Raw genomic sequence first — 53,362 nt, 5'->3', positions numbered from 1 at the left:
TGTCGACACCTGGGCCACGGCGTCCTCACCCGCCGGTCCGAGGTCGTGTGGCCCGCTCATATCTCCCCATCCGGTCCCGCTGACTTAAATACAGGGTTGTCGGTGGGGTTCGAAAAACCGGGCCAACAGTCGACGACGTGGCCGCTGTATGTCACGATTATCCAGTATGCCAACAGGACTTTAGCCGTCGGGCACGTAGTTGTCATCGATGCACTCTCCCGACCTTCGTGGGTCGCAAGCACCGGCGGACGACGGCCGGAGAAAAGCCGTGCTGTTCTGCCCGACCTGTGGCCACGAGAGCCTCGTCGGCGGCGACTGGGTCGCCACCGACAATCATCTGACACGCACGCGACACGTGCGCTGTCCGGAGTGCTCGACGACGATCACGGACCGCCCGCTCCCGACCGACAGCGCCGCCGGCGACGCCCCGCGAGCAGACGCCACGGTGGCTGACCCGGTCAGCCGAACGGTCGAAACCGTCGCGCGTCTCTGGCAACACTCGATGCGCCACTGGATGCAGTGGTCACCCCGGGCCGACGCCTAGAACTCCCGGACGCCCTCGTCGGTGACGACCGTATCGAGCAGGCGCGTCGGCGTCGCGTCGTAGGCCGGGTTCTCGACGGTGAACCCCTCCGCGGGTTCGCGCATCACCTCGCTCGGCGAGCGAATCTCGTTCTCGAAGGCGAACCCGCCCTCGATGATCTTCGCGCCGGACCCGACGACGGTCATCGGGACGCCCACGTCGCCGGCCGCCGCCGCGATGGGATAGGTGCCGACCCGGTTGTACAGCGTGTCGTCGACGATGCAGGACATCCCGGTCACCACGCGGTCACACTCGGCGAGGAAGTTGCCGGCCGCACTGTCGACGATGAGGTGCGGTTCCACGCGGTCGACGCCCGCGAGGACGCGTGCCGTCTTCCGACCGAGGTACCGCGGTCGGGCTTCGGTGACGTACACGTCGAGGTGTTTGCCGTCCCGGGCGGCGAGTTCGACCGCTTCCAGCACCGTCGAGGAGTAGTCGTGCGTGAGGACGGTCATGCCGTCCTCGAAGACCTCCGCGCCGTTTTTCGCCGCCTCGCCCTTGGCGTTCTCGATGCGGTCGACCACGCGGTCGATCGCGTCCGCGAGAACGTCCTGTGCCTCGGCGACGGAATCGGCGTCGGCGTCTTTGACCGCGGCCACGATGTCGCGCTGTGCGTTCTGGAGCGAGGCGTGGGAGGGGTTGGCTCGTTTGAGTGCGCTCGCGTTGCGCTCCAGGGTCACGACGAACTCCTCGACCGTCGGGTACTCACCCTCGGTCAACTCCCGGAGGGCGGCGGCGGCCTTCACTGCTACGACCGACGAGGAGTGGGTTTGCATCTGCTCGATCTCCTCGACCGTCTCGTCTATCATATCGAAGCCGTCTGCTCCTCGGGGCAAGTACCTTTGCCATCGGGCACGTCTTCGGGCCGACGACCGGCCCCGATCTCGACTCGGTTACACTGTCCCACGCTCGGTCACCGTGAGGAACCAGCCGCCACGGCCGAGGAATACGGTCGCCAGGGCCGCACCCGCCACGAGCGCGACGGCGATCCGGGTCTCGAAGCCCGACCAGAACGCGAGGATCAGGAACCCCGTGGCGACCGCGTTCATCGTGCCGAGAAAGACGTACCCGACTCCGACGGTCCGGAGCCACTCGGCCGGATCGGTCCCGCGAAGTGCACCGATGCCGCCCCACAACACCAATCCCACACCGATCATCGGAATCCAGGCTCCGAGGAGGATCACGTAGGGTTCGGCCACGGCGACGCCCACGACGGACCCGAGGACAGGCAGCAGCGTCGCTATCGCGAGTTCGATCCGCGTCACCGCCCACCCGAAGTACCTGCCGAGGAACGCGTCCGTGGACACGCTCGACGCATCGGTGGATGCGCTCAAAGTAATATCGAACGGCCGACTCGTCCCCCGGACAGGGTGTGGCCTATGTTCTTCCGGCTCTTAGGAGGGGTATGGTCGACGTGACGTACCACTGCCCGTACTGCGGGGCGGTAACCGGTGTCGAGCGCGAGGGGTATCTCGACGACGACTCTGTGACCCGGGAACCCCTCGACAGCTGGGAGTACGCGAGTACGACCGCCGACGTGGACGAACGGGAGGCCGCCGACGGTATCGAGTTCGTCTGTCTCGGCGACGCGGACGAGGGAACAGCGGTCGGCGAGGACGTTCCCGCGAGTACAACGAGCGGACCCGCGTCGGACCGCGGGTCCGATGGCGGTGCGAACGACCCCGACCCGCAAAAGGACGGTTGTGGCCGCACCTTCTACCTCAGCTTTCGCAAGTCCGAGGACGGCCAGCGCGTCGAACACCGGACACCGGACATCGACCCGCCACGGTTCGACTTCCGGCCCTGAGCAGGCCAGAGGGCACGGTTCGGTTTCCGCGAGCCGCCGGACTGAAACCATCAGGGCCAGTACCGTGGGTATGACCGACGACACCGACGACTGGGCGGAACGACTCCAGGCCAACCGCGAGGAGAAAGACCGCTTTTTCGCCGACCACCGCCAGTCACCGATCCCACCAGCCGAGCGCGACGGGTTCGACGGCCTCGACTACTACCCGCCCGACCCGGACTACCGGGTCACGGCGACGGTCACCGTCCACGACGAACCGGAGCCGGTCGAGCTGGACACGACCGAAGGCCGGACCGTGCGGTACCTGCGGATCGTCACCTTCGAGTTCGAGTTGGACGGCGAGTCTCACGAACTCCACGGCTACCGCCAGGAGAACGACGACGAGGGTATCTTCGTCCCGATCCGCGACAAGACGACGGGCCAGACGACCTACGAGAACGGCCGGTACATGGAACTGGAGCCCGACCGCGAGCTGACCGACGGCGACGAGATCACGCTCGATTTCAACCTCGCATATTCCCCGTTCTGCGCGTTCAGCGAGACCTTCGACTGCCCGCTCCCGCCCGAAGAGAACTGGCTGGAGACGACCGTGGAGGCCGGCGAACGGGCTCCCTGAGCTACTCCTCGACGATCAGTTCCCCGTTCTCGACGTGGTACTTGAATATCTCCACCCGCTGTGCGGCCTCCCTGATGTGGTACTTGGCGCACTCCTCGTCCGCCTCCGAGAGGGCCTCGTCCAGTGATTCTTTGATCCGTTCGAGTTCCCGCGATCCTGAGACCATCGTGCCATATGAATTTACTCTCAGGTAACACATAACTTCTCCGTTTCCTGCAGTTTATTCCTGTCCCTGTGGCGGTTGTCGATCGGACCCCGAGCCAGCGGGCAGGTTGGCGTGTCGGTGTTTACCGAGGCCGGTGACGGGGCGACTCGGTACGAGATGCCCGGCGTCGAAACCGTACAGCCCCCCGAAGTCAACCCTTGCCGGTGACTACCCCTTGATGTTACAGACCGGGTAGGTCCGGGCTACCTTGTCGCCGATGCCCAGCGCGTCCGAGACCCGGACGACCTCGTCCACGTCCTTGTAGACGCCCGGTGCCTCCTCGGCGATGGTCGAACCCGACTGTGCCTTGACGTAGATCTCGTTCTGTTCGCGGAGGTCGTCGCGCACGTCCTCGCCCCAGAACTCGTTTTTGGCCTGCGTCCGGCTCATCAGCCGACCCGCGCCGTGCGCCGTCGAGCCGAACGTCTCCGCCAGCGACTGCTCGCCGCCCCGGAGGACGTAGCTCCCCGCGCCCATGCTCCCGGGGATGATGATCGGCTGGCCCACGTCCTGGTACGCCGCGGGGACTTCGGGCCGGCCCGCCGGGAACGCCCGCGTCGCGCCCTTCCGGTGGACGAACAGCTCGCGTTCCTCGCCACCTTCCACGGTGTGGACCTCCTTCTTCCCGATGTTGTGTGCCACGTCGTACAGCAGGTCCATCTCCATGTCCTGCCAGTCCCGGTCGAACACCCGCTCGAACACCTGCCGCGTGCGGTGCATGATGAGCTGGCGGTTGACCCACGCGAAGTTGATCGCCGCACACATCGCCTCGTAGTAGTCCTCCGCGAGTTGGGAGCCGGCCGGCGCGGCCGCGAGTTCCTTGTCGGGCAACTGGTTCAGCATACCCTGGTGGGCCTGCTCGATGTCGCGCAGGTAGTCCGTACAGACCTGGTGGCCCAGGCCGCGCGAGCCACAGTGGATGAGGACGACGATCTGGTCTTCTTCGAGGCCGAACGCCTCGCCCACGTCCTCGCGGAACACGTCGGTGACCCGCTGGACTTCGAGGAAGTGGTTGCCCGACCCCAGCGACCCGACCTGGTTCGACCCGCGGTCCTTTGCCTTCTTCGAGACCTTCTCGGCGTCGGCCTCGTGCCGGACGCCCTCGTCCTCGCAGTGGGCCAGGTCGTCTTCGACGGCCCAGCCCTCCTCCAGCGCCCAGTCCACCCCGCGTTCCAGGATCGCCTCGATCCCGTCCATCCCGGTCTCGACGACGCCACCCCCGCCCAGACCTGATGGGATGTTGCTGAACAGGTTCTCGACGAGTTCTTCCTCGCGACCCTGGAGGTCGCTGTAGGTCAGATTCGTCCGCATCATGCGGACGCCGCAATTGATATCGTAGCCGATCGCTCCCGGAGAGATACAGCCGTCCTCGGCGTCGATGCCGGCGACGCCGCCCACGGGGAAGCCGTAGCCCTGGTGGCCGTCGGGCATGCAGATGGCGTGTTTCCGGACGCCGGGGAGGTGCGCCGAGTGCTTGAGTTGCTGGAGGGTCTTGTCCTGTTGAATCTCCTCCAGCAAGGCCTCACTGGCCAGCACGCGAGCGGGGGCGTTCATCCCGCCCTCCTGTGGAATCTCCCAGACGTAGTCCCGTACCTTTTCGAGCGTGATGCCGTCGGCGTCGAAGGTGGGCATACAAGATGGTGCGACGCCGACGGCGGAATATATTTCGACTGTCCGGCCTCAGTCGTCGGCGACCTCCCGCTCGCCCAGCGAGGGGCGGCCGGCTTCCGAGTCGGTGTCGGCCAGGACACGGTCGAGCGCCAGCGGGCCGCTCCCCATCGTGAACACCGCGGAGGCCAGCCCGAACATCGTGATGTGGGCGAGGATCGGGTCGTCCGAGATGCCGAAGAGGGTGAGCGTGAAGACGACGAACGCGGCCGCGGCGACGCCTCGGGTCAGGAGTCCGGCGATCAGGAGGACGCCGAGCGCGATTTCGGCCAGCCCGGCACCCAGGACCCACGCGCCGGGATCGACCGGGATCACGGCCGTCAGATCGTACTTCGCGACGACCCCGAGGGTCCGGCCCGGCTGGAGGAGTTTCTCGACGAGTCCCAGGTAGACGAACACGACGCCGAGGCCGACCCGGATGACCGTCGGCGCGTAGCGCGTGTACGGTTCGATCAGGGCCTGGAACCGGCCGGCGATCCGGTGGACTGGGTCGACCCGGCCGTAGTAGGTTCCGGACGCGCTCGCGACGGCCCCGAGCATGTGGTCGGCGCTGGGTCGGCCACCCCCGACGAGGACGATGGCCACCAGTCCCGGGACGTACTCCATCGCCAGCAGGAGTTCCGGCCAGCGCGCCAGGCCCGCGAGGTATGCCACGAGCGCGACGGCCGCCACCGCCCGCGTCGCCAGGCCGAACAGCAACAGGAAGCCCAGTCCGAGCAAGAGGAGGCTGGGTTGGCCGTCGACGGCCGGACTGAAGTAGTAGCCCACGAAGCCGGCACCGACCAGCGGCAGTCCCATGCTGAGCCGGAGCATCCAGGGGACCAGGTCGCCGTACCCGGCGAGAGTCTCCCGGAGTACGTCCAGATCGGGGATCGTCGGCCGCACCCAGACGTACCCGAGGAGGCCCGCTGCGCCAACCAGCGCCGTGCCGCCGAACAGGGCGGCGTTGGCCGGTTCCGAGAGGACCTGCACCGCGAACTCGACGGGATCGGTCGGGGTCCCGTCACCCTCTGCGACGTACCTGACGTGTGCTCGCGCGGTTCCGCTGGCGACGATCGCCACACAGAGCGCGCCACAGACCGCGAGCGAACCGGACAGGAGCGACGAGCGTGTTCCGGAGGTCACATCCGTCATAGGGGATCGGGGGTGGTAAACCTCGCCATCGGGTTAGACGTCGAAGACCACGTAGGCGCGCCAGCCGTCGGCCGATTCTTCGAGCGTCATCTCGGAGTAGGTGACGGCCTTCACGTCGCGGGCGTCGACCGCCGACAGCGGGACGCCGCGGGCCGAGGCCTCGCAGGTCCACTCCCCGTCTCCGTCGTCTCTCACAGCCGCCTCGTGGTCCACCGGGAGGACGCCGCGCACGTCGCGCTCGTAGATCAACTCGTCCAGATAGTCGAACAGGAGCGCCTCCCGATTCTCGGCGCGGACGGTGAGGTCGAACCGCTCGCCGTCGTCGGGAATCTCGTCACACATGGCGGCCGCGAGCCCGTCGGCGACGAACCCGAAGACGGCGTCGAGGGTCTCACCGGTCGCTTCGACGGCCACGTCCGCGGTGTGTTCTCGAAGGTCGAACCCCATCACTCGCCCCTCGTCGGAGCGCCAGCGGTCCCGGGCGGTGCCGAGCCGTCGGGTTCTTCGACCGCGACACCGCTGGTCACGATGGACTGCAACCCTTCCTCGACGGTCATGTCCACGTCACAGACCCGTTCGTCCGGGACGTGGATGACGTGTCCGCCCATCACTGGGTTCGGGGCCATCGGGAGATACAGCGTCGTCATCGAATCGTTCTCGGTCGCGATTTCGATGACTTCGGGCGTGTCCGCGGTGACGAACGCGACCGCGTAGGAGTCGCGGTCGGGAAACTCCACGAGCTTCACCTCCTGGAAACTTTCGGTGTCGCTGTTCAGGAGGAGTTCGCTCATCTCGTCGACGCTCCGGTACAGCGATCCTACACCGGGGATGCGGGTGACGACCTGGGTAACTGTCCGGTCGATGGTGCCGTTGGCGGGGCTCAGTTCGGCGACCAGTCCGACGAAGAGGATCGAAACCAGTGCGACCGCGAGCACGAACCCCTCGATGACGTACTCGGGAAGCTGCTCGGTCCCGAACGTCGCGTTGACCAGCCCCACGAAGGGATTCACCGTGCTGGTGAGGAAGTTCACGATGAATCCCAGTACTAGCAGTGTCACGATCAGCGGAATCGTCACGGCGAAGCCGGTGAGGAAGGCGCTCCTGAGACGCTGGCGCGGTGACACCCGCTCGATCCCGTCGACCTCTGGAGACAGCCGCATACTCGTGGGGACGACGCTGTGCGGAAAAACGGTTGTGGCCTTCGGTCGGCCCCCTCGTCGCAAGTCCTTGCCGGTGGAATTATAGTGGTCTACACGCTACACGGGGGTAGTGAGCGCCACAGTCGAGAGCCGGGTCGTGGACGCCGGGGACGACGCCTACGTAGACGACGCCTGGGCGCTGAAAGAGTCCATCCGCCAGGACGAGGGCGTCCTCCGCCAGCGCCGCGGGTTCTTCAGGGACGCCTATCGGCGGTCGACGGTCTATCTCTTCCTGGAGAGCGGTCCCGTCGACACCGAACGGCTGGTCGGCTTCGCCGCCGTCCGCCGCGACGGGTACATCCTGTTTCTGGCCGTCGCCGACGGCTACCGGGGTGAGGGCTTCGGCGAACGCCTCATCGCCCGCGTCGCCGACGACCACTCCTCGATCACCTGTCACGCCCGCACCACGAACGAATCCGCCATTGGATTCTACCGCCACCTGGGCTTCGAAGTCAACCGCCGCATCGACAACTACTACGAGGACGGCGGCGACGCCTACTACCTCAAACTCGGTACCGGCGGCGGGATCACCGAGCGGTTGCAGAAGTTGCTTTCCTGATGGGTCTCGGGCAGGAAGCGCTGGGTTTGCAAACCCTTTTGCACTGCTCCCCGCAACGGAAGTGATAGCATGGAGGAGCGAACGCAGGCGTATCTCCGGGGTCGGTTCGGCGACTACTACCGCCGCGCCGAGATCACGCCGCCGCCCGACGCCAACGAGCGCGAGTGGGGGTACATCCCCTGGACCTCGGGGCCGGGGACGACGATGGTCCGGCACAAGTCGCTGCTGGATCTGGGCGACATCGAGGGCTTCCTCGAACGTGAGCGCCCGCGTCACGTCTACTTTTCGGCGGGCCGCTACGACGACCCCAGCGCGGGGTCGATGAGCGAGAAGCACTGGCGCTCCTCCGATCTCGTCTTCGATCTGGACGCCGACCACCTCCCGTCGGTGACGTTGGGCGAGGACTCCTACGCCGAGATGCTGGCGAAGTGCAAGGACGCCCTCCTTCGACTGACGGACTTCCTGGAGAACGACTTCGGCTTCGAGGACATGACCATCGCCTTCTCGGGCGGGCGGGGCTACCACGTCCACGTCCGTGACCCGGGGATTCAGGAACTCGAACGGGAAGCCCGGCGGGAGGTCGTCGACTACGTTCGCGGGATCGGCATGGAGTTCGACGCCGTGATCGACGAGGAGGCGGTCGGCGGCGAGGTGGGCCGCAAGAGCCCCGCCCACAACGAGTACCTGCCGACGGACGGCGGCTGGGGCCGCCGGGTTCACGAGCGCCTCCTGGCGGAATTCGAGGGAATCCGCGAGATGGACGAGGAGACGGCCGTCGAGCGACTCCAGGAGTACGACGGAGTGGGCGAAAAGAAGGCCCGCGCGGCCTGGAATATCGCGCAGGACCGGTTCGTCGAGATCGAGCGGGGCAACCTCTCGGCCCATCCCGTCGTCAAGCGCTTCGCCGAGCGGATCGCTGGGTCGGTCGTCGAAGCGGACGACGCACCGATCGACGAGCCGGTGACGACGGACACGAACCGGCTGATCCGCCTGCCGGGGACGCTCCACGGCGGGAGCGGGCTGGAAGTCAGGCGGATCGATCGCGACGCGGTCGCGGACTTCGATCCGCTGGTCGACGCGGTTCCCGACACCTTCGTGGGCCACGACATCACGGTCGAAGTGACAGACGGCGGGCTGGTCGAACTCCTGGGCGATAGTTTTACACTCTCGGAGGGAGAGCAATCCGTACCAGAGCACGTCGGCGTGTTCCTCATGACCCGGGGGCGCGCCGAGAAGGGGCCGGAATGAGATGAACCTCGACGAACTCCAGTCGGTCAGGGACCGCGAGCGCCAGAGCGACAGCCTCCAGCAGCTGCGCGATTCCTTCTACGCGGATGCGGGCGAGATGATCCAGGAGCTGCGCGAGGAGCGCGACGCGGCCGCCGAGCGGGCCGACGACCCCTTCGACGATCCGGAGGTCAACCGGATCACGAACGACATCAACACGGCCGAACAGACCGTCGAGGCCATCTACGAGCGCCGCGTGGGTAAACTCGTCAAGATGGCCTCCTTCGCCGCGGCGGACATGCCCACAGAGGACGAGGGGCTGACCGCCGAGGAACGCGAACTGTTCGAGAGCATGGTCGCGTCCATCGAGAACAACCGCGACCGCGTGTTCGCCATCCTCGACGGGGAAGATCCAGAGGCCGTCGACACGCCGGACGCGACGGCGAACGGGACGCCCGAAGCGACCCCCGACGACGGCGGGGCACCCGCACCCGATCCGTCACCGACGGGGACCGCGGACCCGGCAGACTCCTCCGGAGAGACTGGACAGTCGATGGGCGTCGACGCCGCGGATCTGATGGGGAGCGGCGAGGACGTCCCGACGGCCGGCGCGCCGGAACCCGACGGGTCGGCGGACTCGCCAGATTCGGACCGGCCGGTACCGCCCCAGGAACCGCAAGCGGCGGACGACGCGGGTGAGCCGAATCGAGTCGAGGGCGAGCCGGCTGGGACGGACACATCGGTGCCGTCGCCCGGAGCGGGACAGCCCGACGCGGACGGCGCGGCCGACCCGACGCGCGGCGAAGCCGCCGAACCGACGCCCGATCCGCGTTCGGACGGCGGGGCGACAGCGGCATCGAGCGTCGAGGATTCGAGTGTCGACCGTCGGACCGTCCGGATCACCAGTGACGTGGGCGAGATTCTCGGGGTCGACGAACGCGCCTACGACCTGGCCAGCGAGGACGTTGTGACGCTCCCGGCCGCCAACGCGGACCCCCTCGTGGAGCGCGACGCCGCGGAACCGCTGGACCGGTGAGCGGGGCCGACCGCCGGGCCGTATCGGCGTGGTGTGGTCTCCGGGCGATTGATACTGCTGGAGGCTGTCAGTACGGGCAATGCCCGCCGCCATCGAGACGGAGGCGTTGACGAAGACCTACGGTGACGTGACGGCCCTCTCGAATCTGGACCTCTCGATCCCACAGGGCACCGTCTACGGCTTTCTCGGCCCGAACGGCGCGGGGAAGACCACCACGATGCGGATCCTGACGACCCTGACCGATCCCAGCGGTGGCGACGCCTGGATCGAGGGCGATCACGTCGCCGACCGGGACGCCGTCGTGGACCACGTGGGGTATCTGCCCGAAAAGCCGCCGGTCTACGACGAGCTGACCGCCCGGGAACAGCTCTCCTATCTCGCGGATCTGCGCGATCTCGATGCGGCCGAACGCGACCGGATCGACCCCCTACTGGAGCGGTTCGGCCTGCTCGGCGACGCCGACGACCCGATCCGGACGTACTCGAAGGGGATGCGCCAGAAGACGGCGCTCGCCGGGACGGTGCTGGGTGACCCCGACGTGCTCTTTCTCGACGAACCGACCAGCGGGCTCGATCCGCGGGCCGCTCGCACGGTCAGGGACTTGCTCGCGGAGCTGGCCGCCCAGGGGCGGACGGTCTTTCTCTCGACGCACGTCCTGCCCGTCGTCGAGGAACTGGCCGACAGCGTGGGCGTCCTCAACGAGGGGCGACTCGTCGCCGAGGGGTCGCCGACGGAACTGGAACACCGCGCCGAGACCGGCACCGAGCGTGGACTGGAGGACGCGTTCCTCGATCTGACGGCCGAACTGGGCCACCCGGGCGAGGCCGTGCTGGAGGACTGAGATGGCGGGCCAGCTGGCGACCGACCTGCGACACGGCGTCCGGATCGCGACCGTCGAGGTTCGTCGGAGCGTCCGGGCCGTCCTCGCCAGCCGCCGGCAGCTCATGGGCATCGCACTCCTGCTCGTGTTGTTCTCGCCGGTGCTGTTCTCCCTGCTCTCGGGCGGGTACGCGCTCGGTCTCCGGTACCGGAGCGGGACGGACCTGCCGGTCGTCGAACTGCTCCGCCCCCAGATCGTCGCCTGGATCGGGTCGCTCGCGGTCGTGTTCGGCCTCCGCGCGCTGGAACGAGCCGGTGACGCGGACCACGCCGATCTGCTGTTGACGCTCGTGCGGCCCCGGGCGGTCGTCACCGGCCTCGTCCTGGCGGAGTACGTTCGCGTCGTCGCCGTGTTCGGGAGTCCAATCGTCGCCGCCGTGGCGGCCTTCGCGCTGGGTGCCGGAACGCCCATCATGATCCCGGTCGCCGCCGTCGGTGTCCTCCCGTTGCTCGCGCTCGGGCTGACCGGCGGGTTCACGCTCGGCTATCTCGTGCGGCTCGGGTATCGACGCCTCGGCTGGTCCAATCCGTCGGGCGCGTGGGCGAGTCTTCTCGTCGCCGGCGTGATGATCCTCGGCGTGAACGTGTTCGCGCCGTCGAACCCCGTCGAACTGCTGGAGTCGCTCGCGCCGCTGGGTGCCGTCCCGGTCGGTCCGTACGCCGACCTGTTGCTCGTCGCGTCGCCGGTGGCCGTCACCGTCGGCACGCCGTCGCTGGTCGCCGCCGCCATCGTCCTCGGAGCGATCCCGCTGCTGTTGGCCGCCACTTGGCAGCTGGCACCGGCCGTCTGGTACGCCGATCCGGTCACGACCGACGGGACCAGCGTGCGGGCGCGACTCTCCCACGCGGCGATGCCCGCCGCCCTCGCCGGCCGACAGGTCACGCGACTCGTCTGGTGGCAGTGGGTTCGCGGAGTCCGTGCCCCCGCCCAGTTCGTCCACCTGACCTACTTCCTGTTCATGGCGTTCCCCATCGCGCAACTGGCCGTCTCCAACCCGCGGTCGTCGATCTTGCCCGTGTTCGTCGCGGTCCTCGGCGCGTTCCTCGCCGGCGGGTCCTTCGGGCTGAACCCGCTGGGTGCCGAGGGGTCGATGCTCCCGGCGGTCCTCACGACACCCTCGCCCGGGCGGACGCTGGTCCGTGCGCGCATCCTCGCCGGCACCCTGCTGTGGCTCCCGGTGACCGTACTGGGGGTCGCACTCGCCGGCTGGTACAGCGTTCTCGGTCCACTGAATCTCGCGTACGTGCTGGTGTACACGGTCGTTCTCACGGGCTTCAGCAGTCTGCTGGCGCTGGGGCTGGGCGCGTTCGCGCCGCGGTTCGAGGCCGTCCGCGCGTTCGGGGGCGTCGAAGCCCCGACGCCGACGACCGCCGCCCTGCTCGGGCACTCCTTCCTCACGACCGTCGTCGCCGTCGCCGGCATCGCGGCGGTCTTCGTCCCCGTCGTGGTCGACGCACCTGTCTTCGCCGGCGGGTCGGCACGACTGGTCCAGGTGGTTGGCTTCCTCGCGTGGGCCACCTTGCTCGCGCTGGCCGCGGCGGGCTGTTACCGCTACGCCGTCGCACGACTGGACGGGTACACCTACGAGTGAGGCACTGGAGCCGTTAGAAATTGGAACGATTCGTGACCGTCGTCCGGGCGGATCAGTCCGCCGCGACCAGCGGTGCGGCGATCTCGGCGAGGCGGTCCTGACCGAGCGAGCCCGCGACGCCGTAGGTCCGGCCGTCGGCCTCCCAGAACAGCACCGTCGTGTCGCCCTGCGTGAGGACCGTGACGGTCTCGTTACCCACCGTCAGCGACTCGCCGTCCGTGTCGAAACGGGCGAGCGGGTTCTGCTCGGACGCCACGACGACGAACTCGGCCGTCCCGTTACCGTAGACGCCAGTCACGGTCGCGCGGTCGCCCTGCGTGCCGACGACGGCGCTCTGCAGTTCGAAGCCGGCCGGGACCGCGGGCTCGGTGACGGGGAAGTCCACGGCCGCGTCCGCCTCGGCGAGCGTGTCGTAGCTCGTCCGATCGAACGCGCCCGACACGACCTGCTGGTCGGTCGGCGGCTGGAACGCGCTCTCGTGGATCGCCACGTCGAACCGGAACGACTCGAAGCGCATCGTCGTCGTCACCGTCCCGTTGGCCCCGGTCACCACGGCTTCGACCTTCCGGAGTCGGTAGTCGTCGGTGTCGACCCAGACCGTGAGGTTCGCGTCCTCGATCTCGTCGAGTCCGTCACTGACGTTGGCGTAGCGCTCGTCGTCGGGCAACTCCGTCGAGCCCGTGTATTCCACGTCGAGGACGTAGGTCTCTTCGCCGTCGACGGTCGCCGTGCCGCGGTTTTCCACCGAGGTGTTCGCGTCGAGTTTCTCGACGACTCCGGTGACGTTGACCTGTTCGAGTCGCTCGGACTGGCTGGCGTTGGGCGAGCGGACGACGGGTGGGCCGGTCGGGCCGTCGAGCCACACCACCGAGCCGTTCGTGGCGACGGTCGTGTTCGCCACGCGGTCTGGGGCGAGTACGTCGATCCGGTAGCCGTCCGGCGCGAGATACTGGACCTGCGCGCGGGCCGACCGCTCGATCCGGTCGGTCTCGTTCTCGTAAGTCACGTCGACGGCGACGGTGCCGACGAAGCTGTCGGCGTCGGCGTACCGCTCCGCGGTGCGGTCGAGGGCATCCTCGCCGCTGGGTGCGGCCGTCCCGTCGGGCTGGACGGCCATCCCAACGACGACGCCGGCCCCCAGCAGGACCGCGACGATGGCGACCATCCGGAGGGAGAGAATCCCCCGGTCGGAGTCACTGGCGGGAGGTGTCACGAAGTCGTCTAGGGACGAGACCCGCTTAACGCTTCGGTCGGTGCGCGTAGCGTTCAATTGTCTGGAGCCCCTGGTTCGGTCGATGACAGGCGACGTGGCCAGCGCCGAGCCGCCGGCCGTCGAACTCGACGCCGTGTCCCGCACGTACACCCGCGGCGAACCGGTCTACGCCCTCGACGACGTGTCGCTGAGCCTCGCCCGAGGCTCCTACACCGCCGTCATGGGCCCCAGCGGATCGGGCAAGAGCACCCTCCTCAATCTGGTCGGCTGTCTCGACACGCCGACGGCCGGGACCGTCAGCGTCGCCGGCGAGGACGTATCGACGCTCGCGACCCGTCAGCGCGCCCGCGTCCGCGGCCAGGAGGTGGGCTTCGTCTTCCAGACGTTCAACCTCATGCCACGGCTGACCGCCGAGGAGAACGTGGCCCTCCCGCTGGTCTTCCAGGAGGTCGCGCGCGAGGAGCGCCTGGAGCGAGCCCGCGACCTCCTCGACCGGGTTGGGCTTGGTGACCGCACCGATCACCGGCCGTCGGAACTCAGCGGCGGTCAGCGTCAGCGCGTCGCCATCGCTCGTGCGCTGGTGACCGACCCGGCCATCGTCCTCGCGGACGAACCCACCGGCAACGTGGACACGGAGACCGGCGAGCGGATCATGGGCCTGCTGGACGACCTCCACGCGGCCGGCAACACGATCCTGCTGGTCACCCACCAGCGAGCCATCGCCGACCGGGCAGAGCGCATCGTGCGGCTCCGTGACGGTGAGATCGAAGGCATCGACCAGGTCGACGTGGAGGGAGCGGCCTGATGGACGCCGCCGAGAGCCTGCGGCTGGCGGCGCGGTCGATCCGCGGCCACAAACTCCGTGCGGCGCTGACTGCACTGGGTATCGTCATCGGCATCGCGGCCGTCATCACCTTCGTCACGCTCGGGGCCAGCGTCAAGGCCGAAGTCGTCGGGCAGTTCGACGACTCGCCGGCCAACCGTGTCTTCCTCGTCGCCACGCCCGGCGACGACGGCGGCCCGCCAGCCGCGCTCTCCCAGCCCGTGTTCACCGAGTACGACGTGGGCAGGATCGGCGAGTTCGAAGGGGTAGATCGAGTCGTCCCCCGCGGCACTATCGCCACCTCAGCGCTCTCACGCGGGGGTGAGACCGTCGCGAGGGACCAGGTGACCGCGACCACGCCCGCGCTGTTCGAGAGCGTCACGTTCCGCGAGGGCGGGGCCTTCGCCGACGCAAGTTCTGGTGAGGCCTGCCCCGCCGAGATGGCCGTGACCCCCTCGGCCGCCGCGTTGTTCCCCGGCAATCTCTCGGTCGGTGACCGGGTGTCCATCACCCAGCGTGGGAACCGAACGCGGAACGTCACGGTCGTCGGCGTCCTCGCGGACGACGCCGGGCTGAACCCCCTCGCTGGTTTCGGCTCCCGACCCCGCTTCTACCTGCCGACCTGCGCGTACGACACCGTCGTCACGAGCCCCACCACGGGGACCCGCCAGAACGTCTACCCGCAGGTGACCGTCATCGCCGCGAACCCCGGTGACACTGCCGCTGTGCAGACCCGCGTGCAGGACTACCTCGACACCGAGTCCGACGCCGCACAGCTGGCTCCCGGGAGCTACGAGGTCAGCGCCCGGACCAACGAAGACATCGTCGAGCGCATCGAGAACGTCGTCGACCGGCTCACGCAGTTCGTCACCGGCATCGCGGTCATCTCCCTGCTCGTCGGTGCCATCGGCATCGCCAACATCATGCTCGTCTCGGTGCGCGAGCGGACCAAGGAGATCGGGATCATGAAAGCCGTCGGCGCGACCAACCGCGACGTGCTCCAACTGTTCCTCGTCGAGGCCCTGCTGCTGGGCGTCGGCGGGGCAGTGCTGGGGGTTCCCATCGGCGTCGCGGGCGGCTGGGTCGCCGTCACGTACGCGGAACTCCCCCTGACCCTCCCGCTGGTCTGGGTCGGGGCGGCCATCGGCATCGGCCTCGTGGTCGGCGTCGTCTCGGGGCTCTACCCGGCCTGGAGCGCGGCGCGCGTCGACCCCATCGACGCGCTCCGCTACGAGTAGCCACTTAAACTCCCCAACCATCCGGGGTCGGAGGATACGCGCCCGGAGCCGTTACGGTCCGGTACCGTACTGTGCCGGGGGCGGTCCCGACACCGGCACGCCGGAAAACCATGTCCACGGAACGACACCGACCAGTCGAGACCGCGCGACCGACCGAGCGCCCGGACTTTCTGGAACTGGTCCGCGAACGGGAGGCCGGCGCAGTCGTCGACGAGCGCGCCGACGCGATCCGCGCGGCGCTCTCGACGGCGACCCGTGGTGGCCTCGACGTCGTCTGGATCCAGGGCCAGTCCTGTACCGGGTGTACCGTCTCCCTGCTCCAGAGCGAGTACCCGGCTATCGAGGGTGTCCTCAGCGAGTTCCGGGAGCAGAGCAGCTTTCACACGACACTGATGAGCGAGACCGGCACGGACGCGATGAACGCCATCTCGACCGACCCGGACGTGCTGGTCGTCGAGGGCGCGATCCCGACCGAGATTCCCCGGGCTGCGACGCTGGGGACCGACGAGCGGGGCAAGCGCAAGCCGGTGGTCGACTGGGTGATCGAACTCGGCGAGCGCGCGGACGTGGTGTTGGCCGTCGGCACCTGCGCGGCCTACGGCGGGTTGCCCGCCGCCGGTCGCCACGACAGCCGCCGCGGCGAGGTCGGCACCGATCCGACCGGCGCACGCGGCCTCCAGTTCGACGGCGAGGAGCCCGGCGGCGTGTTCGGCCCCGACTTCGAGGCCGGGTCGGGCCTCCCGGTCGTCAACGTCCCCGGGTGTCCGGCCCATCCCGAACATGTCCTGCTCACGCTGGCGACGATCCTGAACGGGCACGAGCCGGACCTGGACGCGCTCCACCGGCCGCTGCCGCTGTTCGGGCCGCTCGTCCACGACGACTGCGAGTTGCGCGAGCAGTACGAGCAGGGCGAGTTCGCCGACGACCCCGGCGACGACGGCTGTCTGTACGAGGCCGGGTGCGCGGGCGTCCACGCCTACTGTGACGACTCCGTGCGGCTGCGCAACGGCGGCACCGCTATCTGTCGGGACGTGGGCGCGCCCTGCATCGGCTGCGTCGAGCCGGCGTTCTGGGACCGGTTCACTCCCTTCTACGAGAAACGGGAGGACCGCGGCGACGCCGGTCTCGACGAGCCCTCGATCATGCGGTCAGACGACGACGCCCCCACCTGGGAGATGCGCGCCGTCAGCGCCGTCGTGGCCTGCCTGTGCGTGCTGATCGCCGCCCCGGCGCTCCCGGTCGCGGCCGCCCTGTCCGCGCTGTCCCGGTGGCTCGGCGACGGGGAACCGATCAGCTGGCGCGACAGCGACCTCACGGAGGCCTGACCGATGCCCGAAATCGAGATCGACCCGACCACGCGCATCGAGGGCCACCACGCGACGACGCTGGAGGTCGAGGACGGCCGCGTCGTCCGGGCCGAAAGCGAGATGAACATGTTCCGGGGCATCGAGTCCATCACGCACGGGCGGACGCCCTCGGACGTGCCCCAGGTGACACAGATGGTCTGTGGCGTCTGTTTCACCTGCCACCGCCAGGCGTCGATCCTGGCCCTGGAAGACGCCGCGCGACGCGCCGGCGTCTTCGACGGCGTCCCCGTCACCGGGCGGCTCCTCCGGGACGTGATGGAGGGGCTGTTCCTCATGTGGAACCACGCGGTCCACCTGTTCGTCCTGGCCGGCCCCGACTACAGCGACGCGGTCGCGGACACGGGGTTCGACCGCCTCGACCCCGTCGAGGGCGCGGGGTACCAGACGGCGCTGGCCCGCCAGCGCGACCTGCTCCAGGCGTTCACGGAGTTCGGGGGTCGCGCGCCGCACCCGCTGACCTACGCCCCCGGCGGCGTCACCGCGGACCCCGACGAGGCGGCGCTGACGGCGGTCCGGGAGGCGCTGTCGGGTGTCGACGAGTGGCTCGGACCGACCGAGGCGCTCCCCGAACACCTCGAACGCGCCCGCGACGGCGGCCCCGTCCCCGAGCAGGGGGTCGGCACTTACGACCTCTGTTGCCTGCTGCTGGCCGCCGCTGACGCCGGTGCCGACGGGTTCGGCGTCGGCCCCGGCCGGTTCTACGCCAACGGCATGTTCTACGGCACCGGCGACGACTCGCTGGTGTTCCCTCGCGGGATCTACGACGGGGAGGCCCTCTCGCGGCCCTCGCGGGACGAGCTGATCGAGGGGATCACCGAGGACGTGAGCCACGCCTGGTACACGGACGCCTCCGGCGGTCGGATCGACGAGGCCCCCGCGCCCGATCCCGACCCGGAGAAAGCCGACGCCTACTCTTGGGGGAAAGCCCCCCGGTTCGAGGGCGAGACGATGGAGACGGGGCCGCTGGCCCGACAGATCGCCGCCCGGTCCGATCCGTTCGACCTCCGGGCGGACCTCGGGAACGGGGTCGCCGCGAGCAGCACGTTCAACCGCCTGGCAGCGCGGGTCCAGGAACTTCTGGCGACCCGTGACCACCTGCTCCGGTGGCTCGACGCCGTCGACCTCGACGCGCCGACGAAGGCCGACTGGACCGACGAGTTCACCGGCACCGGCGTCGGCTTCTGGGGGGCGTCCCGCGGCGCCCTCTCCCACTGGGTCCGGGTCGAGGACGGCGAGGTCGAGGGATACCAGATCGTGACCCCGACGACCTGGAACCTGAGCCCGCGGGACGCGGACGGCCAGCCCGGCGTCTTCGAGGAGGCCGTCGAGGGCATGTCCGTCGCGGACGTCTCCGACCCGGTGGACGTGATGCGGACGGTCCGGTCGTTCGACCCCTGTCTGGGCTGTGCGGTCCACGTCCAGAGCCCCGAGGGGTCGTTCGAGACGAGGGTCGAGCCGCACGCACCCGGAGGGTCCGCCGATGGCCACTGATCGTCTGCCGTGCCGGTCGGCGGCGGCGACGGCCGTCGTCGGCGTCGGCAACCCGACGCGGCGCGACGACGGCGTCGGCCGCGCGGTCGTCCGTCGGCTGGAACTGCCGGCGGTGGAGACCGCCTTCGCCGGCACGACCGCGATGTTCGCCCTCGAAGCGCTCAGCGGTCACGAACGCGGGGTCGTCGTCGACGCCGTCGCCGACGACGCGCCGGCGGGGACGGTCGGCCGCTACCGACTGGACGCGCCGCCCGACGGGACGCCGGAGGTGACGCTGCACGATTTCACCATCGCCGACGCCCTGCGGTCCTGTCGGAGCGTGTACGATCTGCCGGAGCGGCTCGTCCTCGTCGGGATCGTCCCCGCCGCGGTCGAGGTCGGCGTCGGAGTGACCGACCCGGTCGCGGCGGCGGTCCCGACGGCCGCGGCGCTGGTCCGTGCCGAGTGCGGTCTCGCCCCCCAGCACGACGGAGGTCAGACCATGCAATCGACCTGGTACTGCGAGGACTGTCAGGAACGCATCGACGCGGAGGCGCTCGACGACCACGAGGCCCGCGGCCACCGCGTTCGGGGCCGGATGCGCCCCGAGCGGTTGCTGGCCCAGGACCCGTGGGAGACCGGCGAGGGAGGTGACGGCTGATGTGTCTCGGCGTCCCCGGCGAGGTCGTCGAGATCGACGGCAACGAGGCCCGAGCGGACTTCGGCGGTGCCGAGAAGTGGGTCCGCATCGACGTCGTCGGCGCGGACCTGTCCGTCGGCGACTACGTGCTGAACCACGCCGGGTTCGCCATCCGCAGGATCCCCGAGGCACAGGTCGAGCGGACCGTGGAACTCTACGAGGCCGCCGCGACCGGGGAGGTGGCCGATGACGACTGACGCGCTCTCGTTCCGGGACCCCGACCGGGCCGACCGGCTCCGGGACCGCCTGGAGCGACTCGTCGCGGCGGTCGACGGCGACGTGCGCGTGATGCACGTCTGTGGCTCCCACGAGGAGGCCATCGCGGAGTTCGGCATCCGGAGCGTCCTGCCCGACGGCCTGACGGTCGCGATGGGGCCGGGCTGTCCGGTCTGTGTCACCGACCGGCCGGAGGTCGACGAGGCGGTCGCGCTCGCCGAAGCCGGCCACGTCGTCGCCACCTACGGCGACATGATCCGGGTCCCGGGCACCGAGAAGAGCCTGGCCGCGGCCCGCGACGCCGGTGCGGACGTCCGGACCGTCTACAGCGCCAGCGAAGCCGCCGACATCGCCCGCGAGACCGACCGCGAGGTGGTCTTTTTCGCCACGGGGTTCGAGACGACCGCCGCGCCGACGGCCGCGGTCCTGCGCGAGGGACCGCCCGCGAACTTCTCGGTGCTGTCGGCCCACAAGTACGTCCCGCCGGCGATGGACGTGGTCGCCGACCACCCCGACACCCGCATCGACGGCTTCCTCGCCGCCGGGCACGCCGCCACCGTCACCGGGACCGACGTGTTCGAGTCCGTCGTCGAGCGCCACGACCTCCCCGTCGTCGTCGCGGGGTTCGAGCCCCTGGACGTGCTGGCCGCGCTCGTCTTCCTGCTGGAGGACCTGCGCGACGGCGAGGCGACGGTGACCAACGCCTACCCGCGATGCGTCGCCGACGCCGGCAACGAACGGGCTCGGACGGCGCTGTGGGAGGTGTTCGAGCGCGTCCCCGGCGAGTGGCGCGGGATCGCACAGGTGCCCGACGCCAGCCTGCGCATCCGCGAGCCCTACGCCGAGTACGACGCGCGCCGCCGGTTCGAGATCGAGACGCCGGCCGACGACGGCCGCGGGAGCGACTGCATCTGCGGCGAGATCATGGCCGGTCGCGCCGCCCCGCGGGACTGCCCGCTGTTCGGCGAGGCCTGCACGCCCCGCTCGCCGGTCGGGGCCTGCATGGTCAGCGACGAGGGGCCGTGTCGGATCCAGCACGCCTACGGGGGTGACCGGCGGCCGTGACCGACCGGACCGTCACGCTGGCCCACGGTGCCGGGACCGAGCGGACCCGGGAGTTGCTCGCCGACCTCGTGGTCGACCGGTTCGGCGACGCCCCCGCGGACCCGGCCGGCGTCGGCCTCGCCGCGCTGGACGACGGGGCGGTGCTCCCGACCGACGACGGCGCGGTCGTGATCACCACCGACAGCCACGTCGTCGACCCCCCGTCTTTCCCGGGCGGGGACGTGGGCCGGCTGGCCGCCTGCGGGACGATCAACGACCTCGCGGCCATGGGCGCGACGGACCCGCTCGGACTGAGTTCCGCGGTCGTCGTCGAGGCCGGGACGCCCGTCGACCGGGTCGACGCCTACCTCGACTCGATGGCGGCGGTCTGTGACCGGGTCGGCTGTCCCGTCCGCACCGGCGACACGAAGGTCGTCCGCGACGGCGAGGTCGACGAGGTGGTCGTCACGACCACCGGCGTCGCGCGCATCGAGCGGGGCGCACACCTCCCGGCCGCCGGGCTCTCGCCGGGTGACCGCCTCGTGGTGTCCGGGCCGGTCGGCGACCACGGCGTCGCGTTGCTGGCGGCCCGCGAGGACTTCGAGTTCGCCTCGCCGCTCACCAGCGACGTGGCCCCGGTCGCCCACCTCGTCGCCGCCGCCCGCGAGGTCGGCCGGGTGACCGCCGCGACCGACCCCACCCGCGGCGGGTTCGCGACCGCCGTCAACGAACTGGCCGACGCCGCCGACCTCGGGCTCGTCGTCGAGGAGCGCGCCGTCCCGGTCGCCGACGCGACGGCCGGTGCCGCGGAGGTGCTGGGGATCGACCCGCTGACCGTCGCCTGCGAGGGGCGTATCGTCCTCGGGGTCGCCCCGGAGGACGCCGAGCGCGTCCGGGACCGCCTGCGCGACGAACCCGGCGGCGCGGACGCCCGGATCGTCGGCCGCGCCGTCGCCGACCACCCCGGCGAGGTCGTCCTCGATACCGGCGTCGGCGAGCGGTACCTCCCGGTCCCGACCGGCGAGACGCTGCCTCGGATCTGCTGAGCATGCACGAACTGACCGTCGCACGGCGGCTGGTCGACCGCGCCGTCGCGACCGCCCGCGACCACGACGCCGACCGGATCGACGCGCTGACCGTCCGGATCGGCGCGGCCACGCACGTCGTCCCCGACCAGATCGCGTTCTGCATCGAGACCATCGCCGAGGGCACGCCCGCCGAGGACGCGACGGTCCGGTTCGAGCGCGTGCCCGCCCGCGGCGAGTGCGCGTGCGGTTGGGCGGGCGAACTCGACACGCTGGCGGACACCGTCGCCGGCGCGCCCGACCGCCGCTGCCCCGAGTGCGGCGGCGGGGTCACCCTGACCGCCGGAACGGAGTGTGGACTGACGCGCATCGAGACCCCCGACCCGCGAGACACCCACCCATGAGACACGCACGACTCCCCTTCCCACGGTTGCACGGCCTGCTGGACGACGCGGTACCGCTCCGGACCCATCGGTTCGGCCACGGCGACGCGGCCGAGGCCGCGACCGACGACGCCGAATCGGACGTGCTCGAAGCCGTCCGCGAGCGAGCCAGGGGCGTCCACGAGCGCCTGGCCCACGACGCGGACGTCTTCGCGGTCGAACTGCTCGGCGCGACCGGCAGCGGCAAGACGGCGCTGGTCGAGCGCCTGCTGGAGGGTCCCTTCGCCGCGGAGACGGTCGGCGTCGTCGCCGGCGACGTCTCCGGCACCGACGACGCCGACCGCTACCGGGACCACGGCGTGGCGGTCGCCAACGTCACGACCGGCAAGGACTGCCACCTCGACCCCCAGCGCCTCGACGCGGCGCTCGACGGGTTCGACCTGGACGCCCTCGACGTCCTGTTCGTCGAGAACGTCGGCAACATGGTGTGTCCGGCGGACTTCCCGCTGGGTGCGCACCGCCGGCTCGTCGTCGTCAGTCCCACCGAGGGCGACGACGTGGTGCGGAAACACCCGCTCCTGTTCCAGGCCTGTGACGCCGCCGTCATCAACAAGGTGGACGTCGCCGACGCGGTCGGAGCCGAGGTGGACCGGATGGCGGAGGACGTGACGACGGTCGCACCCGACACGCCGACCCTCCGGACGAACGCCCGGACCGGTCGCGGCATCGAGGACCTCGCGGCGCTGCTGGACGCCGCCCGCACCGACGCCGCACGCCACCATGGCTGAGACGACCGACCGCCGCGCCGTCGAGGTCGTGGTCACCGGCACCGTCCAGGGCGTGGGCTTTCGCCCGTTCGTCGCCCGGACGGCCGCCGAGTACGACCTCGACGGGCGCGTCCGCAACACCGACCGCGGCGTCGTCGTCCGCTTCGAGGGGGCCCCGGACGCGGTGTCGGCCGCCGTCGACCGGCTCCGGTCGGACCCGCCGCCGCTCGCGAGCGTCGACGCCGTCACGGCCAGCGACCGCGAGCCGACGGGCGACGGCGGGTTCGACATCGACCGCTCGACCGCCGACGAGGAGCGGACGACGCTCGTGCCACCGGACACCGGCCTCTGTCCGGCGTGTCGCGACGACATCCGCGATCCCGACTCCCGGTTCGCGGGCTACTGGGCCACCTCGTGTGTCGACTGCGGGCCGCGGTTCGCCGTCACCGAGGCGCTTCCGTACGACCGCGAGCGGACAGCCATGGCCGCGTTCCCGCTCTGTGAGGACTGCAAGCGGGCCTACGAGGACCCGACCGACCGGCGGTTCCACGCCCAGACCGTCGCGTGCCCGACCTGTGGCCCGACGCTGTCGCTCCGGGACGCCGACGGGACGGAACGGGCGACCGGGACCGCGGCCCTGGACCGCCTCGCGACCCGGCTCCGGGCCGGCGAGATCGTCGGCATCAAGGGGACCGGCGGCGCGCACCTGAGCTGTCTCGCGACCGACCCCGAAGCCGTCGAGCGCCTCCGCGAGCGAACCGGCCGCCCGGCCAAACCCTTCGCCGTCATGGCCCCCTCGCCGGCCGCGGTCGAGCGGTTCGCGTCCGTCTCCGAGGCCGAGGCCGAGACGCTGACCGACCAGCGACGCCCGATCACCGTCCTCGACGGCAACGGGGCGACCTGGCTCGACGCGGTCGCACCCGGACTCCACACGGTCGGCGTCATGTTGCCCTACAGCGGCCTCCACCACCTGTTGTTCGGCCGGCTCGACGCGCCCCTCGTGATGACGAGCGCGAACCCGCCCGGCCGCCCGATGTGTACCACGAACGATGCCCTGCTGGACCTGGACTGTATCGACGCCGCGCTGGTCCACGACCGGCGGATCGTCGCCCGCTGTGACGACAGCGTGGTCCGTCACGTCGACGGCGAGCGGCGGTTCCTCCGGCGGTCCCGCGGGTGGGTGCCCGAGCGGCTCCCGAACCCCGTCGACGCCGGGGCGACCGTCCTCGCGGTCGGCGGCCGGTCGGACGTGACCGTCGCCGTCGCGGACGGGTCGAGCGTCGTCCCGAGCCAGCACGTCGGGGCCGTCGACGACCCCGCGACCGCCGCCTTCCTCCGGGAGGCCACCGACCACCTCCTGTCGCTTTGCGGCACCGACCCCGACGTCGTCGCTCACGACCACCACCCCGGGTTCCGGACGACCGACGTCGCCGACGACCTGGCCGGCGAGTCGCACGGCGTCTACCACCACCACGCCCACGCCGCGGCCCTGCTCGGCGAACACGAACGCGAGCGGGCGGTCGTCGTCGCGGCGGACGGCACCGGCTACGGTCCCGACGGCGTGGTCCGCGGCGGCGAGGTCCTCGACGCGACGCTGTCCGACAGCGGCCGCGTGGGCGGGCTGAGCGAGTTCCGCCTGCCCGGGGGCGAGGCCGCCGTCGAGCGACCCGCCCGGATCCTCGCCGCACTGTTCGACGAGGAGCGGGCGGTCGCGGCGGTCGCGCGCGACCCCGAGATCACGCTGGATGCGGCCGCGACGATCCACGAACAGGCCGCCAGCGGGCTCAACAGCCCGCCCACGAGTAGCGCCGGGCGCTTCCTCGACGCCGTCAGCGCCCTCCTCGGGTGCTGTCACGAGCGCCGGTACCGGGGCGAGCCCGCGCTCCGGCTGGAGGCGCTGGCCGCCCGCGGTGACCCGATCGACGTCGAGCCACCGGTCGAGCGCCGCGGCGGCGAGCGGGTGCTGGTCGTGGACGAGGCGATGACGCTCATAGCCGACCTCGCCGCCGATCGGCCGGCCCGGGACGTGGCCGCGACCGCACAGCGGCTCCTGGCGGACGGGCTCGCGACGGTCGCGATCCGGACCGCCCGCGAGCGCGACCGCTCGGCGGTCGGTTTCACCGGCGGCGTGGCGTACAACGACGCGATCACCCGGCGGTTCCGGGAGCGAGTCGAGGCGGCCGGCCACACGTTCCTCGGGCACCGGGACGTGCCGCCCGGGGACGGCGGCCTGGCGTACGGGCAGGCGGTCGCGGCGAGCGCCCGCCTGTCCGACGCCTGCGCCCCCGGTTCAGACGACGAGCAGGTCGTCGAGTAGCTTCGCCTGTGCGGCCGCCAGGTGTTCGGTGAACGTCGAGGTGTCGATCTCCAGGCGGTCGGCCACCTCGGTCGCGTTCGCGTCCCGCGGATGCTCGAAGTACCCCATCCGGTAGGCCGTCCTGAGGACTTCGCGCTGGCGCTCCGTCAGCCGACCCCGATCGATCAGCGCCTGGTCGCCGTGGCCCTCACCGTCCCCGTCGGCGGACTCCCGGAGGAGGTACCGCACCTCGACGCGCTCGGCAGTCCCGTCCAGTTCGCTGACGACCTCCCTGAGTCGCTCGACGTCGTCGAGGTGCAGCGTCACCACGAGGACGCCCTCCGGTTCGACGCGAACGTCGGCGACGGGCACGCCGAGGGACTCGATGGTCTCACAGGCGCAGTCGCCGGTCGCGGCCCGAGTGTACTGGTACACTTGCTCCTCGCCGACCTCGACGACCTGCTCGGCCTCCGCGAGCGCCCCGTCCCCGTTCGCGGCGACGTCGCCGTCGACGCGGAACTCCTCGGTGAACTCCCCGTCGAGCCGGGTCCAGTTGACCGCCGTCACCGGCGCGTCGCTCTCGGTCGCCAGCCGGGCGACGGGGCACCCGCTCGGTCCGTGGACTGCCAGTTCGGCTCGCACGCCGGGCATGCGCGCGGCTAGGGATTTTCCCCATATAACTCCCCGGCGGCGTTCCCAGTTCCCGGGTTCGGCCCCGGCGGTCCCCAAGCGTTTGGGGTGCCCGGTTACCGCGGTGGCACCCCTACGTCCCGTCGATGAGCACCACCACCAGCCGGCTGTTCGGTCGCGGCGTCGAACCGACGGTGCACTCGCTCTCGCGGGCGGCGCTGGTGAGCGTCGCCGCCCTCTTCCTCGGGCTCCGGGTCGCGGGAGCGACGGTACCGATAGCGACTCAGGCCGCCGTCTACCTCCTCGGGATGGTGGCCCTGAACCTGCCCCACGGCGGGTACGAACACTTCGCGAACCTCCGGCGGCGCACCGCGACCTTCCGGTTGTGGTACGTCGCCGCCTACCTCGCGCTGGCCGCTGCCTTCGTCGGACTGTTCCTGATCGCGCCGGTCGCCGGCCTCGCGCTGGCGATCCTCGTCGCCGTCCTCAAAGGCGGCGGTGGCGACCTGCACGTCCTCGCGGCGACGACCGGGACCGGCCACCTCCGGACCCGCGGCCAGCGCGTCCTGGCCGTTCTCGCCCGCGGCGGTGCCGTGATGGCCGTCCCCGTCCTCGCCTTCCCCGACACCTTCCGTGCGTTCAGCGGCCTGATGGTCTCGATGGTCGACCCGGCGGCGATGGGGGCCATCGCCCCCCACTTCGGGCTGACCCGCCCAGTGATCGGGCTCGGGTACGCCGGTGTCGTCGCCGCCCACCTCGGTCTCGGGTACCTGCGCCGGCCGGACACTGGTGCCTGGCTGGCCGACGCCACCGAGACCATCCTCCTGATCGGGTACTTCGCCGTCGTCCCCGTGATCGTGGCCGTCGGACTGTACTTCCCGCTGTGGTACTCCGCCAGGCAGGTCGCCCGGGAACTGGCCGTCGACGCCGCGCCCGAGACGGGCGGCCGGGACCTGCTCGGGGGCCGGACCGCGAGCGTCGGCGAGGTGGCGCTCCGGGCCTGGGTCGCGCTGGTCGCCGGCGCGCTCGCGACGGCCGCCGTCGCCGTGGCGTTCTGGATGCTGGTTCCGACGCCGCTCCCGACCGACTCCTGGCTGTTCGGCGGCGTCGCGTTCTGGAGCGTGTTCATCAGCGTGATCGCGCTCCCACACGTCGTGGTCGGGGGTCTCCTCGACCGGACGCGGGGCATCTGGCACGTCCCCTGAGAGCGGGCCCAGCGAGCGCCCGGGCCCGTGGGCGCTCGCGGACTACCGACCCGCGGCGTCCGGAAAGTCGAGGTTCAAGCGCCCGTCGAGCCTGTAGTCGCTCGCCAGCACACCCCCACCGTCGAGTTCGACGGTCGCGTCGATCGAAAGGGTACCCTCGGCCTCCGGGTGGGGGTCGACCAGCAGGCCCAGCGTGCTGATCGTCTCGTCGGCCAGATCGTCCAGGTCCGTGATCTCGACGCGCTGACCCCGTTCCCCGTCCGGGACCGAGAGCGCGACCTCGGGCGGCGGCGAGCTGTCGCCAGAGACCGGCGACGCGACGGCCACCGTCGCGGGGGCGTCCCGAGGTGGCATCCACACCCGGAGCGTGATCGCCTCCACGAGAGTCCCGTCCCGGTGCCAGATCTCGAACGGGAGGCGGATCGTCCCGTCGTCGACGCGCCCGTCGACGCCGACGGTGGCGATCTCCTCGCCGTCCGCGGTGAAACTGAGGTACTTCCGCTGGCTGGACTCACCGTCGACCGTCGGATCGGAGAGCGTCCGTGCCTTCCCCGGTGCGCTACAGCCCGCTGTCGCGACCACGCCGACACTGGCCGTGAGGCCGAGGAACGTGCGTCTGTCCATGTCGGTACTATATCACCACGTATGAAACTACCAGCGATGGGTCAAGTCGGCGTTTGAGTAACTTTTCGCGCCGAGTGGTTCGCGCCTGTGGGGCGAACCCGAGGCGAAAAAAGGTGGGGTGCTATTGGAAGGTCCGGCTGACCGTGTCCTCGTCGACGGCGGGCTCGGCGGTGTCGAAGCGTTCTTCGATCTCGTCGTAGCGCTCGCGGGTCTCGTCGTCGATGCTGGGGCCGACTTCGTCGAGCGCGTTCTCGAAGTGGCCCATCGTCACGCGGACGTTGCCCACGCTCTCGCCGACCTCTTCGGGGGAGACGCTGTTGATGAACGCCCGGGAGGCGGCCATGGAGGCCTCGCGGGTCAGCGCCTCGATGTCGGCACCGACGTAGCCCTCCGTCTTGCGGGCCAGCTTGTCCAGGTCCACGTCGTCGGCCAGGGGTTTGTTGCGGGTGTGGACTTCCAGGATCTTCCGGCGGCCGTCCTCGTCCGGGACGGGGACGTGGACGTGGCGGTCCAGCCGGCCCGGCCGCAGCAGCGCCGAGTCGATCAGGTCGGGCCGGTTGGAGGTCGCGATGACGACCACGTCCTCCAGGGACTCGATGCCGTCCAGTTCCGTGAGCAGTTGGGAGACGACCCGTTCGCCGACGCCGGAGTCGCCGGAGTTGCGGCCCCGCTCGCCCGCGATGGCGTCGATCTCGTCGAAGAAGATCACGGTCGGTGCGTTCGACCGGGCCTTCTCGAAGATCTCGCGGACGCCCTTCTCGGACTCCCCGACGTACTTGTTCAGCAGTTCGGGGCCTTTCACCGAGATGAAGTTCGACTGGGCCTCGTTGGCGACGGCCTTCGCGAGCAGGGTCTTCCCCGTGCCCGGCGGGCCGTACATGAGGACGCCCTTCGCGGCCTGCATGTCCAGTTCCTCGAACACCTCGGGGTACTCCAGCGGCCACTGGATGGTCTCGCGGAGCCGTTCCTTGGTGTCTCCGAGGCCGCCCACGTCGTCCCAGCTGGTATCGGGCACTTCGACGAACACTTCACGGAGCGCGGAGGGTTCGATTCCCTTCAGCGCGTCCTTGAAGTCGCTCTCGGTGACCTGCAACCGCTCCAGGACTTCGGCGTCGATCTGATCCGATTCCAGATCGAGTTCCGGGCGGATGCGCCGGAGCGCGTTCATCGCCGACTCCTTGGTCAGCGATTCGAGGTCAGCGCCGACGAACCCGTGGGTGTTCTCGGCGTACTGGTCGAGGTCGATCCCGTCGGTCAAGGGCATCCCGCGGGTGTGGACCTGCAGGATCTCCTTGCGGCCGTCCTTGTCCGGGACGCCGATCTCGATCTCGCGGTCGAAGCGACCGCCACGGCGAAGTGCGGGGTCGATGCTGTCGACCCGGTTGGTCGCGCCGATGACGACCACGTCGTTGCGCTCGTCGAGGCCGTCCATCAGCGAGAGGAGCTGGGCGACGACCCGGCGCTCCACGTCACCGGAGGTCTCGCCGCGCTTGGGCGCGATGGAGTCGATCTCGTCGATGAAGACGATGGCCGGTGAGTTCTCCTCGGCCTCCTCGAACACCTCACGGAGTTGCTCCTCGGACTCCCCGTAGTACTTCGACATGATCTCGGGGCCCGAGATGTTCGTGAAGTACGCGTCGATCTCGTTGGCGACGGCTTTCGCCATCAGGGTCTTCCCGGTACCCGGCGGGCCGTGGAGGAGGACGCCTTTCGGCGGCTCGATGCCCAGCTGCTGGAACAGCTCGGGGTGGCGCATCGGGAGTTCGATCATCTCCCGGACCTGTTCGAGTTCGTCGTCGAGGCCGCCGATGTCCTCGTAGGTGACGTTGGGCGTCTCCTGGCTGGCGGCACCGCCCGCACCGCGTTCACCGGCGATCTGCTCGGCGGGCTTCTCGCTCACCTGGATGTCCGTCGAGTCGGTGACCACGACCGTCCCGGACGGGTCGGTCTCGGCGATCTTCAGCGGGATCTTCTGGCCCGACATCGAGGACAGCGGACCCAACCCGAGCGAGAACGGGACCGTCTGCCCCGTGGTCACGGCCTGGCCCGAGAGTTTGTTCCGGATGTGCGGGCCGACGTTGCCCCGGACCCGGAGGTTCTGGGGGAGCGCGACCGTGATGGAGGTCGCGGGCTGGACGTCTGCGTCCTCGACCTCGACGGAGTCGTCGATGCCGACGTTGGCCTCCTGGCGGAGCTGGCCGTCGATTCGCACGACGCCCTTGCCCTCGTCTTCGGGATAACCGGGCCAGACACGAGCGACCGCGCGGCCGCTCTCTTGCCCTTCGATGACGATGTAGTCGCCGTTCTCGACGCCCATCTCGGACATTGCGGCACGGTCGATGGCCGCGAGTCCGCGACCCGCGTCCTTCTGTTTCAGGGGCTTGACGGTGAGTCTCATGCGTTCACCTCGACAGTGAGGACGCCGTTTTTGATAAACGCTTGCGCGTCCTCACCGCTCTCGACGTCGAACTCGTACTGCTCGTCGTCGGCGACGACGATTGCCGTGTCACCGACTACGTCCACGCTCGCGTCACGCCCGACACCCACGTCGGCAACGAACACGACCGCACCGTCGTCGTACTCGCGACGACCGACGGGGCCTTCCGCCGCTCTGAACTGCTCTTGACCATTCATACTAACTCTAAGTTAGTCGCCATAGTAGATAAATCCTTTGTCGGGAAAACGGCAAAGGGCGTCGGGGTACTGTCTGAACGGCTGTGTTGCGGTTCAGCCCGAGGTGTGGATCAGGATCTCTCGCTGGGGTTTAAATCCCTGTCGGGAGAAGCGGTCGTCATGGCGACGGTGACACACGACGGTCGCGGGACGGCGTACTGGAGCGACGAGTCGACGGGCGGGCCGGTCGTCCTGTTCGTCCACGGGAGTGGCCAGCGCCACGACGTGTGGCGCAACCAGACCGGCAGCGACGGCTACACCGCAGTCACCGTGGACCTCAGTGGCCACGGCGAGTCCGAGGACGTGGCCACCGAAGCCGGCCCGGAGACGATGGCGGCATACGTCGCGGACGTGGCCGCGGTCGCTCGCGAGGTCGACGCCGACGTGATCGCGGGCCACTCGCTGGGCGGTGCGGTCGTCCAGACGCTCGTGTTGGAGGACGCCTACGACCCCGAGGCTGTCGTCCTCGCCGGCACTGGTGCCAAACTCGGCATCGGCGAGGACGTTGGCGCACTGCTGGGCGAGGACGTGGAACCGATCCTCCAGTTCATGCGGTCGGCAAACGTCCTGTTCGAGGACACCGACCACCCCGCCGCGGGGCCGACCGACGACCTCATGCGCGAGGTCGGCATCGAGATGTTGCGACGGGACCTCTCAACCTGTGACACCTTCGACGTGCGGGACCGACTGGACGAGATCACCGTTCCGGCGCTCTGTATCGTCGGCGACAACGACTCGCTGACCCCGCCGACGTTCTCGGAGTATCTCGTGGACAATCTCCCGAACGCCGAGTACGCCGAGGTCCCCGGCACGAGTCACATGGCGATGCTCGAAAATTCCGAGGCGTTCAACGACGGACTGGACGAATTTCTGGCCGACCTCTAATCTGCGACTCAGTACAGGTCGTCGACGTCTTCCTCGTAGTGGCTGTGTTCTTCGGCCGGGAACTCGCCGGACTCGACGGCGTCTTTGTACCCCGAGATAGCGTCCTGCATCTCCCCGCGCACGTCGCCGAAGGCCTTCGAGAAGGGAGCCACGCCTTCGCTCAGCCCGATCACTTCGTCGACGGTGAGGACCTGCCCGTCACACTCCGGACCCGCACCGATGCCGATGGTCGGGATGTCGAGGGCCTCCGAGACGGCCGCGCCGACGTTGGCCGGGACGTGTTCGAGGACGAGCGAGAACGCGCCCGCATCCTCGTGGCGTTCGGCCAGGTCCACGATCCGCCGGGCCGCCTCCTCGTCGGTCCCCTGCCGGAACAGGCCGGTCTCGTTCTCGCGCTGGGGCGTCAACCCGAGGTGGGCCTGGACGGGCACGCCGATCCGTGTGAGCCGACGCGTCAACTCGACGGTGTGGGGGCCGGATTCGAGTTTCACACCGTCGGCGTCGGCCTCTTTGAGCATCCGGCCGCAGTTCTCGACGGCCTCGTCCTCGTCGGCACCGAACGAGAGGAACGGCATATCAGCGAGTACCATCGCGTCTTGGGCGGCGCGCGCGACGGCGGCGGTGGCGCTCTCGATCTCGTCGACGGTGACGGGAAGCGTCGACTCGTAGCCCAGTCGGAGGTTCCCGATGGAGTCACCCACGAGGATCATGTCGACGCCGGCCGCATCGACCAGTTCGGCCGTCGGGGCGTCGTAGGCGGTCAGCATCGTGATCGGCTCCTCGCCCGCTTTCTCCCGGATGTCCTTCGCTCGCATACCTTCGAGTCGGTCGGCCGGGCCCCTAAACGTGTCCGATACTGGCAACGCGGGACCGACAGAGGCATATTCGGACCGTCCGGAGGGCCGGACGTGCCCATCGACCGCGAACCGGACGAAACAACCGACCCAGAGGGGGTCGACTACGGCTGGGTGATGCAGGTGACTTTCGTCACGACCATCGTCGTCGGCGCGCCACTGGTCGCCATGCTCGCGGTCGTCGTCGAACTGCAGACCTGGGCGGCCCGCGCGAACTTCGCCATCCGGGTCGGTGCCGTCGTCTGGTTCTGTACCGCCGTCGCGGTCTACCTCTATGCGCGCCGCGAGCAGACGTAGCCGTCTCCCGAGCGTGGACTTCCGAGGGACGCGAGTCGACCCGGTGTCGTGTCGAGTCTGCTGCGAGAGCGCTCGAACGGCCCCTCCGCGGAACTCCCCCTGCTCAGTTTTCCCCCGACTCCTCGGTCTCGCGTTCGTGCACCCAGACCGTCGAAATCCGGGCCCCGTCGACGCTCGTCACCTCGACCACGTGCCCGTCGACCTCGATGCTGTCCTCGCGTTCCGGTGCACGGTCGAGCTGTTCGAGTACCAGTCCGCCGATGGTTTCGACCTCGTCACTCCTGAAGTCACCCGCGATCACGTGGTTGATCTTCGACAGCGGGACGCCGCCGTCGACCTCGTACCCGTCCTCGTCGTGCGGGCGAATCGACGGTTCACGCTCGTCCGTATCGAACTCGTCCCGGAGGTCGCCGACGAGTGCCTCGACGACGTCTTCGACCGTCGCGACACCCTCGAACGCGCCCCACTCGTCGATGACCGCGACCATCTGTTGTTGCTCTTCCCGGAACTGCCGCAGGAGATCGCTCAGTGCCATCGTCTCGGGGACGATGACGATGTCGCGGGCGATGTCGCCCACCGACCCGGCGTCATCGTCCTCGACTTCGGCCCGGAGCACGTCCTTGACGTCCACGAACCCGGCCACCTGGTCGCCGTCGTCGGCATCGAGAACCGGATATCGCGTGTGGCCGGCCTCGAGAACGATCGACTGGAGGTCGGAGAGCGAGGCGTCCGCCGGAACGCTCACTACGTCGGGTCGTGGTACCATGACCTCCCGCACCACGATGTCGTCGAGATCGAAGACCCGCTCGATCATCTGCACTTCCGTCGTGTCGATGTCCCCTTCCTCGCCGGATCGAGTCAGGACCCGAAGGAGCTCCCGCTCGCCGAGCGTCTCGTCGGTCTCGGACGCGGGTGGCACGCCGAGCGCCCGGGTGAACGCGTTGGCGGCCCCGTTGAACACGACGATTCCCGGGTAGAGGATGTAGTAGAAGAACTTCATCGGCGGGGCGAGAAACAGGGAGAGTCGCTCGGTCTGGGAGATCGCGATCGTCTTCGGCGCGAGTTCACCGAAGACGACGTGGAGGAACGTGATGAGCGTGAAGCCGATCGCGAAGGCGACCAGATGGATGAGGTTCGACGGGAGAACCGACGCCAGCACGGGCTCGATGAGCGACGCCACGGCCGGTTCCCCGACCCACCCCAGGCCGAGCGAGGCGATGGTGATGCCGAGTTGCGTCGTCGCGAGATAGTCGTCGAGATTCGTCATCACTTCCTGGAGGGTCCCCGAACCGGTGGCTCCCTCCTCAACGAGCTGTTCGACCGACGTCCCCCGTATCCGGACGAAGGCGAACTCCGCGGCGACGAAGAAGCCGTTGAGTATCACGAGCGCCAGCGCAACGACGACCTGCGCCAGCGAGAGCGCGACGTTTACCATCGGTGGGGCCCGAAGTGGCGGTTGCTCGATTGTCGTGTGTCCATATCACCGCGTCTCGTTCCACCTACTAAACTTATGTAATGCGACGACGGACCACGCTTCGCCGACCGTCCGCTGGACTCCCGCCGTATCACCCATCCTAATTCCAGCAGCCAGCGACGATGCCTCGATCGGCGGGTGTCGGCTAGCGCTCTAGCTCACGCACGTACACGTAGTCCGTGCCCGCCCGTCGAGCCGTCTTCTCGTCGCGTTCGGAGTCGCCGACGAACAGCGTTCGCTCGGGCGCTGCACCGAGTCCCTCGACGGTCCGCAGGAGCGGTTCGGGATGTGGCTTCTCGGTCGCCACGGAGTCGCGCCCGACGATCACGTCGACGTGTCCGTCGAGGCCGTAGGTCTCCAGGGCGATCCGGCAGGCCGACTCGGCGTTCAGTGAACAGACGCCGACCGGCTGGTCAGCAGGGACCGTCCGTGCCGGCGGGAGTCGCCGCGACGCGCGCGCCCCTTCCCGCTCGAACTCGGCGATAGTCTCGTCGACCAGTCGCCGATACCCCGCCTCCTCGGACAGTTCGAGCAGCGTCCAGAGGTCCGCGCCGTCCACGTCGACGCCGCGGGGGCGCAGAACCGCGGCGACCTCTTCCCGCACTTCTTCCCAGTCCACGTCGAGGTGGACCAGCGTCCCGTCGAGGTCGTAGACCAGCGCGTCGTACTCCTGGATCACGGCCACGAGTAGGATCGGCCCGAAAATAGCCCCTTCGGTGATCGGTCACCCTGTCACGCCAGAACCCTTTCAGCCAGCCCACACGAACCGGGAATCCGAGGCCATGAACGAGTCCAACGCGAACGTTCTCCGCATCTGGTTCGTCTGGGAGGTCGGTCTCCTCCTCGTGCTGTTCGGTGTCGTCGCGGCGACGTTCGTCGGGATCGAGACGCCCGCCTCGCCGTACGACCGGGCGCTCAGACTGGGGGCGCTCGCGTTCCTGACCGTCGAACTGCTGATCCCGCTGTGGGTGTATCTCGACCTGCGTGGTCGTGAAGACGTGGGCGAGATCTGGCTGCACGTCTCGGCGATGCCCGTGGTCAACCTCTTCGGCTTGCTCGGGTACGTCGAAGCCCGCAATCGAAAGCGCGATTAGTTCAGTTCCTCGGCGATGACGCGCTTCTGGATCTCGGTGGTCCCCTCGTAAATCGTCGTCACCTTGGCGTCCCGGTAGAACCGCTCCACGTCGTAGTCTTTGGTGTACCCGTACCCGCCGTGGATCTGGACGGCCTCGTTGGTCACGTCGACGGCCCCCTCACTGGCGAAGTACTTCGCCATGCTCGCCGCGCCGCGCACGCTCTCGCCCGCGTCGGCACGCCGCGCGGCGTCCAGCGTCAACAGCCGACCGGCCTGCACCGTCGTCTGCATCTCCGCGAGTTTGTGCTGGATCGCCTGGAAGTCGCCGATGGGCTGGCCGAACTGCTCGCGCTCGTCGGCATACTCGACGGCGGCGTCGAGCGCCGCCTGCCCGAGACCGACCGACTGGGCAGCGATACCGATGCGCCCGCCAGTCAGGATCGACAGCGCGGCCGACAGTCCGTGGCCTTCCTCGGTCAGCCGGTACTCCGCCGGAATCCGCGCGCCGTCGAATTCCAGCGTCGTCGTGTCGCTCGCTCGCAGTCCGAGTTTGTCCTCCTTCTTCCCGACTCCCAGCCCGTCGGTGTCTTTCGGGACGAGAAACTGCGTGACACTCGACGGGTCCTCGCGGTCGGTCTTGGCGAACAGCACGACGACGCCCGAGCGCTCGCCGTTGGTGATCCACTGTTTGGTGCCGTCGATGACGTACTCGTCGCCGTCGCGGCGGGCCTCGGTCGTCATCTCGGCGGGGTTCGACCCCGCGTCGGGTTCTGAGAGCGCGAACGCGCCGACGGGTCGGCCGTCGACCATTTCGGGGAGCCACGCCTCGTGGAGCGACTCGTCGCCGAACTCGCGGATGCAGGAGGTCGCCAGACAGTGAACGGAGAGTGCGGTGGCGACCGCGAGCGCGCCGTAGGCGACGGCCTCGTTGACGAGGGCGTAGGTCACGCGATCGGCGTCGTACCCGCCGTACTCTTCCGGAACTGTGAGTCCGGTCAGGTCGAGGTCGGCCATTCCGTCCCACACGTCTTCGGGGAACTCGCCGGTCTCGTCGGCCTCACTGGCGACCGGGCGGATCTCGTCCTCGGCGAACGCCTGGACGCTGTCGCGGATCGCTTCCTGTTCGGGCGAGAGGTGCATGGCGCTAGCTGGTAGGCACGGAACAAAAACGAACGGGGCCGAGAATCGAGCGCCTGGTCAGGATTCTGCGAGTTCCACGCCGAGCCTGTCTTCGAGTTTGGAGATGACGGAGCCGCCGACGCCGGCCTGGGTGGCACGGCCCTGCTCGACGGCCAGCAGGTCGGCCTGATCGATGCCGAGTTCGTCGGCGAGTTCTTCGAGCTGGAGGCCAGCGTCCTGGCGCGCGTCGGTGAGCCGCTTGCCGTAATCGGTGACGAGGTAGGGCAACTGGTCGTCCTCGTAGTCGGTGCCTTCCTCCTCCCAGTGAGTCGGGTCGCCTTTGCGTGCGTCGTCGATGCGGGCGGCGTTCTGGGCCGCGCGGCGCTTGCGGTCGCTGTCGCTCCTGCTGTCGTCGTCGTCGGAACTACTGGTCGCGTCGTCGCCGTGCTGTGCGCAGTCCGCACAGACTTCGAGCTGGGCTCCGGCGACGTTTGCCGTCCGGAGGTCGGCGTCCTCCGTACCGCAGAGTTCGCAGCTCCCGCCGGCGTTTCCGCCCGCGCCGCCGGTCGAGTATTTGGCCATACGGGCGGTAATAGCTGCCCCGTATTTGAAAGGTCCGTTTCCGACACCACTGCTACCCCGGCATCACTCCCACCCGGTGATCCGATCCGACCGGTTCGCCGTCGGCAAACGAAAGCCCTTTTATCCGGCCACGGATACCGATGGAGTGCAGATAGATACACAGTGCGTGGGTAGCCAAGCCAGGCCAACGGCGCAGCGTTGAGGGCGCTGTCCCGTAGGGGTCCGCCGGTTCAAATCCGGTCCCACGCACTATCGACCGCACAAAACCTGCGCGGTCCGATGTGCACGGTCGGATTTGAATCAGGGAGCGTCTCTGACGCGACCGTGGTTCAAATCCGGTCCCACGCACTATCGACCGCACAAAACCTGCGCGGTCCGATGTGCACGGTCGGATTTGAATCAGGGAGCGTCTCTGACGCGACCGTGGTTCAAATCCGGTCCCACGCACTCATCCCGCGGGCGATGCCCGCGACCCGAGTGCAGGTGCATTCCCTTGGGACTGCACCCACGCATAATTCCTTTCCAAGTGCAATACAGGAGCCTCAGCACCGGAGGTCGTCGATAGGCGTGGTATCGAATTCTGCAGCGGCGTCGCTCCCTGGTTTACCATGCAGGATTCGAGAATTGGGGTGGCGTACAACGAGCGGTTCTTGCATGGGGGGTCACGGCCCGTGAGTGGGGAGACTCCGAGTTTCGTCCCTCCGTGAGACGGGGACCCCGACGTGTGGTACGTGACCGATTTCGACCCGCCGGTTGAATCAGCGAGCGGACAGGTGGTCGGGGTACTGGCAACGGTGAGCGAGAGCGGGCCGACCGAGCTACCAGTCCTTGCCGACACCATCGATCCGGACGCGCTCGACACGCTGTATACCAGTGCACGCACCACCGATCACGACCTGACCGTCTGCTTCAGGTACGCCGACCACGTCGTCTGCCCCCGGAGCGACGGGAGTATCGCGTGCCGTCCGGCTGGCGGCAGTGACTTCGAGTGAGCAGGCCCGGAATCGAAGATTCCCGTGTATCCGGGGTCTCATGCTCGATTCTGTATTGGTCGAGTGAGTCCCACCACGAACGGCGGCGAGTGACTCACTCCCCAGCTTCGTCCTCGTCGATGCCCGGGATGTCCGGCACGTCCCGGTCGCCCGAGGCGTCCATCTCGGTCACCTTGATCGTGCCCGACACGTCCGAAAAGTTCTCTTCGAGGTCGGACATGTCGACGCCGACCTGTTCGCGGCGGTCGTCGAGGCGTCGTTTGATCTTGGCGTATTCGTCGCTGGCTTCCAGTTCCGCGCTGGATTTCTCCTTTTCGAGTGTGGCTTTCTTCGAGACCAGCGCCAGGAACCGGCGGAAGTCGTCGTCGTAGGTCGCCCGCTCCAGCATCTCGCTGACGACTTCGTTGAGTTCCTCGCGCTCGATTGGCTTGACGAGGTACTCGTCGAAACCCATGTCGATGATGTCGAAGTCCGGGTCGACCGCGGTCAGCATGACGACCCGGCAGTCGAGCTGGCGGGACTCGATCTCTTCGAGGACGGCGTCACCGGATACTTCCGGCATCCGCCGGTCCAGCAACACCACGTCGACGGTCTCGTCGAGTTCGCCGAGCGCCTCTTTCCCGTCGTAGGCTGTCCGGACGTCGTACTCGTCCGACAGAAACGCCGTATACGTGTTCGCGATAGCCCTGTTGTCGTCCACGACGAGGACGACTGGAGATCCCTGACTCATCGCTCAATCACGCCGTACTGGCAGGCACCCGACAACACCACGGATTCGCGAACCATTCTTGTTCTTGGTATGACCGCAAGTCAAGAAATAGATTGGGGGAGATACGCGGTCCAAAGAAGGACTTGTTTCGGTGAAGCGGTAAATATCACTGAATCCTCTCTGATGTTTCCGGAACTGCGGTCCCCCTCGTGACTGGTTACGGTCCGACCCCGAGCCGATTTTGGCACCGGCGATTATCAGAATAGATAATAGCACAGGTACGTTTATTATCCACCTCCACAGAAGTAGATGTGCTGGCACAGTGGTGGCATGCTGATCCCACCACCTACCCACCCCACCCACCCACCCTACTTTCACCCCACCCCTCGTTCCCCCCACCCACCCCACACATCCCCTCCCTCACTCTTTCACTCTCGTCGAGTTGCAACCGTCGCGTTCGCTGATCGTATCGCTGGTCTTTATCAACCCCGCTCCTAACGGCTCTGTATGGGTAGTGAGCAGTTGACACGGCGACGGTTGCTGGCCGCGGCGACCGGCGTCGCTGCCGGTGTTGCCGGCTGTAACACCCCGCGATCGGGGACACCGGATTCGGGAAACGTCTCGAACCCGAAGGCGACGGAGTTGCTCAATTCGACGCCGGAATCGCAGTCGGTCTACACCGACGTGTACAGACAGACGATCGACTCGGTCGTCCTGATCCGCGTCTACGCGGACTCCCGGGGCCGAGTGGGCGAAGGGTCGGGATTCGTCTACGACGACGGCCGGTACATCGTCACGAACGAACACGTCGTGACCGACACGAGAGGCGCTATCTTCGAACCGGGGACCATCTTCGACGATATTCGTGTCCAGTTCACCGACGGCCAGTGGCGCACCGCCGAAGTCGTCGGCACCGACGCCTACAGCGACCTCGCCGTCCTCGAGGTCCCGGACGTCCCTGCCTCGGCGACACCGCTATCGCTCATCGGCGGCGAAGTCGCCATCGGCCAGCCGGTTATCGCGATTGGAAATCCGCTCGGCTACACCGGGTCGATGACCACGGGCGTAGTCAGCGGGGTGGACCGCTCTCTGCCCGCGCGCAACAACTTCCGCATCCCGGACGCGATCCAGACGGACGCGCCGGTCAACCCCGGTAACAGCGGCGGCCCGCTGGTGACGCTCGACGGGGAAGTCGCGGGCGTCATCAACTCGGGCGGCGGCGACAACATCGGCTTCGCCATCTCGGCCGCGCTAACCAACCGTGTCGTCCCGTCGCTGATCGAGACCGGTGACTACCAGCACTCGTTCATGGGTGTCAGCCTCACCAGCGTCACGCCACTGATCGCCGAGGCCGAGGGTCTCTCCGACGCCGACGGTGTGTACATCGCCGACGTGCGCCCGGACAGCCCCTCTAGCGGCGTCCTCCAAGGATCGAGCGGAAACACGACCATCGACGGCGTTCGGGTCCCGACCGGCGGCGACGTGGTCGTCGGGATGGGCGGGCAGACGATCCGGAGCCAGGAGGAACTCTCGACCTACCTCGCGCTGGTGACCAGTCCGGATGACACGATCCCCGTCGAACTCATCCGCGACGGGCGACGGATGACCGTCCAGCTCACGCTCGGCGAGCGACCCGCGCCGTACGCCTGAGCCGGGTCACGGCCGACCGCCCGCCGCGAACGGAAACGCACATTCCTGTTCGGACGCTATTCTCGGCCATGGAACTGCGCGCGCGAGACCGTGTCCCCGAGTTGACCGGCCTGCTGACCGTCGTGGCGCTCGCGCTGGTGTTCGGTGCCGTCCTCGGCGTGATCCCCCGGGCCGCGCTCCCCGTGGCCCCCGAGTGGTTTCTCGCAGCGATTCCCCACATCAACGCCGTCGTGAGCGTGCTCGCCATCGTCGTTATCCTCGCTGGCTGGCGCGCCATCCGCCAGGGCCAGGTGACGCGCCACCGCAACGCGATGCTGGCCGCCCTCGTGCTCTTTGCCACCTTCCTCGTGCTCTACCTCTACCGCGTGAGCCTCGAAGGCCCCACCGACTTCCCGGGCCCGACCGCGGTCGAGCAGTTCGTCTACTTCCCGATCCTCGGCATCCACATCCTGCTCGCCATCGTCTGTATCCCCCTGCTGTTCTACGTCCTCCTGCTGGCGTTGACCCGCTCGACGGGCGAGATTCCGACGACCAACCACCCCCGCGTCGGCCGCGTCGCCGCGACGCTGTGGCTCGTCTCGTTCGCTCTTGGGACCGTCGTCTACCTGCTGTTATACGTCTTGTACTGAAAGTCGGAGGCCTCGTTACGCTCACCCTCCCGACTCACGGCTCCCGCTGGTCACCGTTCGTCCATTCGCCGGCTCTCCCGTTCGGTCGAGCCGGCCGTCAGTCGTCCGCGCTCGCAGTCGTCCCGATGGCGGGCCGGTCGACCTCGCGGTCCTTGGCCTCGCCGTCGATGTCGTAGGGGTACTCCCCGGTGACACAGCCGAGACAGAGGTCGGCTTTGGACTTCGAGAGCGCGCCAGCCACGGCGTCGATAGAGAGATAGGCCAGCGAATCGGCTCCGATCTCGTCGCGGATGTCCGCGACCGACTGATCGGCCGCGATCAACTCCTCGCGGGAGGCCATGTCGATCCCCATGTAACACGGGGCGACGATGGGCGGCGCACCGATCCGGACGTGGACTTCCTCCGCGCCGGCGTCGTAGAGCAACTGCACGAGCTGGTTGGAGGTCGTCCCCCGGACGATGGAGTCGTCGATCAGCGTCACGGTCTTGTCCTCGACCGTCGACTTGATCGGGTTGAGCTTCAGTCGCACCGCCCGCTCGCGCTCGTCCTGAGTCGGCATGATGAAGGTTCGGCCGACGTAGCGGTTCTTCATCAGCCCCTCGGCGAACTCGACGCCGTCGGCGTCGTCGTCCTCGTTGGCCGCCTCGGCGTAGCCCGAAGCGAACGCCCGCCCGGAGTCGGGGACGGGCATCACCACGTCGGAGTCGATGCCGCTCTCGTCCCAGAGCGCGCGCCCGAGATCCCGGCGCACCTCGTAGACGAGTTCGTCGTCGATAACGGAGTCCGGTCGCGCGAAGTAGACGTGTTCGAAGAAGCAGTGAGCCGTGTTCTCGGGCTGGACGAGCTGATACGTGTCGTAGCCCGTGCCGTCGGCGTGGAGGACGACGAGTTCGCCCGGCCGCACGTCGCGTATCAACTCGCCGTCCAGCGTGTCGATGGCCGCCGACTCCGAGGCCAGCACGTAGCCATCTTCGAGTTCGCCGATACAGAGCGGCCGGTTCCCTTCGGGGTCGCGCACGCCCAGCACGGTGTCGTCGTGCATGATCGTCAGCGAGTACGACCCGTGGATCCGGCTCATCGTCCGCTTGACCGCGCGCACGAGGTCCTCTTCGAGGAGGTTGCGCGCCAGATCGTGAGCGATAACCTCCGTGTCGCCGTCGGAAGTAAAGGCGTGGCCCAGTTCCGCGAGCTGATCGCCCACCTCGTCTGCGTTGACGAGGTTGCCGTTGTGGCTCAGTCCGAGCGAGCCACTCTTGAACGAGACGGAAAAGGGCTGGGCACAGGAGGCGTTGACGCCCCCTGCGGTCGGGTATCTGACGTGCCCGATCCCGTGTGAGCCGTTCAGGTCTTCGAGGTCACCCTGCTGGAAGGCGTCGCCGACGAGCCCCATCTCGACGTGGGAGTGCTGTTGAAACCCGTCGTGGGTGACGATGCCGGCCGACTCTTGGCCGCGGTGCTGGAGGGCGTACAGAGAATAGTAGAGCGGGCGGGCGGCGTCTCGGTCTTCTAGCGATACGCCGACGACGCCGCACTTCTCGTGCATGGTGGATGGTGAGGTGTCCGTCCGTTACTCGCCCGACTTCTCCTGCCAGGCGTAGTCACGGCGCTTGGCGGATTTGCCGAAACCACAGGACGAACAGACTTTCTTTTTCGTGTGATACGACTTCTCGCCACACCGACGACACTTCGTGTGTGTCGTGGTGTTTTTCTTCCCCTGACTCGGGGTTCCTGCACCAGTCATGGGTTGATCGAGACCACGTTATCGCCGCGTATAATCGTTGTGTCTTCACCTTCCTCGATGACCAGGTTCATGTGCTGGTCGTAGCCGGTGAGCTCTCCCTCGTACATCTCGCCCCCTTTCAGTTGGACCGTCACACTCGAACCGAGTGCCGCTTCGAGGACATCCAGCGGTCGTCCACTCATACCGAAACCGGGTGCAGACGCACGTATAAACGTACCGCTATTCCAACGGCCGGAACGTGCCTCCGATCCGGTTTTCCAGCACTGACCGGTGGCTGCCTACGGCTCCACCGCGTAGGGGGCGAACTCCTCGGCCCGTTCCACGGCCGCCGCGACCACGTCGACGGCACCGGTCAGATCGCTCGTGTCGATTACTTCGACCGGCGTGTGCATGTACCGGGTCGGAATGCCGACGTTGACAGAGGGGATGCCGCCGCGCTGGACGAAGATGGAATTCGCGTCGGTCTTGGTGGTGTTGCTCGCCGCCTCCAGCTGGACCGGAACGTCCACCTCGTCCGCCACGGTCCGGAGCGCGTCGACCAGTTTCGGATGGTCCGGGAGCCCGCGCCGGATCGACGGCCCCTCGCCCAGTGCCACGTCCACGTCGCGCTTGGCGGCCAGCCCGGGCGTGTCCGTCGCGTGGGTCACGTCCACGACGACCGCGGCGTCCGGATCGAGGTCGAACCCGATCATCTGCGCGCCGTTGCCGCCGACCTCTTCCTGGACCGTGCTGACCGCCTTCACTGTCGCATCTACGTCGTTCTCGACCGCGTACCGGAGTACTTCCGCGGCGCTCCAGGTGCCCACGCGGTTGTCCATCGCGCGGCCGGTGAGCCGGGCCCCTTCGAGGGCTTCGACGCCGGAAGCGACGGTCAGGGGGTCACCAACGTCGACGAGTTCGCGCGCGTCGTCGCCGTCCTCCGCCCCGATGTCGACGTACTGCTCGGTGATCTCGGCCACCTCGTCGTCGTCGCCGTCGCGCAGGTGGATCGCCGTCTGGCCGATCACGCCCGAGACCGGGCCGTCGTCGGTGCGGATCGTGACCTGTTGCCCGCGGGAGACGGTCTTGTCCGTCCCGCCGACCCGCGAGAGGTGGAGAAAGCCGTCGTCGTCGATCCGGCGGACGACGAACCCGATCTCGTCGCCGTGCCCCGTCACCACGACGGTCGGTGCGTCGGGGTCGCCCTCGTGGACCGCGACGGCGTTGCCGTACGCGTCGGTTCGCACGTCGTCGGCCACGTCCGAGCAGTGATCGATCCAGACCCGTTGGGCGGCGGTCTCGAAGCCCGTCGGTGCGCCAGTCTCCAGCAATTCGAAGAGGAATTCTCGTCGTCGTCTGTCCATACCGTCCTCTGCACCGGCCCGAACATGAACCCGGCGACCGACTCGTGCGAGTCGGCCCCGTCGAGTCGACACCGAGGTATCTTCGTCGTCTCCCCAAACCGTAAGCCGGCTCGCGTGGAATCGTCAGTATGGCCGACATCACACTGTTCGAGCTCCACCTCGACGACGCAACGTTCTCCAACTCCGCACCCTTCGTCGGCGGCGAGGAGGGAGCCGAGGCCGACGACGCCGACGAGTCCGGTGGCGCGGCGGGGAAGCTGTTCATTCTGCTGGCGCTGGGTGCCATCGTCGGGTTGGCCTGGCTGGTCTCGCGGAGCGAAGTCGGCGAGGAGATCGAGATCGACGAGGAGGTCGAACTGCCGAGCTGACGAACCCCGTCCAAAGACTCCACGTTTCGGTTGGTCGCTAGACACCCGTCTCAGCCTTCGAGGCCGGCGTCCGCGAGCGAGTGCGTGTGGTGCCACACCGCGACCACTTCGTCCGTGTCGAACGTGAGGACACCGTCGGTTAGCTGAATCCGCACCCTCACATCCTCTATCGCCGACCTCGCTGACCACCTCTCTGCACTTCTGTACGGTATCGCCGCCTGATTTCGGCCCGTCTGGAGTCGACGTACATCCACGCCTTCGCCACCGCCTGACCGGCTGGCCGCCGTCGTCGATCAAAACTCGCGTTCTCTCAGTCCGGATATCTACTCGCCCGCAAGTTCTGTCGCTCCTACGGTGAAACCAACGACCCCGGACAGAGTCGTGGACACTTTCGGTTACACGTCTCCCGTAGTCCGTTCCCGTGCGCTCGAGCAACCAGCGCCCGACCACCGCTCGCGACACCGGACAGCGACTACCATCCGCCGATCGTGAGTATATTTTTTCGTTACCAAAAGGTAACCATGATCAGTTACGAAATCCCCTTTCCGTTACCTAGACTTTTCACGTCTCGACCCAAACCACGAAGTATGAGTTCAGATCAAGACCATCTCAGAGAGACGGACACGGAGAAGCGCTTCGAGTTCAAGAAAGAGGAGAACTCGGCTTTCGAGGCAGAGAAGGGCCTCACCGAGGAGACCATCCGTGTCATCAGTGAGGACAAGGACGAACCGCAGTGGATGCTCGACCGGCGACTCCGTGCGCTCGAGCAGTTCCAGGAGATGCCGATGCCCGACGACTGGCCGGGCGCGCCCGACCTGAGCGAGGTCGACGTCGACGAAATCGTTCCCTACATCCGCCCGGACATCGAGACGCGCGGGGGCGCCGAGAATTGGGAGGACCTCCCCGACGAGATCCAGGACACCTTCGACAAACTGGGCATTCCCGAGGCCGAAAAGAACGCCCTCTCGGGCGTGGGTGCCCAGTACGAATCGGAGATCGTCTACCAGAACATGCAGGAGCGCTGGGAGGAGAAAGGCGTCATCTTCTGTGACATGGACAAGGCCGTCCAGGAGCACGAAGAGATCGTCAAAGAGTACTTCATGACCAAGGCGGTGCCGCCCAGCGATAACAAGTTCGCGGCGCTGCACGGCGCGATCTGGTCGGGCGGGTCGTTCGTCTACGTCCCCGAAGACACAAACGTCGACATGCCCGTGCAGGCGTACTTCCGGATGAACTCCGACGGGATGGGCCAGTTCGAGCACACGCTGATCGTCGCCGAGGAGAACTCCGAAGTCCACTACATCGAGGGCTGTTCGGCGCCGAAGTACTCGGCGTTCAATCTGCACAGCGGCGGGGTCGAAGTGTTCGTCAAGGAGAACGCCCACGTCCAGTACTCGACGGTGCAGAACTGGTCGAAGAACACCTACAACCTCAACACCAAGCGCGCCATCGCTGAAAAGGACGCGACGATGGAGTGGGTGTCGGGGTCGATGGGGTCGAAGGCGACGATGCTGTACCCGTCGACGATCCTGAAGGGCCCGGGCGCGACGGACAACCACATCACGATCGCGATGGCTGGCGAAGGCCAGAACATCGACACCGGCGCGAAGGTCTACCACAACGCGCCGGACACGAAGTCGACTATCGAGTCCAAGTCGATCTCGAAAGACGGCGGCCGGACGAACTACCGCGGCCTGGTCCACATGGCAGACGGCGCGGAGAACTCCTCCACGTCGGTGGAGTGTGACGCGCTGATGTTCGACAACGAGTCGACCAGCGACACGATGCCGTACATGGAGATCCAGGAGAACAAGGTCGACGTGGCCCACGAGGCGACGGTCGGAAAGATCGGCGACGAGGACGTGTTCTACCTCGAATCACGTGGGCTGGACGACGACGACGCCAAGCAGATGATCGTCGCTGGCTTCATCGAACCGCTCACGGAGGAACTGCCCATCGAGTACGCGGTGGAAATGAACCGGCTCATCGAACTGGAGATGGAGGGCTCGCTCGGGTAGTGACCGGTCTCGACTGATCAAGTTTCAGAGGACACACGATGGCAATCGATCCAAAATTCGAGGAGAACCGCGACGTCGCCGACGAACACGAGGACCACCGAGTCTGGGGTCCGGTCGACGAACCGGAGCAACTGGGGATCCACGGCACGCACGTGGCCGTGGACTTCGACATCTGCATCGCCGACGGCGCGTGTCTGGAGGACTGCCCGGTCGACGTGTTCGAGTGGGTCGACACGCCCGACCACCCCGAGAGCGAGATCAAGGCCGACCCGGTCAAAGAGGAGCAGTGCATCGACTGCATGCTCTGTGTCGACGTTTGCCCGGTCGACGCCATCGACGTCGATCCGGGACGCGCGGGGCGACTCTAGCGTGTCCGGAGACCGATCGCCGATGCTGATACCACTACAATGCTACCGGTGCGGGACCCACTACGAGTACCTCGGGATGTCACCACATCCGGCCCGGTGTACGGCGTGTGGATCGTCGTGCGTTCCGCCTGCCGGCACACTCACCGTCGTAAACAGCGTCCACTGGGAGAGCGCCAACGGCCTCTCGAAAGTCTGGGTCCACGCAACCGACGAACGTGACCGTCCGTTCGAATTCGAGGTCGCCGCACACGGCACGCGCGGCAAACTGACCGCGATCAAAGTCGACGGCACGTCGGTCGATCCACAGCTGGACGAAACGTTCGAGCAACTTCCGCCGGCGGTCGCGGCCGAAATCGAACGCCGGGGAGTCGAAGACGTCGAAGCTGCGAAAATCGAGAACTCGAAACGATGACTGTAGACCGAACCACGGGACAGACGACCACGACGAGTATCGCGCCGCCGAATCACGAATCCGCCCGCCAGACCGGAGGTGTTCACTGACCCGATGAGCTCCGAGATCAGATTCACGGACTTCAAATCCGACAAGCAGCCCACGTGGTGTCCCGGATGCGGTGACTTCGGGACGATGAACGGCATGATGAAAGCGCTGGCCAACACCGGCAACTCCCCGGACGACACGTTCGTCGTCGCCGGGATCGGGTGTTCGGGGAAGATCGGCACCTACATGCACAGCTACGCGCTCCACGGTGTCCACGGTCGCGCACTGCCCGTGGGCATCGGGACGAAGCTGGCCAACCCCAACCTGGAAGTGATGGTCGCCGGCGGGGACGGCGACGGCTACTCGATCGGTGCGGGCCACTTCATCCACGCGGTGCGCCGGAACGTCGACATGACCTACGTCGTCATGGACAACCGCATCTACGGCCTGACCAAGGGCCAGGCCTCGCCGACCTCGCGTGAGGACTTCGAGACCGCGACCTCGCCCGACGGGCCGAAACAGCCTCCGGTCAACCCGCTGGCGCTGGCGCTGGCGGCGGGCGGGACGTTCATCGCCCAGTCCTTTAGCTCGGACTCCCAGCGCCACACCGAGATCGTTCAGAAAGCAGTCGAACACGACGGGTTCGGCTTCGTCAACGTCTACTCGCCGTGTGTCACGTTCAACGACGTGGACACCTACGACTACTTCCGGGACACCATCGTCGACCTCGGCGAGGCCGACCACGACCCCACCGACTACGACGACGCCAAGGGGAAGATTCTGGACGCCGACAAGGAGTACCAGGGCGTGATCTACCAGGACGAGGGCTCGGTGCCCTTCGACGAGCGTGAAGGGCTGACCGACTCCATGGCGGACATCCCCGACGGCGCGCCCGACGAGGCGATGGATCTCGTCCGGGAGTTCTACTGAATTCGACGAGCCACGATAATGTCACTTCAACAATCGGTCTCCGTCGAGAACGTCGTCGCGTCGACAGATGTGGGGCGAGAACTCGACCTCGAAAGCGTCGCGCTGGACCTGGACGGGGTTGATTACGACCCCGAAGCGTTTCCGGGCATCGTCTATCAGACGGACGAACCCGACGCGGTCGCACTCGTATTTCGGTCGGGGAAGGTCGTCTGTACTGGTGCGGCAAGCGTCGACGCAGCCCGTGATTGCGTCGAGATCCTCTTTACGGAGTTCGAGACACTCGAGATCCCGACACCGGAGGAGCCGTCGATCACGGTTCAGAACATCGTCTCATCCGGGGATCTCGGAGAGGCGCTAAATCTCAACGCCATCGCCATCGGGCTTGGCCTCCAGGCGGTCGAGTACGAACCTGAACAGTTTCCGGGGCTGGTCTACCGACTCGACGATCCGGACGTCGCGATGCTCCTGTTCGGATCGGGCAAGGTCGTCGTTACCGGCGGCACGGATCCGTCGGACGCACCTATGGCGCTGGAAACTATCGGTTCGGAGCTCGAATCACTCGGGTTGCTCGGGTGACCGGCTCGTGGTGGGCATCGGAGTTCGGCGCTGACGGTCAACACGACGACAAATGGCAGTCGGCGCCGGAGTCCACGGAGAGCCACTCCGTACGGGTGAGTCCCGACGGCCTTCGGGAGAAGACCTTTTTACCGGTCCCCTCTTGACCGGAGTATGGGTCTCTTTCGTAGCGTCCAGGCGGTCACGGGAGCCTCCGGAACGGGTCCGGTCGACTGGACCGCAGTCGCCGAGGCGGCCAAGGCGTCGACCGAGCCTGGTTCTATCGCACTCTCGACCGAGAAACAGGAGGGGTACGCCGACGACGTGCGCGAGGCGCGCGGCCGCATCCGGGAGGTCGCCGCCATCGACTTCGACGTGCCCGAGTCCATCGAAATACAGAACCGCCATCACTGGATCGACGCCAACATCGACACCTTCCGGCGCGTCATGGCCCCGCTGGGCGAGCAGGTCGGGCTGATTCCAGGCATGGCTCGCATGGTCAACACCGGCACGATGTCCATCGCGCTCGCCTTCCTCGGCAACAACGTCCTCGGGCAGTACGACCCCCTCTTGCTCGCCGAGAACGACGCCCACTCGCTGTACTTCGTCCACCCCAACATCAGCAAGGTGGCGACGATGCTCGACGTACCGGAGCCACGGTTCCGCCGCTGGATCGCGTTCCACGAGGTCTCCCACGCCGCAGAGTTCGGAGCCGCTCCGTGGCTCGCCGACCAGTTGGAGGCCGACCTCGAACGCGCGGTCGACGCCCTCGGCGAGGGCAGTCTCGACCGGGAGGCGCTGGGGAGTCTCGACACCACGATGACTGCCGTCGAGGGCTACGCAGAGCTCGTGATGGATCGGGCCTTCGACGGGGAGTATGCCGACCTGCGACGGAAACTCGACGAGCGCCGACAGGGGCGTGGCCCCGTCTCGCAACTCGTGCGCCGCCTGCTGGGGCTGGGCATGAAGCGTCGCCAGTACGAACGTGGCAAGCAGTTCTTCGAAGCCGTGGCCGACGAGCGCGGTGTCGAGGGTGCCTCGGCGGTCTGGGAGCGGCCCGAGAACCTGCCGACGGATACCGAACTCGACGACCCGGGCGCGTGGCTCGACCGCGTCCGCTGACTACTGGTTGCGCTTCTCCCTCGGTCGCTGGTCGCGCTCCTCGCTCTCGAAGCGCCGTTCCAGATGTCCTTCCGACTCCGACCCCCGCTCGGGGGCGTTCTGGTCGCGGAAGCTATCCGCGCTGGGAATGGCGAACTGCACGAGCAACGTGCCCGCAAAGAGCCCGCCCACGACGGCCCCAGCGAGGACGACAGGAGTTGGATCGCCCTGAAGCGTGATCAGCCCTGCCGACACGCCGACGAGGACGACGAATCCGATCTTCAGCCGCCGAGTGAACGACTGGCGTTCGTCGTTCGACACCGGGCCGACCATCAGATCTCACCCGCCGTGCTGACGTGCATCCCAACGAACTGCCAGTCCCCGGGCGCGTCCTCCGGCGCTCCCGCCCTGTCGCGGCGTTCGAGCGTCCCGCTCCAGCGCGTCTCGAATTCGTAGCGGATCTCTCGCTCGGTGTCGGTCCAGCTCATGTCCACCGCGTCGCTGAACCAGGCGTGGCGCTCCCGTTCGGTCGTTCGAAGGGCGGTACTCTCGACTGCCCAGTCGACGGTCGTCGCGGTCTGTTCGCGCAACCCCTGCCGTATCTCGTCGGTCCCGACCAGTCGCTCCGAGATACCGAATTTGACGACCGGGCCGTCGCCCGACTGCTCGTCGGCGAAGAAGGGGCCCAGCGGCTCACCGGCCCGGAGCGCGTCGTAGTACGACCGGATCGTGTCGGCGGCGTCCATGGCAGTGTGGTGGCGGTGCCCGGACTTCAGTTCCAGGTTTCGGGCTGGATGCCACCCCAGTCACAGCGACACGTCTATCAGCCAACTGATCACATACCCCCGCATGAGCAACTGGCCGAGCGGGGGTGGGTGGCGATGACCGGGGCCGTCCCTTCGTGGACCGACCGCCACCGCATCGCGGCCTTCCTGCTGATCACCACCCCGCGGGCATGGCCGTGCTGGCTCCCGGCGGCGTGCCCGACCCGTGGCTGACCTTCCTCACGGAGATCACCGGCGCGATTCCGCTGGTCGCACTCGTCGTTCTCGTGGTCCTGCTCTACGGCCGCGACACCCTCGCGAACCGTTCGGTCCCGGGGCCCGAGGTTCTCGGCCTCGGCTCGAGGGCCGACTCGACTGCCCAGTCTTCGGGCACGATCACTGGCGAGTGAGTCCGTTCGGCGGCCCCCGAAACTGCGACGCTGCGTCCGGCAGGGACGGCGAAACTTTCCGACAGACGATAGATTTAATTTAATCAGGTAGGTATAACGATGTGTGTACGATCTGACTGGATTCCAGCGTGATCTGCTGTACGTCATCGCCGGGTACGACGAACCGCACGGGCTCGCAATCAAGGACGCCCTCGAGGAGTACTACGAGGGCGAGATCCATCACGGCCGGCTCTACCCGAACCTCGACACCCTTGTCGAGAAAGGCCTCGTCGAGAAAGGGAAGAAAGACCGCCGGACGAACGTCTACAACGTCACCAAACGGGGTCGCCGCGAACTCGAAGCACGCCGCGAGTGGGAAGACCAGTACCTCGGAGAGAGTACGATCCTGGCCTGATCACCGGGACGCAATGTCGATCACGCGGCCCTGCCAGGCATGGAATTCCCCGTCCGGAAGGTGCCACGTCACCGCACCCGCAATCGGGACGGACACGCCGTCGTGTGTCGCCTGACCTCCTCCCACGGCTAAAGCCGTGGGGTTCCCCCACTGGGGGTTGAACCCACGGATACGGAGAGGTTCGCAGGTTCGTCGTCGCGTGGGACGATGACCTGCGTTTCGGGCCGTGCCAGTACGGCCCCCGCCTCGGACAGCGGTTTCGAGAACTTGCCCAAGGCTCGTTTGCCAATATTCAGCGCACCGTTCTTGTCGGCGTTGTCGTCCAGCCCACACTCGGGACACTCAAACCGCCCCTGCGTCTCACGGATGCCCTCGCAAGCACAGCGGTTGCACGTCTTCGACGTATCGTACTCTTCGACCAATTGCACGCCGATGCCTGCGTCGTAGGCTTTGTACTCGATGTAGTTGAGCAGGCGGGCGAACGGCATCTTGTGGGTCTTGTCGTTGACGTACCGCCCTTTGTCGTTGTCCTTGCGAATCCCGCCGAGGTCGCCCACGACGATGATTGCGTTCCGTTCTTCGGCGTCTTCCACGATTTGGCGAGCAATCTTGTGGAGGCGGTCGTCCACCTTCCGCGCTTCCGCGTCCCCGATACGCTCGACCACTTGCTGTCCCTGTCGGGGTTTTGCTTTCCCGATGGACTTCCGCAATTGCTTGTAGTGTTCGCGGATACGACGCACTTCCTCGCCGTAGAACATGGTTTTGCGGTCAGAGAGGAACGCGCAGGTAGCGACCCACCGTGCGCCCATGTCGATAGCCAGCACGTCGTCGTACTCGTCTTGGACGGTCACAGACCGCTTCACGACGAGATGAACGTACCAGTCACCGTCACGGCGCACCAGTTCACTGTCCCGAACATCGCCCTCACGGACGAGTTGTTCGTCCTTGTGTGGGACGTAGGCGGGACACCAGATGGAGTTGCCCCGTCCGCGCTCGGGGTCGTAGACGGGAACTTTGACCCACCACGACGAGAGAACGGTGTCTTCGTCGTGAGCGACGTCGAACACGTCGTTGCGGAGGACGACGGGCTGTTCGGTGTCGGGGTTCGGGTCTTTCTGTCGCTGGACTTTCGATGCCTGCTGGTCGGTCGCGGAGTAGAGGGTGGCGTCTCCACCGTGTACCTCGGTCTGGAACGCCTCGTACTCACGGGCGAGCAGGTCGGCTTTCCTGTTGGTCAGCGAGTGGAGTTTGACCCGCACCGTGGTTGAGACGGTCCGTTGCATAACTACTCACCTGCCTGGGCGTCGATGTACTCCTCGATGACTTCGCTGGATACGTCACCCGCAGTTGAGACGAAGTACGAGCGCGTCCACAGTGAGGGGAGGCCGAAGTCGAACTCGTCGCGGAGGTGGCGCGAGGAGTAGCCCTTGACCTGTTGCATTATCTTGTTCGGCGCGAGTGTCGGGTCGCCCGTGATGAACAAGTGTACGTGGTCGGGGCGAATCGCCAACTCCAAGATTTCGAGGTCGAGTTCGTCGGCCTTCTCCTCGATGAGTTCTTCGAGACGGTCACGTACCTCACCCTCAAGCACCGATTTGCGGTACTTCGGACACCAGATGAAGTGGTACTGGAGTTTGTGGATGTTGGTACGTTCCCTGTCGAACCCACGAGGCATCGTCAGCATATAGAAGTTGCTCACCTAAAGATGTTACTTAGACATCTAACCCCAGCCGTGGCTATGGGCGTGGAGAGATTCCCAGTTGTCGGCTTTATCCCACCCCTGAAGGGGTGGGCTTTCGCCTCGCTACCGCTGTAAAAACACCAAACCGAAAAAATACCGTTCCGCACTACCTGTCGGGAATTTTATTTCCGAGGGACAGGCGGATGCAGCTGGGAGCGCCCGGGGAACGTCCGTGTACGGAGCGGGGAGTGGCGTCGTGAGCGCTACCGCAACCTGGTGGTTCTCCGGTGCCGAGGTCGAGACGGGGGCCAGCGACGGCTGTGCGGTGATGCGGGATATCTAAGCTATCTCCGCTCGATCGGCCGCTGACTACTCGAACCCGCGGCTCACGGTGTCTTCGACCAGATCGTCCAGTTCCGCGTCGAGCAGTTCCTCGGCCTCCTCGAAGGTCGCCGAGAGGTCGTCGAGTTCACCGGGCCGGTCGTCGAACTCGATGTCCGCGGGACCGAAGGCGGGGCTGTCTAGCGTCTCCATCACGTCGTCGAACAGCGCGTCCGGAGTCGTCGGAGCGTCGGCGTGTGCCTTCAGGACTTCCTCCAGTTCGGAGACTTTGTCCTCTGCGTCGTCCTCCTCGATTGGTTGCTGGACGCCGAAGCGGCCCGAATCCTCGCTCGGGAACAGGTCGTCGAGGTCCTCGTCGATGCGCCGGGCGACGCGGGTCCCGACGCCCTGGACCTCGAACGGATTCTTCGCGTAGGTCTTGAGCTGGTAGACGGCGGCGTCAGGGTGGCCGACGTACAGGTCC

The 53,362-nt window shown here is 67.7% G+C and carries 62 protein-coding genes and 1 tRNA gene (1 of these 63 cut by a window edge); 36 read left to right on the top strand and 27 right to left on the bottom strand.

What is annotated here, in order from left to right; genetic code table 11:
- Positions 1 to 208: 208 nt before the first annotated feature.
- Positions 209 to 544, top strand: a complete 336-nt coding sequence (locus tag MU521_RS11280) for a DUF8106 domain-containing protein (protein WP_092692079.1) — start codon at positions 209 to 211, stop codon at positions 542 to 544.
- Here MU521_RS11280 and MU521_RS11275 read toward each other — a convergent pair.
- Both MU521_RS11275 and MU521_RS11270 read right to left on the bottom strand, forming a co-directional pair.
- Positions 541 to 1,392 (bottom strand): eIF2B alpha/beta/delta subunit family protein, encoded by an 852-nt coding sequence (locus MU521_RS11275; protein ID WP_092692083.1) that lies wholly within the window; start codon positions 1,390 to 1,392, stop codon positions 541 to 543. The genes MU521_RS11280 and MU521_RS11275 overlap by 4 nt on opposite strands.
- An 84-nt stretch (positions 1,393 to 1,476) precedes the next feature.
- A complete protein-coding gene (locus MU521_RS11270; RefSeq protein ID WP_092692086.1) occupies positions 1,477 to 1,890 on the bottom strand; it encodes a hypothetical protein in 414 nt (137 codons plus the stop codon).
- Between the two features lie 98 nt (positions 1,891 to 1,988).
- Here MU521_RS11270 and MU521_RS11265 point away from each other — a divergent pair, with 98 nt between their 5' ends.
- Together MU521_RS11265 and MU521_RS11260 are read left to right on the top strand one after the other, a co-directional pair.
- Positions 1,989 to 2,390, top strand: coding sequence for a DUF7969 family protein (locus tag MU521_RS11265; RefSeq protein WP_092692089.1), 402 nt, complete (start codon positions 1,989 to 1,991; stop codon positions 2,388 to 2,390).
- Between the two features lie 70 nt (positions 2,391 to 2,460).
- A complete protein-coding gene (locus tag MU521_RS11260; RefSeq protein WP_092692091.1) occupies positions 2,461 to 3,006 on the top strand; it encodes a DUF1684 domain-containing protein in 546 nt (181 codons plus the stop codon).
- 1 nt (position 3,007) lies between these two features.
- Here the strand turns inward: MU521_RS11260 and MU521_RS11255 are convergent, their stop codons facing one another.
- The 5 genes from MU521_RS11255 to MU521_RS11235 all read right to left on the bottom strand — a co-directional run bounded on the left by MU521_RS11255 (position 3,008) and on the right by MU521_RS11235 (position 7,173).
- The gene (locus MU521_RS11255; RefSeq protein WP_175452856.1) at positions 3,008 to 3,172 is read right to left on the bottom strand and encodes a hypothetical protein; all 165 of its coding nucleotides are present in this window, start codon (positions 3,170 to 3,172) and stop codon (positions 3,008 to 3,010) included.
- A gap of 207 nt (positions 3,173 to 3,379) precedes the next feature.
- Positions 3,380 to 4,843: an RtcB family protein gene (locus MU521_RS11250; RefSeq protein WP_092692094.1), complete on the bottom strand. Its 1,464-nt coding sequence runs from the start codon at positions 4,841 to 4,843 to the stop codon at positions 3,380 to 3,382.
- A gap of 48 nt (positions 4,844 to 4,891) precedes the next feature.
- Positions 4,892 to 6,013: a DoxX family protein gene (locus MU521_RS11245; protein ID WP_092692096.1), complete on the bottom strand. Its 1,122-nt coding sequence runs from the start codon at positions 6,011 to 6,013 to the stop codon at positions 4,892 to 4,894.
- 33 nt (positions 6,014 to 6,046) lie between these two features.
- Positions 6,047 to 6,460 (bottom strand): archease, encoded by a 414-nt coding sequence (locus MU521_RS11240; RefSeq protein WP_092692099.1) that lies wholly within the window; start codon positions 6,458 to 6,460, stop codon positions 6,047 to 6,049.
- Positions 6,460 to 7,173, bottom strand: a complete 714-nt coding sequence (locus MU521_RS11235; protein ID WP_092692102.1) for a DUF502 domain-containing protein — start codon at positions 7,171 to 7,173, stop codon at positions 6,460 to 6,462. Before MU521_RS11235 ends, MU521_RS11240 begins: the two co-directional genes overlap by 1 nt.
- A 109-nt stretch (positions 7,174 to 7,282) precedes the next feature.
- Here MU521_RS11235 and MU521_RS11230 point away from each other — a divergent pair, with 109 nt between their 5' ends.
- From MU521_RS11230 to MU521_RS11210, 5 genes are all read left to right on the top strand, one after another.
- A complete protein-coding gene (locus MU521_RS11230) occupies positions 7,283 to 7,771 on the top strand; it encodes a GNAT family N-acetyltransferase (RefSeq protein WP_092692105.1) in 489 nt (162 codons plus the stop codon).
- A gap of 69 nt (positions 7,772 to 7,840) precedes the next feature.
- Entirely contained in the window at positions 7,841 to 9,019 is a 1,179-nt protein-coding gene (gene priS, locus MU521_RS11225) for a DNA primase small subunit PriS (RefSeq protein WP_092692108.1), read from the top strand.
- 1 nt (position 9,020) lies between these two features.
- Positions 9,021 to 10,034: a DNA replication complex subunit Gins51 gene (locus tag MU521_RS11220; RefSeq protein WP_092692111.1), complete on the top strand. Its 1,014-nt coding sequence runs from the start codon at positions 9,021 to 9,023 to the stop codon at positions 10,032 to 10,034.
- Positions 10,035 to 10,113: 79 nt separating this feature from the next.
- Positions 10,114 to 10,875, top strand: a complete 762-nt coding sequence (locus MU521_RS11215; protein ID WP_092692113.1) for an ABC transporter ATP-binding protein — start codon at positions 10,114 to 10,116, stop codon at positions 10,873 to 10,875.
- Position 10,876: 1 nt separating this feature from the next.
- Positions 10,877 to 12,505 (top strand): hypothetical protein, encoded by a 1,629-nt coding sequence (locus MU521_RS11210; RefSeq protein WP_092692115.1) that lies wholly within the window; start codon positions 10,877 to 10,879, stop codon positions 12,503 to 12,505.
- Between the two features lie 52 nt (positions 12,506 to 12,557).
- Here the strand turns inward: MU521_RS11210 and MU521_RS11205 are convergent, their stop codons facing one another.
- The gene (locus MU521_RS11205) at positions 12,558 to 13,718 is read right to left on the bottom strand and encodes a LolA family protein (protein WP_092692118.1); all 1,161 of its coding nucleotides are present in this window, start codon (positions 13,716 to 13,718) and stop codon (positions 12,558 to 12,560) included.
- A gap of 82 nt (positions 13,719 to 13,800) precedes the next feature.
- Between MU521_RS11205 and MU521_RS11200 the strand changes: the two genes are divergently transcribed.
- The 11 genes from MU521_RS11200 (at position 13,801) to hypF (ending at position 25,068) form a co-directional block, all read left to right on the top strand.
- A complete protein-coding gene (locus MU521_RS11200; RefSeq protein ID WP_092692121.1) occupies positions 13,801 to 14,523 on the top strand; it encodes an ABC transporter ATP-binding protein in 723 nt (240 codons plus the stop codon).
- On the top strand, positions 14,523 to 15,779 hold the full coding sequence (locus MU521_RS11195; protein ID WP_092692123.1) for an ABC transporter permease: 1,257 nt from the start codon (positions 14,523 to 14,525) through the stop codon (positions 15,777 to 15,779). Before MU521_RS11200 ends, MU521_RS11195 begins: the two co-directional genes overlap by 1 nt.
- 110 nt (positions 15,780 to 15,889) lie before the next feature.
- Positions 15,890 to 17,104 carry an NADH-quinone oxidoreductase subunit B family protein gene (locus tag MU521_RS11190; RefSeq protein WP_092692126.1) on the top strand — a complete coding sequence of 405 codons (1,215 nt, stop codon included), beginning with the start codon at positions 15,890 to 15,892 and terminating at the stop codon, positions 17,102 to 17,104.
- Positions 17,105 to 17,107: 3 nt separating this feature from the next.
- Positions 17,108 to 18,637 (top strand): nickel-dependent hydrogenase large subunit, encoded by a 1,530-nt coding sequence (locus tag MU521_RS11185; protein WP_092692129.1) that lies wholly within the window; start codon positions 17,108 to 17,110, stop codon positions 18,635 to 18,637.
- Positions 18,627 to 19,277, top strand: coding sequence for a hydrogenase maturation protease (locus MU521_RS11180; protein WP_092692131.1), 651 nt, complete (start codon positions 18,627 to 18,629; stop codon positions 19,275 to 19,277). Before MU521_RS11185 ends, MU521_RS11180 begins: the two co-directional genes overlap by 11 nt.
- A complete protein-coding gene (locus MU521_RS11175; protein ID WP_092692133.1) occupies positions 19,277 to 19,513 on the top strand; it encodes a HypC/HybG/HupF family hydrogenase formation chaperone in 237 nt (78 codons plus the stop codon). Before MU521_RS11180 ends, MU521_RS11175 begins: the two co-directional genes overlap by 1 nt.
- Entirely contained in the window at positions 19,503 to 20,597 is a 1,095-nt protein-coding gene (hypD, locus tag MU521_RS11170) for a hydrogenase formation protein HypD (RefSeq protein WP_092692135.1), read from the top strand. The genes MU521_RS11175 and hypD overlap by 11 nt, the downstream gene beginning before the upstream one ends.
- Positions 20,594 to 21,622, top strand: coding sequence for a hydrogenase expression/formation protein HypE (gene hypE / locus MU521_RS11165; RefSeq protein WP_092692138.1), 1,029 nt, complete (start codon positions 20,594 to 20,596; stop codon positions 21,620 to 21,622). The genes hypD and hypE overlap by 4 nt, the downstream gene beginning before the upstream one ends.
- A gap of 2 nt (positions 21,623 to 21,624) precedes the next feature.
- Positions 21,625 to 22,005 carry a hydrogenase maturation nickel metallochaperone HypA/HybF gene (locus MU521_RS11160; protein WP_092692141.1) on the top strand — a complete coding sequence of 127 codons (381 nt, stop codon included), beginning with the start codon at positions 21,625 to 21,627 and terminating at the stop codon, positions 22,003 to 22,005.
- Entirely contained in the window at positions 22,002 to 22,772 is a 771-nt protein-coding gene (gene hypB, locus MU521_RS11155; RefSeq protein WP_092692143.1) for a hydrogenase nickel incorporation protein HypB, read from the top strand. The genes MU521_RS11160 and hypB overlap by 4 nt, the downstream gene beginning before the upstream one ends.
- Complete coding sequence (hypF, locus tag MU521_RS11150) at positions 22,765 to 25,068, top strand: carbamoyltransferase HypF (RefSeq protein ID WP_092692145.1); 2,304 nt, start codon at positions 22,765 to 22,767, stop codon at positions 25,066 to 25,068. Before hypB ends, hypF begins: the two co-directional genes overlap by 8 nt.
- On the opposite strand, the gene MU521_RS11145 is transcribed toward hypF, so the two are convergent.
- Positions 25,042 to 25,698, bottom strand: coding sequence for a helix-turn-helix domain-containing protein (locus MU521_RS11145; RefSeq protein ID WP_092692148.1), 657 nt, complete (start codon positions 25,696 to 25,698; stop codon positions 25,042 to 25,044). The genes hypF and MU521_RS11145 overlap by 27 nt on opposite strands.
- A gap of 125 nt (positions 25,699 to 25,823) precedes the next feature.
- On the opposite strand from MU521_RS11145, the gene MU521_RS11140 reads away from it, so the two are divergent.
- Positions 25,824 to 26,882 (top strand): Brp/Blh family beta-carotene 15,15'-dioxygenase, encoded by a 1,059-nt coding sequence (locus MU521_RS11140; protein ID WP_092692151.1) that lies wholly within the window; start codon positions 25,824 to 25,826, stop codon positions 26,880 to 26,882.
- Positions 26,883 to 26,924: 42 nt separating this feature from the next.
- Here the strand turns inward: MU521_RS11140 and MU521_RS11135 are convergent, their stop codons facing one another.
- The 3 genes from MU521_RS11135 to MU521_RS11125 all read right to left on the bottom strand — a co-directional run bounded on the left by MU521_RS11135 (position 26,925) and on the right by MU521_RS11125 (position 30,140).
- The gene (locus MU521_RS11135; protein WP_245681176.1) at positions 26,925 to 27,506 is read right to left on the bottom strand and encodes a DUF8121 family protein; all 582 of its coding nucleotides are present in this window, start codon (positions 27,504 to 27,506) and stop codon (positions 26,925 to 26,927) included.
- A gap of 121 nt (positions 27,507 to 27,627) precedes the next feature.
- Positions 27,628 to 29,904 (bottom strand): CDC48 family AAA ATPase, encoded by a 2,277-nt coding sequence (locus tag MU521_RS11130; protein WP_092692155.1) that lies wholly within the window; start codon positions 29,902 to 29,904, stop codon positions 27,628 to 27,630.
- A complete protein-coding gene (locus MU521_RS11125) occupies positions 29,901 to 30,140 on the bottom strand; it encodes a DUF7127 family protein (RefSeq protein WP_092692157.1) in 240 nt (79 codons plus the stop codon). Before MU521_RS11125 ends, MU521_RS11130 begins: the two co-directional genes overlap by 4 nt.
- 159 nt (positions 30,141 to 30,299) lie before the next feature.
- Here MU521_RS11125 and MU521_RS11120 point away from each other — a divergent pair, with 159 nt between their 5' ends.
- Positions 30,300 to 31,064, top strand: a complete 765-nt coding sequence (locus tag MU521_RS11120) for an alpha/beta fold hydrolase (RefSeq protein ID WP_092692160.1) — start codon at positions 30,300 to 30,302, stop codon at positions 31,062 to 31,064.
- Positions 31,065 to 31,072: 8 nt separating this feature from the next.
- Here MU521_RS11120 and panB read toward each other — a convergent pair whose 3' ends face one another.
- The gene (panB, locus tag MU521_RS11115) at positions 31,073 to 31,879 is read right to left on the bottom strand and encodes a 3-methyl-2-oxobutanoate hydroxymethyltransferase (protein ID WP_092692162.1); all 807 of its coding nucleotides are present in this window, start codon (positions 31,877 to 31,879) and stop codon (positions 31,073 to 31,075) included.
- Positions 31,880 to 32,035: 156 nt separating this feature from the next.
- Between panB and MU521_RS11110 the strand changes: the two genes are divergently transcribed.
- On the top strand, positions 32,036 to 32,215 hold the full coding sequence (locus MU521_RS11110) for a DUF5822 domain-containing protein (protein ID WP_092692658.1): 180 nt from the start codon (positions 32,036 to 32,038) through the stop codon (positions 32,213 to 32,215).
- Between the two features lie 103 nt (positions 32,216 to 32,318).
- On the opposite strand, the gene MU521_RS11105 is transcribed toward MU521_RS11110, so the two are convergent.
- Positions 32,319 to 33,650 (bottom strand): hemolysin family protein, encoded by a 1,332-nt coding sequence (locus MU521_RS11105; protein ID WP_092692165.1) that lies wholly within the window; start codon positions 33,648 to 33,650, stop codon positions 32,319 to 32,321.
- Between the two features lie 184 nt (positions 33,651 to 33,834).
- Entirely contained in the window at positions 33,835 to 34,368 is a 534-nt protein-coding gene (locus MU521_RS11100) for an HAD family hydrolase (RefSeq protein ID WP_217630149.1), read from the bottom strand.
- Positions 34,369 to 34,471: 103 nt separating this feature from the next.
- Here MU521_RS11100 and MU521_RS11095 point away from each other — a divergent pair, with 103 nt between their 5' ends.
- Positions 34,472 to 34,783 (top strand): hypothetical protein, encoded by a 312-nt coding sequence (locus MU521_RS11095; protein WP_092692167.1) that lies wholly within the window; start codon positions 34,472 to 34,474, stop codon positions 34,781 to 34,783.
- On the opposite strand, the gene MU521_RS11090 is transcribed toward MU521_RS11095, so the two are convergent.
- Positions 34,780 to 35,904, bottom strand: a complete 1,125-nt coding sequence (locus MU521_RS11090) for an acyl-CoA dehydrogenase family protein (protein WP_092692170.1) — start codon at positions 35,902 to 35,904, stop codon at positions 34,780 to 34,782. The two genes, MU521_RS11095 and MU521_RS11090, sit on opposite strands and share 4 nt — an antisense overlap.
- Before the next feature lie 57 nt (positions 35,905 to 35,961).
- A complete protein-coding gene (locus MU521_RS11085) occupies positions 35,962 to 36,465 on the bottom strand; it encodes a helix-turn-helix domain-containing protein (RefSeq protein WP_092692172.1) in 504 nt (167 codons plus the stop codon).
- A gap of 164 nt (positions 36,466 to 36,629) precedes the next feature.
- Here MU521_RS11085 and MU521_RS11080 point away from each other — a divergent pair.
- Positions 36,630 to 36,714: transfer RNA gene (locus MU521_RS11080), tRNA-Leu, on the top strand.
- A gap of 482 nt (positions 36,715 to 37,196) precedes the next feature.
- Complete coding sequence (locus tag MU521_RS11075) at positions 37,197 to 37,457, top strand: HalOD1 output domain-containing protein (protein WP_139171111.1); 261 nt, start codon at positions 37,197 to 37,199, stop codon at positions 37,455 to 37,457.
- 94 nt (positions 37,458 to 37,551) lie between these two features.
- Here the strand turns inward: MU521_RS11075 and MU521_RS11070 are convergent, their stop codons facing one another.
- Positions 37,552 to 38,187: a response regulator gene (locus MU521_RS11070; RefSeq protein ID WP_092692176.1), complete on the bottom strand. Its 636-nt coding sequence runs from the start codon at positions 38,185 to 38,187 to the stop codon at positions 37,552 to 37,554.
- A 486-nt stretch (positions 38,188 to 38,673) separates the two neighbouring features.
- Here MU521_RS11070 and MU521_RS11065 point away from each other — a divergent pair, with 486 nt between their 5' ends.
- Both MU521_RS11065 and MU521_RS11060 read left to right on the top strand, forming a co-directional pair.
- Positions 38,674 to 39,816 (top strand): S1C family serine protease, encoded by a 1,143-nt coding sequence (locus MU521_RS11065; protein WP_092692179.1) that lies wholly within the window; start codon positions 38,674 to 38,676, stop codon positions 39,814 to 39,816.
- Positions 39,817 to 39,884: 68 nt separating this feature from the next.
- Positions 39,885 to 40,445 carry a DUF420 domain-containing protein gene (locus MU521_RS11060; protein WP_092692181.1) on the top strand — a complete coding sequence of 187 codons (561 nt, stop codon included), beginning with the start codon at positions 39,885 to 39,887 and terminating at the stop codon, positions 40,443 to 40,445.
- Positions 40,446 to 40,542: 97 nt separating this feature from the next.
- Here the strand turns inward: MU521_RS11060 and purF are convergent, their stop codons facing one another.
- The 4 genes from purF to MU521_RS11040 form a co-directional block, all read right to left on the bottom strand.
- Positions 40,543 to 41,988 carry an amidophosphoribosyltransferase gene (purF, locus tag MU521_RS11055; RefSeq protein WP_092692184.1) on the bottom strand — a complete coding sequence of 482 codons (1,446 nt, stop codon included), beginning with the start codon at positions 41,986 to 41,988 and terminating at the stop codon, positions 40,543 to 40,545.
- Positions 41,989 to 42,012: 24 nt separating this feature from the next.
- The gene (locus MU521_RS11050) at positions 42,013 to 42,186 is read right to left on the bottom strand and encodes a 50S ribosomal protein L37e (protein WP_077204960.1); all 174 of its coding nucleotides are present in this window, start codon (positions 42,184 to 42,186) and stop codon (positions 42,013 to 42,015) included.
- A complete protein-coding gene (locus MU521_RS11045; RefSeq protein WP_077204959.1) occupies positions 42,183 to 42,368 on the bottom strand; it encodes an LSM domain-containing protein in 186 nt (61 codons plus the stop codon). Before MU521_RS11045 ends, MU521_RS11050 begins: the two co-directional genes overlap by 4 nt.
- A gap of 96 nt (positions 42,369 to 42,464) precedes the next feature.
- Positions 42,465 to 43,529: a M20/M25/M40 family metallo-hydrolase gene (locus MU521_RS11040; RefSeq protein WP_092692186.1), complete on the bottom strand. Its 1,065-nt coding sequence runs from the start codon at positions 43,527 to 43,529 to the stop codon at positions 42,465 to 42,467.
- Between the two features lie 128 nt (positions 43,530 to 43,657).
- Between MU521_RS11040 and MU521_RS11035 the strand changes: the two genes are divergently transcribed.
- The 7 genes from MU521_RS11035 (at position 43,658) to MU521_RS11005 (ending at position 49,329) form a co-directional block, all read left to right on the top strand.
- On the top strand, positions 43,658 to 43,897 hold the full coding sequence (locus MU521_RS11035) for a hypothetical protein (RefSeq protein WP_092692188.1): 240 nt from the start codon (positions 43,658 to 43,660) through the stop codon (positions 43,895 to 43,897).
- Between the two features lie 587 nt (positions 43,898 to 44,484).
- Complete coding sequence (gene sufB / locus MU521_RS11030; RefSeq protein WP_250864794.1) at positions 44,485 to 45,915, top strand: Fe-S cluster assembly protein SufB; 1,431 nt, start codon at positions 44,485 to 44,487, stop codon at positions 45,913 to 45,915.
- A 38-nt stretch (positions 45,916 to 45,953) separates the two neighbouring features.
- Positions 45,954 to 46,283 (top strand): 4Fe-4S dicluster domain-containing protein, encoded by a 330-nt coding sequence (locus tag MU521_RS11025; protein WP_092692195.1) that lies wholly within the window; start codon positions 45,954 to 45,956, stop codon positions 46,281 to 46,283.
- A 22-nt stretch (positions 46,284 to 46,305) separates the two neighbouring features.
- Positions 46,306 to 46,695, top strand: coding sequence for a hypothetical protein (locus MU521_RS11020; protein WP_092692198.1), 390 nt, complete (start codon positions 46,306 to 46,308; stop codon positions 46,693 to 46,695).
- Positions 46,696 to 46,788: 93 nt separating this feature from the next.
- The gene (locus MU521_RS11015; RefSeq protein ID WP_092692663.1) at positions 46,789 to 47,652 is read left to right on the top strand and encodes a 2-oxoacid:ferredoxin oxidoreductase subunit beta; all 864 of its coding nucleotides are present in this window, start codon (positions 46,789 to 46,791) and stop codon (positions 47,650 to 47,652) included.
- 18 nt (positions 47,653 to 47,670) lie between these two features.
- Positions 47,671 to 48,228: a TATA-box-binding protein gene (locus tag MU521_RS11010; RefSeq protein WP_284731908.1), complete on the top strand. Its 558-nt coding sequence runs from the start codon at positions 47,671 to 47,673 to the stop codon at positions 48,226 to 48,228.
- Between the two features lie 153 nt (positions 48,229 to 48,381).
- On the top strand, positions 48,382 to 49,329 hold the full coding sequence (locus MU521_RS11005) for a zinc-dependent metalloprotease (protein WP_092692205.1): 948 nt from the start codon (positions 48,382 to 48,384) through the stop codon (positions 49,327 to 49,329).
- On the opposite strand, the gene MU521_RS11000 is transcribed toward MU521_RS11005, so the two are convergent.
- Both MU521_RS11000 and MU521_RS10995 read right to left on the bottom strand, forming a co-directional pair.
- Positions 49,330 to 49,641: a DUF8527 family protein gene (locus MU521_RS11000; protein ID WP_092692208.1), complete on the bottom strand. Its 312-nt coding sequence runs from the start codon at positions 49,639 to 49,641 to the stop codon at positions 49,330 to 49,332.
- Positions 49,641 to 50,054 (bottom strand): nuclear transport factor 2 family protein, encoded by a 414-nt coding sequence (locus tag MU521_RS10995; protein ID WP_092692210.1) that lies wholly within the window; start codon positions 50,052 to 50,054, stop codon positions 49,641 to 49,643. The genes MU521_RS11000 and MU521_RS10995 overlap by 1 nt, the downstream gene beginning before the upstream one ends.
- A 155-nt stretch (positions 50,055 to 50,209) precedes the next feature.
- Between MU521_RS10995 and MU521_RS10990 the strand changes: the two genes are divergently transcribed.
- Together MU521_RS10990 and MU521_RS10985 are read left to right on the top strand one after the other, a co-directional pair.
- Entirely contained in the window at positions 50,210 to 50,482 is a 273-nt protein-coding gene (locus MU521_RS10990) for a hypothetical protein (protein ID WP_139171112.1), read from the top strand.
- 103 nt (positions 50,483 to 50,585) lie between these two features.
- Entirely contained in the window at positions 50,586 to 50,876 is a 291-nt protein-coding gene (locus tag MU521_RS10985; protein WP_092692215.1) for a PadR family transcriptional regulator, read from the top strand.
- Between the two features lie 128 nt (positions 50,877 to 51,004).
- Here MU521_RS10985 and MU521_RS10980 read toward each other — a convergent pair whose 3' ends face one another.
- From MU521_RS10980 to MU521_RS10970, 3 genes are all read right to left on the bottom strand, one after another.
- Positions 51,005 to 52,159, bottom strand: coding sequence for an RNA-guided endonuclease InsQ/TnpB family protein (locus MU521_RS10980; protein ID WP_092692218.1), 1,155 nt, complete (start codon positions 52,157 to 52,159; stop codon positions 51,005 to 51,007).
- 2 nt (positions 52,160 to 52,161) lie between these two features.
- Positions 52,162 to 52,551, bottom strand: a complete 390-nt coding sequence (gene tnpA / locus MU521_RS10975; protein ID WP_092692665.1) for an IS200/IS605 family transposase — start codon at positions 52,549 to 52,551, stop codon at positions 52,162 to 52,164.
- 375 nt (positions 52,552 to 52,926) lie between these two features.
- On the bottom strand, positions 52,927 to 53,362 hold the 3' portion of the coding sequence (locus tag MU521_RS10970) for a hypothetical protein (protein WP_092692221.1). 107 nt of this gene lie beyond the right edge of the window; the window shows 436 of its 543 coding nt (coding positions 108-543); the start codon falls outside the window, past its right edge; its stop codon occupies positions 52,927 to 52,929.

It is taken from the genome of Halorientalis regularis (assembly GCF_023698535.1).
Taxonomy (GTDB): domain Archaea; phylum Halobacteriota; class Halobacteria; order Halobacteriales; family Haloarculaceae; genus Halorientalis; species Halorientalis regularis.
The sequence above is the reverse complement of the archived record's forward strand: the minus strand, read 5'-3'. Positions and strand labels throughout refer to the sequence as shown.

Excerpts from the sequence above, each read along its gene's own strand:
- MU521_RS11280 (WP_092692079.1), top strand. The coding sequence starts at position 209 with ATGCACTCTCCCGACCTTCGTGGGTCGCAAGCACCGGCGGACGACGGC.
- MU521_RS11160 (WP_092692141.1), top strand. The coding sequence starts at position 21,625 with ATGCACGAACTGACCGTCGCACGGCGGCTGGTCGACCGCGCCGTCGCG.
- MU521_RS11220 (WP_092692111.1), top strand. The coding sequence starts at position 9,021 with ATGAACCTCGACGAACTCCAGTCGGTCAGGGACCGCGAGCGCCAGAGC.
- MU521_RS11125 (WP_092692157.1), bottom strand. The coding sequence starts at position 30,140 with ATGAATGGTCAAGAGCAGTTCAGAGCGGCGGAAGGCCCCGTCGGTCGT.
- MU521_RS11065 (WP_092692179.1), top strand. The coding sequence starts at position 38,674 with ATGGGTAGTGAGCAGTTGACACGGCGACGGTTGCTGGCCGCGGCGACC.
- MU521_RS11200 (WP_092692121.1), top strand. The coding sequence starts at position 13,801 with ATGACAGGCGACGTGGCCAGCGCCGAGCCGCCGGCCGTCGAACTCGAC.
- MU521_RS11010 (WP_284731908.1), top strand. The coding sequence starts at position 47,671 with ATGTCACTTCAACAATCGGTCTCCGTCGAGAACGTCGTCGCGTCGACA.
- MU521_RS11265 (WP_092692089.1), top strand. The coding sequence starts at position 1,989 with ATGGTCGACGTGACGTACCACTGCCCGTACTGCGGGGCGGTAACCGGT.
- hypB (WP_092692143.1), top strand. The coding sequence starts at position 22,002 with ATGAGACACGCACGACTCCCCTTCCCACGGTTGCACGGCCTGCTGGAC.
- MU521_RS11255 (WP_175452856.1), bottom strand. The coding sequence starts at position 3,172 with ATGGTCTCAGGATCGCGGGAACTCGAACGGATCAAAGAATCACTGGAC.
- MU521_RS11025 (WP_092692195.1), top strand. The coding sequence starts at position 45,954 with ATGGCAATCGATCCAAAATTCGAGGAGAACCGCGACGTCGCCGACGAA.
- MU521_RS11015 (WP_092692663.1), top strand. The coding sequence starts at position 46,789 with ATGAGCTCCGAGATCAGATTCACGGACTTCAAATCCGACAAGCAGCCC.
- MU521_RS11040 (WP_092692186.1), bottom strand. The coding sequence starts at position 43,529 with ATGGACAGACGACGACGAGAATTCCTCTTCGAATTGCTGGAGACTGGC.
- MU521_RS11140 (WP_092692151.1), top strand. The coding sequence starts at position 25,824 with ATGAGCACCACCACCAGCCGGCTGTTCGGTCGCGGCGTCGAACCGACG.
- MU521_RS11110 (WP_092692658.1), top strand. The coding sequence starts at position 32,036 with ATGCAGGTGACTTTCGTCACGACCATCGTCGTCGGCGCGCCACTGGTC.
- MU521_RS11095 (WP_092692167.1), top strand. The coding sequence starts at position 34,472 with ATGAACGAGTCCAACGCGAACGTTCTCCGCATCTGGTTCGTCTGGGAG.
- MU521_RS11050 (WP_077204960.1), bottom strand. The coding sequence starts at position 42,186 with ATGACTGGTGCAGGAACCCCGAGTCAGGGGAAGAAAAACACCACGACA.
- MU521_RS11035 (WP_092692188.1), top strand. The coding sequence starts at position 43,658 with ATGGCCGACATCACACTGTTCGAGCTCCACCTCGACGACGCAACGTTC.
- purF (WP_092692184.1), bottom strand. The coding sequence starts at position 41,988 with ATGCACGAGAAGTGCGGCGTCGTCGGCGTATCGCTAGAAGACCGAGAC.
- hypD (WP_092692135.1), top strand. The coding sequence starts at position 19,503 with ATGACGACTGACGCGCTCTCGTTCCGGGACCCCGACCGGGCCGACCGG.
- MU521_RS11120 (WP_092692160.1), top strand. The coding sequence starts at position 30,300 with ATGGCGACGGTGACACACGACGGTCGCGGGACGGCGTACTGGAGCGAC.
- MU521_RS11245 (WP_092692096.1), bottom strand. The coding sequence starts at position 6,013 with ATGACGGATGTGACCTCCGGAACACGCTCGTCGCTCCTGTCCGGTTCG.
- MU521_RS11000 (WP_092692208.1), bottom strand. The coding sequence starts at position 49,641 with ATGGTCGGCCCGGTGTCGAACGACGAACGCCAGTCGTTCACTCGGCGG.
- MU521_RS11260 (WP_092692091.1), top strand. The coding sequence starts at position 2,461 with ATGACCGACGACACCGACGACTGGGCGGAACGACTCCAGGCCAACCGC.
- MU521_RS11005 (WP_092692205.1), top strand. The coding sequence starts at position 48,382 with ATGGGTCTCTTTCGTAGCGTCCAGGCGGTCACGGGAGCCTCCGGAACG.
- MU521_RS11045 (WP_077204959.1), bottom strand. The coding sequence starts at position 42,368 with ATGAGTGGACGACCGCTGGATGTCCTCGAAGCGGCACTCGGTTCGAGT.
- tnpA (WP_092692665.1), bottom strand. The coding sequence starts at position 52,551 with ATGCCTCGTGGGTTCGACAGGGAACGTACCAACATCCACAAACTCCAG.
- MU521_RS11070 (WP_092692176.1), bottom strand. The coding sequence starts at position 38,187 with ATGAGTCAGGGATCTCCAGTCGTCCTCGTCGTGGACGACAACAGGGCT.
- MU521_RS11090 (WP_092692170.1), bottom strand. The coding sequence starts at position 35,904 with ATGCACCTCTCGCCCGAACAGGAAGCGATCCGCGACAGCGTCCAGGCG.
- MU521_RS11130 (WP_092692155.1), bottom strand. The coding sequence starts at position 29,904 with ATGAGACTCACCGTCAAGCCCCTGAAACAGAAGGACGCGGGTCGCGGA.
- panB (WP_092692162.1), bottom strand. The coding sequence starts at position 31,879 with ATGCGAGCGAAGGACATCCGGGAGAAAGCGGGCGAGGAGCCGATCACG.
- MU521_RS11085 (WP_092692172.1), bottom strand. The coding sequence starts at position 36,465 with ATGGCCAAATACTCGACCGGCGGCGCGGGCGGAAACGCCGGCGGGAGC.
- MU521_RS10995 (WP_092692210.1), bottom strand. The coding sequence starts at position 50,054 with ATGGACGCCGCCGACACGATCCGGTCGTACTACGACGCGCTCCGGGCC.
- MU521_RS11210 (WP_092692115.1), top strand. The coding sequence starts at position 10,877 with ATGGCGGGCCAGCTGGCGACCGACCTGCGACACGGCGTCCGGATCGCG.
- priS (WP_092692108.1), top strand. The coding sequence starts at position 7,841 with ATGGAGGAGCGAACGCAGGCGTATCTCCGGGGTCGGTTCGGCGACTAC.
- hypF (WP_092692145.1), top strand. The coding sequence starts at position 22,765 with ATGGCTGAGACGACCGACCGCCGCGCCGTCGAGGTCGTGGTCACCGGC.
- MU521_RS11175 (WP_092692133.1), top strand. The coding sequence starts at position 19,277 with ATGTGTCTCGGCGTCCCCGGCGAGGTCGTCGAGATCGACGGCAACGAG.
- MU521_RS11105 (WP_092692165.1), bottom strand. The coding sequence starts at position 33,650 with ATGGTAAACGTCGCGCTCTCGCTGGCGCAGGTCGTCGTTGCGCTGGCG.
- MU521_RS11190 (WP_092692126.1), top strand. The coding sequence starts at position 15,890 with ATGTCCACGGAACGACACCGACCAGTCGAGACCGCGCGACCGACCGAG.
- MU521_RS11215 (WP_092692113.1), top strand. The coding sequence starts at position 10,114 with ATGCCCGCCGCCATCGAGACGGAGGCGTTGACGAAGACCTACGGTGAC.
- MU521_RS11060 (WP_092692181.1), top strand. The coding sequence starts at position 39,885 with ATGGAACTGCGCGCGCGAGACCGTGTCCCCGAGTTGACCGGCCTGCTG.
- sufB (WP_250864794.1), top strand. The coding sequence starts at position 44,485 with ATGAGTTCAGATCAAGACCATCTCAGAGAGACGGACACGGAGAAGCGC.
- MU521_RS11020 (WP_092692198.1), top strand. The coding sequence starts at position 46,306 with ATGCTGATACCACTACAATGCTACCGGTGCGGGACCCACTACGAGTAC.
- MU521_RS11235 (WP_092692102.1), bottom strand. The coding sequence starts at position 7,173 with ATGCGGCTGTCTCCAGAGGTCGACGGGATCGAGCGGGTGTCACCGCGC.
- MU521_RS11135 (WP_245681176.1), bottom strand. The coding sequence starts at position 27,506 with ATGGACAGACGCACGTTCCTCGGCCTCACGGCCAGTGTCGGCGTGGTC.
- MU521_RS11145 (WP_092692148.1), bottom strand. The coding sequence starts at position 25,698 with ATGCCCGGCGTGCGAGCCGAACTGGCAGTCCACGGACCGAGCGGGTGC.
- MU521_RS11240 (WP_092692099.1), bottom strand. The coding sequence starts at position 6,460 with ATGGGGTTCGACCTTCGAGAACACACCGCGGACGTGGCCGTCGAAGCG.
- MU521_RS11275 (WP_092692083.1), bottom strand. The coding sequence starts at position 1,392 with ATGATAGACGAGACGGTCGAGGAGATCGAGCAGATGCAAACCCACTCC.
- MU521_RS11250 (WP_092692094.1), bottom strand. The coding sequence starts at position 4,843 with ATGCCCACCTTCGACGCCGACGGCATCACGCTCGAAAAGGTACGGGAC.
- MU521_RS11185 (WP_092692129.1), top strand. The coding sequence starts at position 17,108 with ATGCCCGAAATCGAGATCGACCCGACCACGCGCATCGAGGGCCACCAC.
- MU521_RS10980 (WP_092692218.1), bottom strand. The coding sequence starts at position 52,159 with ATGCAACGGACCGTCTCAACCACGGTGCGGGTCAAACTCCACTCGCTG.
- MU521_RS11195 (WP_092692123.1), top strand. The coding sequence starts at position 14,523 with ATGGACGCCGCCGAGAGCCTGCGGCTGGCGGCGCGGTCGATCCGCGGC.
- MU521_RS11180 (WP_092692131.1), top strand. The coding sequence starts at position 18,627 with ATGGCCACTGATCGTCTGCCGTGCCGGTCGGCGGCGGCGACGGCCGTC.